Annotated in this window: 76 protein-coding genes and 2 pseudogenes (1 of these 78 cut by a window edge); 12 read left to right on the top strand and 66 right to left on the bottom strand. The window is 50.2% G+C overall.

Going from position 1 to position 52,357, the window contains the following annotated elements; all coding sequences use genetic code 11:
• From traK to A6U95_RS29700, 7 genes are all read right to left on the bottom strand, one after another.
• Positions 1-564, bottom strand: the 5' portion of a protein-coding gene (traK, locus tag A6U95_RS10335; protein ID WP_065684420.1) for a type-F conjugative transfer system secretin TraK. Its footprint begins 180 nt before the window's first position; 564 of the gene's 744 nt are visible here — the first part of the coding sequence; it begins with the start codon at positions 562-564; its stop codon lies off the left edge, out of view.
• A complete protein-coding gene (gene traE / locus A6U95_RS10330; RefSeq protein WP_065684419.1) occupies positions 551-1,117 on the bottom strand; it encodes a type IV conjugative transfer system protein TraE in 567 nt (188 codons plus the stop codon). Before traE ends, traK begins: the two co-directional genes overlap by 14 nt.
• A gap of 14 nt (positions 1,118-1,131) precedes the next feature.
• Positions 1,132-1,437: a type IV conjugative transfer system protein TraL gene (traL, locus tag A6U95_RS10325; protein ID WP_065684418.1), complete on the bottom strand. Its 306-nt coding sequence runs from the start codon at positions 1,435-1,437 to the stop codon at positions 1,132-1,134.
• A gap of 149 nt (positions 1,438-1,586) precedes the next feature.
• Positions 1,587-1,937, bottom strand: coding sequence for a type IV conjugative transfer system pilin TraA (traA, locus tag A6U95_RS10320; protein ID WP_065684417.1), 351 nt, complete (start codon positions 1,935-1,937; stop codon positions 1,587-1,589).
• 36 nt (positions 1,938-1,973) lie between these two features.
• Positions 1,974-2,324, bottom strand: coding sequence for a type IV conjugative transfer system pilin TraA (gene traA, locus A6U95_RS10315; RefSeq protein WP_065684416.1), 351 nt, complete (start codon positions 2,322-2,324; stop codon positions 1,974-1,976).
• A gap of 64 nt (positions 2,325-2,388) precedes the next feature.
• Positions 2,389-2,718 carry a TraY domain-containing protein gene (locus tag A6U95_RS10310; RefSeq protein ID WP_241810639.1) on the bottom strand — a complete coding sequence of 110 codons (330 nt, stop codon included), beginning with the start codon at positions 2,716-2,718 and terminating at the stop codon, positions 2,389-2,391.
• 246 nt (positions 2,719-2,964) lie between these two features.
• Positions 2,965-3,123 carry a TraY domain-containing protein gene (locus tag A6U95_RS29700; protein ID WP_241810641.1) on the bottom strand — a complete coding sequence of 53 codons (159 nt, stop codon included), beginning with the start codon at positions 3,121-3,123 and terminating at the stop codon, positions 2,965-2,967.
• A 295-nt stretch (positions 3,124-3,418) separates the two neighbouring features.
• On the opposite strand from A6U95_RS29700, the gene A6U95_RS10305 reads away from it, so the two are divergent.
• Positions 3,419-4,198, top strand: coding sequence for a helix-turn-helix domain-containing protein (locus tag A6U95_RS10305; protein WP_065684414.1), 780 nt, complete (start codon positions 3,419-3,421; stop codon positions 4,196-4,198).
• Positions 4,199-4,516: 318 nt separating this feature from the next.
• Here the strand turns inward: A6U95_RS10305 and traM are convergent, their stop codons facing one another.
• Positions 4,517-4,912, bottom strand: a complete 396-nt coding sequence (traM, locus tag A6U95_RS10300; RefSeq protein ID WP_065684413.1) for a conjugal transfer relaxosome DNA-binding protein TraM — start codon at positions 4,910-4,912, stop codon at positions 4,517-4,519.
• Between the two features lie 419 nt (positions 4,913-5,331).
• Between traM and A6U95_RS10295 the strand changes: the two genes are divergently transcribed.
• Entirely contained in the window at positions 5,332-5,793 is a 462-nt protein-coding gene (locus tag A6U95_RS10295; protein ID WP_065684412.1) for a transglycosylase SLT domain-containing protein, read from the top strand.
• A 420-nt stretch (positions 5,794-6,213) separates the two neighbouring features.
• Here A6U95_RS10295 and A6U95_RS10290 read toward each other — a convergent pair whose 3' ends face one another.
• Complete coding sequence (locus A6U95_RS10290) at positions 6,214-7,077, bottom strand: LPD29 domain-containing protein (RefSeq protein ID WP_083196350.1); 864 nt, start codon at positions 7,075-7,077, stop codon at positions 6,214-6,216.
• A gap of 709 nt (positions 7,078-7,786) precedes the next feature.
• Between A6U95_RS10290 and A6U95_RS31010 the strand changes: the two genes are divergently transcribed.
• Positions 7,787-7,954, top strand: a complete 168-nt coding sequence (locus A6U95_RS31010) for a hypothetical protein (RefSeq protein WP_158006208.1) — start codon at positions 7,787-7,789, stop codon at positions 7,952-7,954.
• Between the two features lie 43 nt (positions 7,955-7,997).
• Here A6U95_RS31010 and A6U95_RS10285 read toward each other — a convergent pair whose 3' ends face one another.
• The 4 genes from A6U95_RS10285 to A6U95_RS10270 form a co-directional block, all read right to left on the bottom strand.
• Positions 7,998-8,252, bottom strand: coding sequence for a hypothetical protein (locus A6U95_RS10285; protein ID WP_065684456.1), 255 nt, complete (start codon positions 8,250-8,252; stop codon positions 7,998-8,000).
• Between the two features lie 94 nt (positions 8,253-8,346).
• Entirely contained in the window at positions 8,347-8,694 is a 348-nt protein-coding gene (locus tag A6U95_RS10280; RefSeq protein WP_065684408.1) for a hypothetical protein, read from the bottom strand.
• 57 nt (positions 8,695-8,751) lie between these two features.
• Complete coding sequence (locus A6U95_RS10275) at positions 8,752-9,120, bottom strand: hypothetical protein (protein WP_065684411.1); 369 nt, start codon at positions 9,118-9,120, stop codon at positions 8,752-8,754.
• 741 nt (positions 9,121-9,861) lie between these two features.
• Positions 9,862-10,251, bottom strand: a complete 390-nt coding sequence (locus A6U95_RS10270; RefSeq protein WP_065684410.1) for a hypothetical protein — start codon at positions 10,249-10,251, stop codon at positions 9,862-9,864.
• 548 nt (positions 10,252-10,799) lie between these two features.
• Between A6U95_RS10270 and A6U95_RS31005 the strand changes: the two genes are divergently transcribed.
• Complete coding sequence (locus A6U95_RS31005) at positions 10,800-10,967, top strand: hypothetical protein (protein WP_158006208.1); 168 nt, start codon at positions 10,800-10,802, stop codon at positions 10,965-10,967.
• A 43-nt stretch (positions 10,968-11,010) separates the two neighbouring features.
• Here A6U95_RS31005 and A6U95_RS10265 read toward each other — a convergent pair whose 3' ends face one another.
• From A6U95_RS10265 to A6U95_RS10200, 14 genes are all read right to left on the bottom strand, one after another.
• Positions 11,011-11,271 carry a hypothetical protein gene (locus A6U95_RS10265; protein WP_065684409.1) on the bottom strand — a complete coding sequence of 87 codons (261 nt, stop codon included), beginning with the start codon at positions 11,269-11,271 and terminating at the stop codon, positions 11,011-11,013.
• An 88-nt stretch (positions 11,272-11,359) separates the two neighbouring features.
• The gene (locus A6U95_RS10260; protein ID WP_065684408.1) at positions 11,360-11,707 is read right to left on the bottom strand and encodes a hypothetical protein; all 348 of its coding nucleotides are present in this window, start codon (positions 11,705-11,707) and stop codon (positions 11,360-11,362) included.
• A 57-nt stretch (positions 11,708-11,764) separates the two neighbouring features.
• Positions 11,765-12,139, bottom strand: coding sequence for a hypothetical protein (locus A6U95_RS10255; protein ID WP_065684407.1), 375 nt, complete (start codon positions 12,137-12,139; stop codon positions 11,765-11,767).
• A gap of 739 nt (positions 12,140-12,878) precedes the next feature.
• Positions 12,879-13,238 carry a transcriptional regulator gene (locus A6U95_RS10250; protein WP_065684406.1) on the bottom strand — a complete coding sequence of 120 codons (360 nt, stop codon included), beginning with the start codon at positions 13,236-13,238 and terminating at the stop codon, positions 12,879-12,881.
• A 4-nt stretch (positions 13,239-13,242) separates the two neighbouring features.
• Positions 13,243-13,545: a type II toxin-antitoxin system HigB family toxin gene (locus tag A6U95_RS10245; RefSeq protein ID WP_050313120.1), complete on the bottom strand. Its 303-nt coding sequence runs from the start codon at positions 13,543-13,545 to the stop codon at positions 13,243-13,245.
• Positions 13,546-13,697: 152 nt separating this feature from the next.
• Positions 13,698-14,531, bottom strand: coding sequence for an N-6 DNA methylase (locus A6U95_RS10240; protein WP_065684405.1), 834 nt, complete (start codon positions 14,529-14,531; stop codon positions 13,698-13,700).
• Positions 14,532-14,617: 86 nt separating this feature from the next.
• Positions 14,618-15,049, bottom strand: a complete 432-nt coding sequence (locus tag A6U95_RS10235; protein ID WP_065684404.1) for a hypothetical protein — start codon at positions 15,047-15,049, stop codon at positions 14,618-14,620.
• A gap of 679 nt (positions 15,050-15,728) precedes the next feature.
• Positions 15,729-15,986 (bottom strand): hypothetical protein, encoded by a 258-nt coding sequence (locus A6U95_RS10230; RefSeq protein ID WP_139102356.1) that lies wholly within the window; start codon positions 15,984-15,986, stop codon positions 15,729-15,731.
• Between the two features lie 49 nt (positions 15,987-16,035).
• Entirely contained in the window at positions 16,036-16,401 is a 366-nt protein-coding gene (locus A6U95_RS10225) for a theronine dehydrogenase (RefSeq protein ID WP_065684402.1), read from the bottom strand.
• Positions 16,353-17,075, bottom strand: coding sequence for a plasmid SOS inhibition protein A (locus A6U95_RS10220; protein WP_065684401.1), 723 nt, complete (start codon positions 17,073-17,075; stop codon positions 16,353-16,355). The genes A6U95_RS10225 and A6U95_RS10220 overlap by 49 nt, the downstream gene beginning before the upstream one ends.
• Entirely contained in the window at positions 17,072-17,518 is a 447-nt protein-coding gene (locus A6U95_RS10215) for a conjugation system SOS inhibitor PsiB family protein (protein ID WP_065684400.1), read from the bottom strand. The genes A6U95_RS10220 and A6U95_RS10215 overlap by 4 nt, the downstream gene beginning before the upstream one ends.
• A 39-nt stretch (positions 17,519-17,557) precedes the next feature.
• Positions 17,558-19,591 (bottom strand): ParB/RepB/Spo0J family partition protein, encoded by a 2,034-nt coding sequence (locus tag A6U95_RS10210; RefSeq protein ID WP_065684399.1) that lies wholly within the window; start codon positions 19,589-19,591, stop codon positions 17,558-17,560.
• 63 nt (positions 19,592-19,654) lie between these two features.
• Positions 19,655-19,891 (bottom strand): DUF905 family protein, encoded by a 237-nt coding sequence (locus A6U95_RS10205; protein WP_065684398.1) that lies wholly within the window; start codon positions 19,889-19,891, stop codon positions 19,655-19,657.
• Between the two features lie 55 nt (positions 19,892-19,946).
• Positions 19,947-20,501 carry a single-stranded DNA-binding protein gene (locus A6U95_RS10200; RefSeq protein WP_065684397.1) on the bottom strand — a complete coding sequence of 185 codons (555 nt, stop codon included), beginning with the start codon at positions 20,499-20,501 and terminating at the stop codon, positions 19,947-19,949.
• 330 nt (positions 20,502-20,831) lie between these two features.
• Between A6U95_RS10200 and A6U95_RS31690 the strand changes: the two genes are divergently transcribed.
• The 3 genes from A6U95_RS31690 (at position 20,832) to umuC (ending at position 23,044) form a co-directional block, all read left to right on the top strand.
• Entirely contained in the window at positions 20,832-20,963 is a 132-nt protein-coding gene (locus tag A6U95_RS31690) for a hypothetical protein (protein ID WP_256388585.1), read from the top strand.
• 394 nt (positions 20,964-21,357) lie between these two features.
• Complete coding sequence (umuD, locus tag A6U95_RS10195) at positions 21,358-21,777, top strand: translesion error-prone DNA polymerase V autoproteolytic subunit (RefSeq protein ID WP_065684396.1); 420 nt, start codon at positions 21,358-21,360, stop codon at positions 21,775-21,777.
• Positions 21,778-21,784: 7 nt separating this feature from the next.
• Positions 21,785-23,044, top strand: coding sequence for a translesion error-prone DNA polymerase V subunit UmuC (umuC, locus tag A6U95_RS10190; RefSeq protein WP_065684395.1), 1,260 nt, complete (start codon positions 21,785-21,787; stop codon positions 23,042-23,044).
• 108 nt (positions 23,045-23,152) lie between these two features.
• Here umuC and A6U95_RS10185 read toward each other — a convergent pair whose 3' ends face one another.
• The 7 genes from A6U95_RS10185 to A6U95_RS10155 form a co-directional block, all read right to left on the bottom strand.
• The gene (locus tag A6U95_RS10185; RefSeq protein WP_065684394.1) at positions 23,153-23,545 is read right to left on the bottom strand and encodes a plasmid partitioning/stability family protein; all 393 of its coding nucleotides are present in this window, start codon (positions 23,543-23,545) and stop codon (positions 23,153-23,155) included.
• Between the two features lie 2 nt (positions 23,546-23,547).
• Positions 23,548-24,519 carry a plasmid segregation protein ParM domain-containing protein gene (gene parM, locus A6U95_RS10180; RefSeq protein ID WP_065684393.1) on the bottom strand — a complete coding sequence of 324 codons (972 nt, stop codon included), beginning with the start codon at positions 24,517-24,519 and terminating at the stop codon, positions 23,548-23,550.
• 253 nt (positions 24,520-24,772) lie between these two features.
• The gene (locus tag A6U95_RS10175; RefSeq protein WP_065684392.1) at positions 24,773-25,156 is read right to left on the bottom strand and encodes a hypothetical protein; all 384 of its coding nucleotides are present in this window, start codon (positions 25,154-25,156) and stop codon (positions 24,773-24,775) included.
• 5 nt (positions 25,157-25,161) lie between these two features.
• The gene (locus tag A6U95_RS10170) at positions 25,162-25,791 is read right to left on the bottom strand and encodes a ParA family protein (RefSeq protein WP_065684391.1); all 630 of its coding nucleotides are present in this window, start codon (positions 25,789-25,791) and stop codon (positions 25,162-25,164) included.
• Positions 25,792-26,303: 512 nt separating this feature from the next.
• Positions 26,304-26,624, bottom strand: coding sequence for a hypothetical protein (locus tag A6U95_RS10165; RefSeq protein ID WP_065684390.1), 321 nt, complete (start codon positions 26,622-26,624; stop codon positions 26,304-26,306).
• A 102-nt stretch (positions 26,625-26,726) separates the two neighbouring features.
• Positions 26,727-27,590 carry a DUF4942 domain-containing protein gene (locus tag A6U95_RS10160; RefSeq protein ID WP_065684389.1) on the bottom strand — a complete coding sequence of 288 codons (864 nt, stop codon included), beginning with the start codon at positions 27,588-27,590 and terminating at the stop codon, positions 26,727-26,729.
• 79 nt (positions 27,591-27,669) lie between these two features.
• Positions 27,670-28,014 (bottom strand): hypothetical protein, encoded by a 345-nt coding sequence (locus A6U95_RS10155; protein ID WP_065684388.1) that lies wholly within the window; start codon positions 28,012-28,014, stop codon positions 27,670-27,672.
• 297 nt (positions 28,015-28,311) lie between these two features.
• Here A6U95_RS10155 and A6U95_RS31445 point away from each other — a divergent pair.
• Positions 28,312-28,422: pseudogene (locus tag A6U95_RS31445) on the top strand (hypothetical protein); the annotation flags it as partial.
• A gap of 389 nt (positions 28,423-28,811) precedes the next feature.
• Here the strand turns inward: A6U95_RS31445 and A6U95_RS10145 are convergent.
• The 10 genes from A6U95_RS10145 to A6U95_RS10095 all read right to left on the bottom strand — a co-directional run bounded on the left by A6U95_RS10145 (position 28,812) and on the right by A6U95_RS10095 (position 35,833).
• A complete protein-coding gene (locus A6U95_RS10145; protein ID WP_065684386.1) occupies positions 28,812-29,378 on the bottom strand; it encodes a methyltransferase in 567 nt (188 codons plus the stop codon).
• 45 nt (positions 29,379-29,423) lie between these two features.
• Positions 29,424-30,800: a DUF3560 domain-containing protein gene (locus A6U95_RS10140; RefSeq protein WP_065684385.1), complete on the bottom strand. Its 1,377-nt coding sequence runs from the start codon at positions 30,798-30,800 to the stop codon at positions 29,424-29,426.
• A gap of 735 nt (positions 30,801-31,535) precedes the next feature.
• The gene (locus A6U95_RS10135) at positions 31,536-31,799 is read right to left on the bottom strand and encodes a hypothetical protein (protein ID WP_083196348.1); all 264 of its coding nucleotides are present in this window, start codon (positions 31,797-31,799) and stop codon (positions 31,536-31,538) included.
• 81 nt (positions 31,800-31,880) lie between these two features.
• The gene (locus A6U95_RS10130) at positions 31,881-32,309 is read right to left on the bottom strand and encodes an antirestriction protein (RefSeq protein ID WP_065684384.1); all 429 of its coding nucleotides are present in this window, start codon (positions 32,307-32,309) and stop codon (positions 31,881-31,883) included.
• A gap of 396 nt (positions 32,310-32,705) precedes the next feature.
• Positions 32,706-33,506 carry a hypothetical protein gene (locus A6U95_RS10120; RefSeq protein WP_065684382.1) on the bottom strand — a complete coding sequence of 267 codons (801 nt, stop codon included), beginning with the start codon at positions 33,504-33,506 and terminating at the stop codon, positions 32,706-32,708.
• 59 nt (positions 33,507-33,565) lie between these two features.
• Positions 33,566-33,979 carry a DUF1380 family protein gene (locus A6U95_RS10115; RefSeq protein WP_065684454.1) on the bottom strand — a complete coding sequence of 138 codons (414 nt, stop codon included), beginning with the start codon at positions 33,977-33,979 and terminating at the stop codon, positions 33,566-33,568.
• A gap of 5 nt (positions 33,980-33,984) precedes the next feature.
• The gene (locus A6U95_RS10110; protein WP_065684381.1) at positions 33,985-34,209 is read right to left on the bottom strand and encodes a hypothetical protein; all 225 of its coding nucleotides are present in this window, start codon (positions 34,207-34,209) and stop codon (positions 33,985-33,987) included.
• A complete protein-coding gene (locus tag A6U95_RS10105) occupies positions 34,206-34,889 on the bottom strand; it encodes a DNA methylase (RefSeq protein ID WP_065684380.1) in 684 nt (227 codons plus the stop codon). Before A6U95_RS10105 ends, A6U95_RS10110 begins: the two co-directional genes overlap by 4 nt.
• A gap of 369 nt (positions 34,890-35,258) precedes the next feature.
• Positions 35,259-35,591 (bottom strand): hypothetical protein, encoded by a 333-nt coding sequence (locus tag A6U95_RS10100; RefSeq protein WP_083196345.1) that lies wholly within the window; start codon positions 35,589-35,591, stop codon positions 35,259-35,261.
• 2 nt (positions 35,592-35,593) lie between these two features.
• Positions 35,594-35,833, bottom strand: coding sequence for a hypothetical protein (locus tag A6U95_RS10095; protein ID WP_235784868.1), 240 nt, complete (start codon positions 35,831-35,833; stop codon positions 35,594-35,596).
• A gap of 549 nt (positions 35,834-36,382) precedes the next feature.
• Here A6U95_RS10095 and A6U95_RS10090 point away from each other — a divergent pair.
• Positions 36,383-37,651, top strand: coding sequence for a DUF1173 family protein (locus tag A6U95_RS10090; RefSeq protein WP_083196344.1), 1,269 nt, complete (start codon positions 36,383-36,385; stop codon positions 37,649-37,651).
• A 731-nt stretch (positions 37,652-38,382) separates the two neighbouring features.
• Here A6U95_RS10090 and A6U95_RS10085 read toward each other — a convergent pair.
• From A6U95_RS10085 to A6U95_RS09990, 21 genes are all read right to left on the bottom strand, one after another.
• Positions 38,383-38,820 carry a hypothetical protein gene (locus A6U95_RS10085; protein ID WP_139102355.1) on the bottom strand — a complete coding sequence of 146 codons (438 nt, stop codon included), beginning with the start codon at positions 38,818-38,820 and terminating at the stop codon, positions 38,383-38,385.
• Between the two features lie 2 nt (positions 38,821-38,822).
• Complete coding sequence (locus A6U95_RS10080) at positions 38,823-39,305, bottom strand: hypothetical protein (RefSeq protein ID WP_065684376.1); 483 nt, start codon at positions 39,303-39,305, stop codon at positions 38,823-38,825.
• 129 nt (positions 39,306-39,434) lie between these two features.
• Positions 39,435-39,758 (bottom strand): chromosome segregation protein ParM, encoded by a 324-nt coding sequence (locus tag A6U95_RS10075; RefSeq protein WP_223501695.1) that lies wholly within the window; start codon positions 39,756-39,758, stop codon positions 39,435-39,437.
• Positions 39,742-40,212 (bottom strand): hypothetical protein, encoded by a 471-nt coding sequence (locus tag A6U95_RS10070; protein WP_065684374.1) that lies wholly within the window; start codon positions 40,210-40,212, stop codon positions 39,742-39,744. The genes A6U95_RS10075 and A6U95_RS10070 overlap by 17 nt, the downstream gene beginning before the upstream one ends.
• Positions 40,213-40,273: 61 nt before the next feature.
• Positions 40,274-40,483 carry a hypothetical protein gene (locus tag A6U95_RS10065; RefSeq protein WP_065684373.1) on the bottom strand — a complete coding sequence of 70 codons (210 nt, stop codon included), beginning with the start codon at positions 40,481-40,483 and terminating at the stop codon, positions 40,274-40,276.
• A 3-nt stretch (positions 40,484-40,486) separates the two neighbouring features.
• Positions 40,487-41,302 (bottom strand): tyrosine-type recombinase/integrase, encoded by an 816-nt coding sequence (locus tag A6U95_RS10060; RefSeq protein ID WP_065684372.1) that lies wholly within the window; start codon positions 41,300-41,302, stop codon positions 40,487-40,489.
• Positions 41,303-41,344: 42 nt separating this feature from the next.
• Complete coding sequence (locus A6U95_RS10055) at positions 41,345-41,629, bottom strand: hypothetical protein (RefSeq protein WP_065684371.1); 285 nt, start codon at positions 41,627-41,629, stop codon at positions 41,345-41,347.
• 94 nt (positions 41,630-41,723) lie between these two features.
• Entirely contained in the window at positions 41,724-41,888 is a 165-nt protein-coding gene (locus tag A6U95_RS30995) for a hypothetical protein (RefSeq protein ID WP_158006206.1), read from the bottom strand.
• Between the two features lie 63 nt (positions 41,889-41,951).
• Positions 41,952-42,200: a hypothetical protein gene (locus tag A6U95_RS10050; protein WP_065684370.1), complete on the bottom strand. Its 249-nt coding sequence runs from the start codon at positions 42,198-42,200 to the stop codon at positions 41,952-41,954.
• Positions 42,201-42,202: 2 nt separating this feature from the next.
• Entirely contained in the window at positions 42,203-42,394 is a 192-nt protein-coding gene (locus tag A6U95_RS10045) for a hypothetical protein (protein WP_065684369.1), read from the bottom strand.
• Between the two features lie 199 nt (positions 42,395-42,593).
• Positions 42,594-42,842 (bottom strand): hypothetical protein, encoded by a 249-nt coding sequence (locus A6U95_RS10040; protein ID WP_065684368.1) that lies wholly within the window; start codon positions 42,840-42,842, stop codon positions 42,594-42,596.
• Between the two features lie 59 nt (positions 42,843-42,901).
• Positions 42,902-43,117, bottom strand: a complete 216-nt coding sequence (locus tag A6U95_RS10035) for a hypothetical protein (RefSeq protein ID WP_065684367.1) — start codon at positions 43,115-43,117, stop codon at positions 42,902-42,904.
• Positions 43,118-43,973: 856 nt separating this feature from the next.
• On the bottom strand, positions 43,974-44,495 hold the full coding sequence (locus tag A6U95_RS10030; protein ID WP_065684366.1) for a hypothetical protein: 522 nt from the start codon (positions 44,493-44,495) through the stop codon (positions 43,974-43,976).
• 236 nt (positions 44,496-44,731) lie between these two features.
• Complete coding sequence (locus tag A6U95_RS10025; protein ID WP_065684452.1) at positions 44,732-45,223, bottom strand: hypothetical protein; 492 nt, start codon at positions 45,221-45,223, stop codon at positions 44,732-44,734.
• 373 nt (positions 45,224-45,596) lie between these two features.
• Entirely contained in the window at positions 45,597-46,016 is a 420-nt protein-coding gene (locus A6U95_RS10020; protein WP_065684365.1) for a hypothetical protein, read from the bottom strand.
• A 63-nt stretch (positions 46,017-46,079) separates the two neighbouring features.
• Positions 46,080-46,295, bottom strand: coding sequence for a hypothetical protein (locus A6U95_RS10015; protein ID WP_065684364.1), 216 nt, complete (start codon positions 46,293-46,295; stop codon positions 46,080-46,082).
• A 12-nt stretch (positions 46,296-46,307) separates the two neighbouring features.
• A complete protein-coding gene (locus A6U95_RS10010) occupies positions 46,308-46,625 on the bottom strand; it encodes a hypothetical protein (protein ID WP_139102354.1) in 318 nt (105 codons plus the stop codon).
• Positions 46,626-46,762: 137 nt separating this feature from the next.
• Complete coding sequence (locus A6U95_RS10005; RefSeq protein ID WP_065684362.1) at positions 46,763-47,002, bottom strand: helix-turn-helix domain-containing protein; 240 nt, start codon at positions 47,000-47,002, stop codon at positions 46,763-46,765.
• A 253-nt stretch (positions 47,003-47,255) separates the two neighbouring features.
• Positions 47,256-47,750, bottom strand: coding sequence for a hypothetical protein (locus A6U95_RS10000; RefSeq protein ID WP_065684361.1), 495 nt, complete (start codon positions 47,748-47,750; stop codon positions 47,256-47,258).
• A 209-nt stretch (positions 47,751-47,959) separates the two neighbouring features.
• Positions 47,960-48,787, bottom strand: coding sequence for a phosphoenolpyruvate hydrolase family protein (locus A6U95_RS09995; protein ID WP_065684360.1), 828 nt, complete (start codon positions 48,785-48,787; stop codon positions 47,960-47,962).
• Positions 48,784-50,040 (bottom strand): Tm-1-like ATP-binding domain-containing protein, encoded by a 1,257-nt coding sequence (locus tag A6U95_RS09990; protein WP_065684359.1) that lies wholly within the window; start codon positions 50,038-50,040, stop codon positions 48,784-48,786. The genes A6U95_RS09995 and A6U95_RS09990 overlap by 4 nt, the downstream gene beginning before the upstream one ends.
• Before the next feature lie 131 nt (positions 50,041-50,171).
• Here A6U95_RS09990 and A6U95_RS09985 point away from each other — a divergent pair, with 131 nt between their 5' ends.
• From A6U95_RS09985 to A6U95_RS09975, 3 genes are all read left to right on the top strand, one after another.
• The gene (locus tag A6U95_RS09985) at positions 50,172-50,807 is read left to right on the top strand and encodes a hypothetical protein (protein WP_065684358.1); all 636 of its coding nucleotides are present in this window, start codon (positions 50,172-50,174) and stop codon (positions 50,805-50,807) included.
• 324 nt (positions 50,808-51,131) lie between these two features.
• Complete coding sequence (locus A6U95_RS09980) at positions 51,132-51,578, top strand: STM2901 family protein (RefSeq protein ID WP_065684357.1); 447 nt, start codon at positions 51,132-51,134, stop codon at positions 51,576-51,578.
• A complete protein-coding gene (locus A6U95_RS09975) occupies positions 51,578-51,883 on the top strand; it encodes a DUF1493 family protein (protein ID WP_241810637.1) in 306 nt (101 codons plus the stop codon). The genes A6U95_RS09980 and A6U95_RS09975 overlap by 1 nt, the downstream gene beginning before the upstream one ends.
• A gap of 73 nt (positions 51,884-51,956) precedes the next feature.
• On the opposite strand, the pseudogene tssD reads toward A6U95_RS09975, so the two are convergent.
• Positions 51,957-52,262: pseudogene (tssD, locus tag A6U95_RS09970) on the bottom strand (type VI secretion system tube protein TssD); the annotation flags it as partial.
• Positions 52,263-52,357: the final 95 nt, after the last annotated feature.

Genomic DNA, 52,357 nt, shown 5'->3' with positions numbered 1-52,357 from the left:
CTTCAAATGGTTGCCCACCCAGACACGCTCAGCGCTGGCGACCAGGCCCACGGGGGCGCTCAGCCGTTCGTTCGTCACCGGAATACTCTGCCAACCGGACGGCAGTTTCCCGCCGAGCAGATGCTGACTCAGAGACACCAACATGGCTTCATACGGGGAAGATTCTTCCCAGCTCCGCGCCGCGTCACCGGTACCAGAGAGTTCACTGACCAGACGTATCGTTCGGCCCACTCCCGCACGGGGCACCGCCTGCACGGAGAAATTCAGGCCGCGTTCCGTTTCCAGAATGAAGGTGAATGGTTTTTTGTTGAGGGTGCTGACGATGACGCCGCCGCTGGCGGTCTGCTCCTGCCGGGTCAGTTCACCGTCGAGGCTGGTCAGTGCTGTCACGCGGTCGCCGGCCACGGTAAACAGATTGGGGTCAGTGTTACTGACAGCGATACTCGCTTGCCCCCCGTTCGCCAGCGGCACGACGGTAGCGGACACCGCCGTCGGTGCTGCCGCTGTATGCCCGGTAACCAGCATCAGCAACGCGGTCAGCGTAATACGGCTATTTTTGTTCATCGCTAATTTCTCCGAAGTGAACCAGCCAGCTAACCCCGTCCTGGCGTTCGAACTGCAAGACATACTGCTTCAGCTCAGGGTAAGGTTTGGAATCGCCAATCCAGGTCTTCAACTGTCCGCGCACGTCAACGCGGCTGCTGCCCGGATACACCTTCACGCTGGTCATGTAGAAGGACGAGTTAACGTTGTTGTCCTTGATCCGCGTGGCATCTTCTGCCAGTTTGATTTTTAACGCGTTCTGGGACGCCGGACGGACATACATCAGCAATTGTTCGTGTGAGGCATCCACGGTTTCCGGCGTGACGTTGACGCGCAAGGCAATGAGCGAGAGGGCCATTTGTTGCAGGTACGACGCATCGGCCTGATTCTGTGATACGGCGAACGGTGCGTTGTAGAGCATCGGCGTAACCGCCACCTTTTGTTCGTTCTGCAGGCGATAGTTATTGATCCCCTGAATGACGTTGGTGCTGAGGCTCAGTAGCAATAGCGTCCCCAGCGAGAGAAACCCGATGGCGATAACGCGCTGTGTACTGAGGCGTGCTCCATGATCCATCTGAATAATCCTGTCTATTTGATCCACTGCCGATAGCAGGAGTCCGGTACGTCGTGGAAAATGCCCCTCAACAGAGAAGTCGGCATATACCAGTACACCAGGTCCCGCAGCCATGTGCTGCCACGCCCTTTTTTCAGTTTTTTAATGGCCAGATACGCCAGTACGCCCGCGACAATCCCCAAAAGGTAATGCTGCGACCAGATCCCCCATCCCAGGCAAATAATGGCCGGAATGAGTTCGTCCACAGGCAGACCAAACCAGCGCCCCTGATTGGTGAGCGTTTCGGGGAATCGGTATTTTTTGAGAGACTCGTCTGCCATTTAAATAGGCCTCCAGATAACTGGTGGGCAGCCGCGAAATATCTACCCACCAGAATTCAGGCAAAGCAATCCCGTGAACGCGTATATACGCATTCGAAAATAAATAAAATTAATAAGCAGGGACGCTTTCTACTTCCACTAACGCGGAATTAATACCCGGCGACAGACATACCGATGGCGACAAACACCGACAGAATGGCGAAGCCGGCAAGGAACTTGAGGTTCTTGGTGGTCATATACATCACCGCCCCGACCAGTACCTCAGCCAGGACGATCCATTTCACCACACTTGATCCTGTTCCAAAGGTGCTCTTAACGGTGGCATTACCGCTTACCATCAGGTCTTTACCGGCTGCGGCTGCCATCACCGTTTCTGGGAAAGCAGACGCAGCCACCGCAATCGGCAGGCCGAATTTCAGCGCTTTGAGAAGACCAACTTTACTGAATTTCTTTTTAGCAGCGGGTGCCAGTGCTGCATTCATCACAGAGGTTTCTGTCATTTCATTATTCCTTCAACATAATCCACTAACGCGGAATTAATACCCGGCGACAGACATACCGATGGCGACAAACACCGACAAGATGGCGAAGCCGGCAAGGAACTTGAGGTTCTTGGTGGTCATATACATCACCGCCCCGACCAGCACCTCGGCCAGGATGACCCATTTCACCACGCTTGATCCGGACCCAAAGGTGCTCTTAACGGTACCGTCGCCACTTGCCATCAGGTCTTTACCGGCTCCGGCTGCCATCACCGTTTCTGGGAAGAAAGCCGACACCGCCGCAATTGGCAGACCGAACTTCAGCGCTTTGAGAAGGCCAACTTTACTGAATTTCTTTTTAGCAGCCGATGCCGGTGCTGAATTCATCACAGAGATTTCTGTCATTTCATTATTCCTTCAACATAACAGTTAGATTTAAAAAGCGGTTAAAATTACAAACTTCATTACCTCAGTTGAAATTATTGGGTATCACCTCCACCATTTCTGCATTGTAAAAATCGGGAAACTTCTTCAGATGATCGTGAAGCCGTTCCCGTACCTCATAGGATTTACACCAGCCACTGCGATTTTTCGCATTGATGAGTTTAAGGTTCGTTTCATCATCAAACCTGACGGTGGCGTAGTGCTTCCGTGAAAAATCCGGGCTTTCCATGACGCTGAACATCGGAAAACGGTTCAGGTGATCTCGCACACGGAAGAACACCTCAAACCCCCGGCTTCTCCCGCTACGTAGAACGGCAGCGCTTAATAAATCTTCCGTTGCCGTATCAAGTTTCACTCTTACCGTTTTCCCAAGAGCAGGAGCGCTGCTATATCTCCTCACAACCCCCTCCATTCTGTTTTTGAAACCAGATGACCATAACTCAGAAGCACCTCCGGACGTTTATCCCAAAGGCCCCTTAACAGAAAAGTAACAATTTTATTGCTACATATTGAGCAAACTCTTATTTTTAATTATTTCAAGTTAAATTAAATAGATTCCCTGGTACTGCAAAAGGCCATGCTTCTTTGCCACAAAAATATATTACTTATCGTCCCTTAAGAATCTTTTACCTTCAGACGCAATATCTTCGAAGTTAGTGAGATGGTCAGTTAAACGGAGTAAAGCCTCTTGTGTTTTACTGCGTCCTGTTCGTAGAGCCGACTCGGTAAGCAGACGATTAACGTTGGGACTCAATCTCATCACAAGCTGTACTGCTTTCCATTGTTCATCAGTCATAGTTGTAATTCCAAACTGAAACTAAAGGTATGAGTGGTAATTAAACATAAACTTACAAACATGTGAAGATCTTTTGAGTGTTTTTTTTGATTAAAGTGAGTCTGTTTTGAGAATTTTCATATAAATCATACTCATAAAGCACATATTGGCTCCCATTTCACCTATGATGCAGGTATACGGTAATGCCTGCTGCTAGTGCTTGTATGAGCATCTATGCTCAGGAAGTGCTCAAAAACGAAACGGGAAAAATCTTAAGCGCATGAAAAAAAATATAAATTACATAGAAGAAATCAGTAACCTGCTAACCCAAAAAGGTGTCGGGTACAGAAAGCATGCGTCGACAATGGCAACAATACTGGGGCTGCAATACAACAGCGCCAAACAAAAGCTGGATGGCAAGAGGGGCATAACACTCGAGGAGGTAAGAAATATATTCAAATATTTCAATGAGCCTTTTGAAGGGCAAAGGGTACATAATTGTGTTTTTATTATGAACAACATCCACAAACGATGCGTTATAGAGGTTAATGATAGCCCAGTTATTAATACCGAGGAAAATGAGACCTATGCGGTGAAAAAAGACGGTCTTTTTGTAATCAGCACAAAAAACGAGTCCCCCCTTGACGTAGAAATATACAAGGTCAATTCAATAGACTTCTTGCCCGCTCCAAAAGTCGCATTATTAGACAACGACCGTGATATTCTTGAACTTCTTAAGCTAGTTACAGCCCGATATGGGATAGAAGCTGATACTTATCAAAATAAAAACGAAATTATTGAGGCTCTAAACAATAATCAGTATGAAGCATATATCCTTGATTGGTTGCTTGATTTTGGCGAAACATCTGAAAGCGTAGTCAAAAAGATAAGAGAAAAAACGACCCCCTATAGCAACATAATAATTTTAACAGGGCAGTTAAACCATTATGAAAAAAATCTCGGCGATATGATTTTAAACTATGACGTGAAATTAATAGAGAAACCAGCAAAACCATTCATTATATCATCACTTTTATTATCAACTTTATTTTTTAATTAATTCAACAAGGATAAATATAAATAATGAAGAATCTGCGCCCTCGGCTGATTTAACACGAATTCGACCCTTGAGTTATTTTACCTAGTTTTTAATAGTTTTTAACTGTAACGAACTGACATCGAAAACCGCCCGACCTGCAATCAAGGGCGGTTCTCAACCCACATTAGGTGATTCTCATCGAGCCTGAAACAACATAATTTTTCATAACCACACCTTAATCTCACTTTAAAAATTCAGAAATTTTTCCTGAAACTCTTTCTTTAACTTTCCGGATGAAATTCATCATCAATAAATTGATCATTAAATTTATTACATCAATCAAACATCATCTTCACCATCCTCATCTTTAGGGAAGAAATTCGATACAATTTGGTCTACATCTTCACGGATTGTTGTGACCATATCTTTAAATATGAACTTCTCGTTCCCTTCTAAATGCGGACTGAGAGACACCATGCCTAAAAGCTTACTTGTCGCCATCTGCGATTTCAGCACATTCTCTAGCAACGTCTTATTAAAGAGAGCCTGATTGAATCCTGTCTCTTTATTTTTCATCTGGGCTTCATACACCCTAAGTCCCAGTTCAATGAGCATCGTGGTGACACTCGAAAAACTGACATCTTTGTCTTTAGCACCTTCTTGGCGGCGTTTTTCGACGATTGCCATTATCTTGTCTGCTACGTCATCACTGGCGTACACCTGGATCTTAGCCACAGCACTTTTCCTTATATTATTGGGATTTTATTTGACCCTGAAATATCAAAAATATGACGAATCGCCAAAAAATCGAATCGCAAGTCGAATCTAGATATACAGAAAGTCACGTAGCGAATCGTAGCAGGGGTCGACTCTAGGGTCAATTCGCACTAACAGTTTGATTTATAAAAATCGATTCGCCTACGATTTTTCACAGAGTCATAGACGAGTCGCTTAGATTCGTCGGCAATACATTTATACTTCCACATTGGAACTGAACGGAATTATTATTTCATAACCTACTGTTTTAACAACCTAATCAGCAAAAAGTAATTTTTGCGTGGGGTGTGGAAAAATTGCATCGAGAGGCGTTATATAGTTGACTTGGTTTTTTGTTAGGACTAGATTATTACAACTTTTAGGGGCAGGGGCAGTTTATGAAACGGATAGCTTTTTCTTCGATATTTTTTCTGCTCTCATTCCCTACCCTAGCTGATTGCTTTGATATGGCAGGACGCGATTACCGTATTGACCCTGATCTTCTAAGAGCCATAGCCTGGAACGAATCAAAGTTTAACCCGGTTGCTGTTGGCCAAAACTCGGATGGCAGTTTAGATATCGGTCTTATGCAAATAAACACACAGCATTCTAATAAACTCGCTTCTTTTGGCATAAGTCAAAATCATTTGAGCCAGGACGCATGTATGAACATTTATACTGGTGCATACATACTGGCAACATCATTCAAAAAATGGGGCGTATCCTGGGCAGCTGTCGGTGCCTACAATGCAGGATTCAAAGAGTCCGATATTCAGGCGCAAAGGCGTTATAAGTATGCATCCAAGATTGAGAAAACTTATCGCGTGATCAAGCAGAGCAAGCATAATGTTGCTCAGTAAAATTCACTTCTGATTATCTGCACTTTTTATTCACGTTGCCCCCCTTATCCACATATGCGCATGAACCAAAGCCTGCGAACTTACTTCCACTACAGAAGTAAATGAGTGGGAGCGATTTTTCAACGGGCAGTTGAAAAATTGTGATTGTGTATATGTGGGTAAGCCATCATGTCAACTGCACATACTCAGGCGATGACAATAGAATTTCATTGTCATCATGCAAACCAGGGAGCCCCTTTGGGGCAGCGACTGGATGAAAAGATTCTTCTTTTCATCCAGGTGGGCGGGGATTAAAGTTATACTCCCTTAACGGGGGTATAACTTTAAAGCGACTCAGAGATTCAACACTGAAACTTTGTTCAAAAAAACACACGTACCCAGGAATGAGAAGAAACCTGCCTCATTCCTGGGATGAATTTACTAGGCGGTCAATTCAGCTCTCATTTTGTTAATTTCATCTTCAACACCATGCCTATGCCAAAAATCACCAAAACCTACACGCCAAAGCTCACCAGATTTATAGCGGTCTAAGTTGACATTTTCGAAGCGGTCGCCGAACTTGGCATTAAATTCCTGTATAGCCTTCTCTGTCAGAACGTCGCTAAACTCCCTCTTTATGAAAAGGTATTTAACACCTCCATAAACTTTATTAAACGGAGTATCACAATATTCATAGATATCTGCCATGCTGTTAAAGTGTCCATCTTTATATTTACCGGCAATAATTTTAATCTCATCCTCTTTTGGGCCATCTGTCCAACTAATCTCTACACTACATGTATGTCTTTTGCGAACACCAAATTTTACGCCTGGGTATGCTTTCTTCAATTCCTTGCGAATATTAGCAGTAACTTGAGAAACGCCTTTTTGTTCTTGTGAAAGGTCACTATACTCAGGCGCATTTTTCAAACGTTCAATTTCATCTTGAAATTCTTTTTGAGCCTGTTTTTTTTCTGTGTCTTTTCTTTCTACTTCAGCGCGGGCATTGATTAAAATTCTATCAATTTCGTTTTGACCCAAAACCTCGTCATGAATCGTCCATTGTACACCATGCAAAATGCATTCGGGTAATTGGTGCGTCATCCCTCCGGATTCAAACGCAATATCAAAGGTTGCGTTTCCACCTAAAACCATTACACCGCCAAAACGATGACTTACTGTTTCTGGGGTTTGTTCACCCTGGATCAGGTATATTACTCCGCGCCCACGACCATACAAATTTGTACTGACAATTTGCCCAACCACGATCTTTTTACTTCCCATATTAGTTTTCACAATACCCATGGCTTTATCTCCTTTTTGATTTTTCGCCTGCTTTCTCAGGAACAGGCAACTGATTACATTACCGTAAAATTATTTTCTCCGTTAGATACGCTTGGGACTGTCCTTTCACATATCCTGCTAGCTTCCGTCGCGCTGTTGACGTTGACGTTTTGTGTGTGCATGTTATTTCTCCCGTTAGTGTTTATTGTCACATCCCACTGAGCCCCTCGCCGCAACCGCTAAACTGACCTTCCAGGGATGAGGATGAAGTCAAATTTGGCGACAAAGCCGCAGCGCAAGCGACCGCAGGGAGTGCGAACGGGTGCCGGCGACAGATTTGACTTCAGACGCCTGGAAGGTAGTTTTTAGCGGGGCGAGGGACTCAGTGGGTGTGACTGACACGGTAGTAGCAATATGCACACACCCGACACGGCGAAACGCCGTGGCGACCTTAGCGCCCTACTGCCCTATCGTAGGGCAGTGAACGCGCTGGCCCCCGGCCAGCTGCAGCCCTTGACCTGGCCGTTAGATATCAGACCCTAGCCGTAGGCCCGAAACCCGCTTGCGGGGTTCGGCGAAGCTTGCCCGGCATGTTTTTGCCGGGTTAGCTGAGTAGGGGTGACGACCAGGCAAAGCCTGGGAGCCGAAGGTATCCAGACTGCCGTAGACGTGATTTTGGGCCAGAAATCTGTTGATCCAACGACGTGGTATTACTAAGGAAAGTAGTGAGATGAAGAGGAAGAAATTTAGTATCAATACCTTGTGGTCAATTCAGATCCAGCCCGCCCGCCATACGCTGAGAAAATGCAGCAAAAGAAGCCACCGCTGCGGCGCAGCCGCAGCAGCTGCTTATTATGGTTTTTGCGGCGCCGACGTGGGCACCATTCCAAACGGGTGATGAATAGCCAAAAAAAGCCGCCCACTAGGGGCGGCGCGTTAAATCAGGCGATCGCCCGTGTCAGCTCAAGAACACGTAGAACGTGCCCCCAATCACTCCCACGCATAGCAGGAACACGGACGGACTGGCCTTTGTGGCGGCACTGGGCGATATGGAAACCCAAGTCGCGCATTTCCGGATTGAGATCACTGGCGGAAATGTCACGGCGTAGAATGCGAACCTGTTTTTTCGGATGCTCGTTTTGGATCTCCAATTGCTTTACATACAGCGCAGATGGTGCAATGATTGAGACTTCAATATTCATGGCTTTATCTCCATGTTGATTATTGGAAGCTGGTCTAACTTTCTCAGGGGTAAACCAGCTAGAGAAGGCAGGGGAAACCCTGCTTTTTTCATTTCTGGCTTAAACCAAACGCCTCCTTAACGCTGGCCAGGATCTTCGCGTGGCTCAGGTTGCTGTAATCCCGCATCTCGAAGTAACGAACTCCGATCCGGGTGTAAATTTCGGTAACGTTGCCGCAATACATCTCAGCTGACATAAACGTTTCACACTCACCATCTTCGCTGCATGACCAATTAATCGGGTATATCGCGCCTAACGCGTCATGGAACCGATGAACGTCAATTTCAACCGGCTTTTTCACCGCTGCTTTTTCACGGCTCTGCCAATAGGCGCGATCGGTTTCCGTGCTGGCATTCATACCCAGAGCAGCAGATGATTCAGTCAGATTTAAGTGCATGGTTTTTTTCCTTCTAGTGAGGGGTGGCAGCAATACGCCGCCACCGGGTTAAAAAAATCAGTAATCGGCAGCCAGCTCGGCCATCAGTTCATCACTTGAGGCCTGTGCGCGTTGTTCTTCGGCCAGTGTCAGCATGATCCCCCGCTTCGTTGCCGCGCCCATAAACACCGGGCGATCTGTTAGCGTTAATCTTTCCATCCAGTTCATCGCCATAGCCAGTAGGCGTGATTCGTAAATTTCGTAATAGCTGCCACACCCTTTATTGGCATCTTTTTCCAGCCGTTGGATCACCACGTCAGCGCGGATAACATCAAACGGGTGACGTGAGTGAATGTTGCAGACAAAACCATCAAATCGAGGTGTTGTCCTTTCACATATCCTGCTAGCTTCCGTCGCGCTGTTGACGTTGACGTTTTGTGTGTGCATGTTATTTCTCCCGTTAGTGTTTATTGTCACATCCCACTGAGCCCCTCGCCGCAACCGCTAAACTGACCTTCCAGGGATGAGGATGAAGTCAAATTTGGCGACAAAGCCGCAGCGCAAGCGACCGCAGGGAGTGCGAACGGGTGCCGGCGACAGATTTGACTTCAGACGCCTGGAAGGTAGTTTTTAGCGGGGCGAGGGACTCAGTGGGTGTGACTGACACGGTAGTAGCAATATGCACACACCCGACACGGCGAAACGCCGTGGCGACCTTAGCGCCCTGCAGCCTTTTGCAGGGCAGTGAAACGCGCTGGCCACCTGGCCAGCTGCAGCCCTTGACCTGGCCGTTAGATATCAGACCCTAGCCTTAGGCCCGAAACCCGCTCGCGGGGTTCGGCGAAGCTTGCCCGGCATTTTTTTGCCGGGTTAGCTGAGTAGGGGTGACGACCAGGCAAAGCCTGGGAGCCGAAGGTATCCAAACAGCCGTTGATTTAGTTTCTCGCCAGCCAGCTGCAATACCATCGATGTAGGAAGAAGATAATCAGGAAAGAGAGGTAACCAGGAAGAAGACCAAAGAGGAAGATAACGAATACCCCCAGGAGCGGCAGAGAGAAGAACAGCGCCGCAGGCGCTGTCCTCTCCCCTGCTTTTGGCCGCCCGTAGTTGACCCGGCGAGTTGGCAGGCAGCTGTTTGGCCAGAAGGAACTCTAGGGAACCTGCCCAAGGCAGGCTCCCCAGCGAGAACTAGAATGGGCATTCTAACGGGTCACAGTCATCCATTGAGCCATCGTCGAAGCAGTAGGCCGCCATATCGTTCATGCCCATGTTCTCGCGCGTCAGTAGTATCCCCCGGCGCTGTGCGGCACCAAAGAAGGTGATCCGGTCCAAAAGAGGCAAGCGGTCCATGTATTCCCAGGCGGAGAAATGGAGGTTGTTTTCATACAGCTCATCATGCAGCCCGCTGCCGATGTGTGCTTCAGCTTCCAGGCGAGTCAAAAGCGCATCGGCCAGGATCACATCATGCTCGTTTACTGAGTCCACATTCTTGATATAACCGTCAAAACGTGGGGTTGTCTTTTCACATATCCTGCTAGCTTCCGTCGCGCCGTTGACGTTGACGTTTTGTGTGTGCATGTTATTTCTCCCGTTAGTGTTTATTGTCACATCCCACTGAGCCCCTCGCCGCAACCGCTAAACTGACCTTCCAGGGATGAGGATGAAGTCAAATTTGGCGACAAAGCCGCAGCGCAAGCGACCGTAGGGAGTGCGAACGGGTGCCGGCGACAGATTTGACTTCAGACGCCTGGAAGGTAGTTTTTAGCGGGGCGAGGGACTCAGCGGGTGTGACTGACACGGCAGTAGCAATATGCACACACCCGACACGGCGAAATGCCGTGGCGACCTTAGCGCCCTACTGCCCTATCGTAGGGCAGTGAACGCGCTGGCCCCCGGCCAGCTGCAGCCCTTGACCTGGCCGTTAGATATCAGACCCTAGCCGTAGGCCCGAAACCCGCTTGCGGGGTTCGGCGAAGCTTGCCCGGCATGTTTTTGCCGGGTTAGCTGAGTAGGGGTGACGACCAGGCAAAGCCTGGGAGCCGAAGGTATCCAGACTGCCGTAGACGTGATTTTGGGCCAGAAATCTGTTGATCCAACGACGTGGTATTACTAAGGAAAGTAGTGAGATGAAGAGGAAGAAATTTAGTATCAATACCTTGTGGTCAATTCAGATCCAGCCCGCCCGCCATACGCTGAGAAAATGCAGCAAAAGAAGCCACCGCTGCGGCGCAGCCGCAGCAGCTGCTTATTATGGTTTTTGCGGCGCCGACGTGGGCACCATTCCAAACGGGTGATGAATAGCCAAAAAAAGCCGCCCACTAGGGGCGGCGCGTTAAATCAGGCGAACGCCCGTGTAAGCTGAAGAACAAGTAGAACGTGCCCCCAATCCCTCCCACGCATAGTAGAAAGACGGACGGACTTGACTTGGTGGTGGGACTGGGGGATATGGAAACCCAAGTCGAGCATTTCCGGATTGAGATCACTGGCGGAAATGTCACGGCGTAGAATGCGAACCGGTTTTTTCGGATGCTCGTTTTGGATCTCCAATTGCTTTACATACAGCGCAGATGGTGCAATGATTGAGACTTCAATATTCATGGCTTTATCTCCATGTTGATTATTGGAAGCTGGTCTAACTTTCTCAGGGGTAAACCAGCTAGAGAAGGCAGGGGAAACCCTGCTTTTTTCATTTCTGGCTTAAACCAAACGCCTCCTTAACGCTGGCCAGGATCTTCGCGTGGCTCAGGTTGCTGTAATCCCGCATCTCGAAGTAACGAACTCCGATCCGGGTGTAAATTTCGGTAACGTTGCCGCAATACATCTCAGCTGACATAAACGTTTCACACTCACCATCTTCGCTGCATGACCAATTAATCGGGTATATCGCGCCTAACGCGTCATGGAACCGATGAACGTCAATTTCAACCGGCTTTTTCACCGCTGCTTTTTCACGGCTCTGCCAATAGGCGCGATCGGTTTCCGTGCTGGCATTCATACCCAGAGCAGCAGATGATTCAGTCAGATTTAAGTGCATGGTTTTTTTCCTTCCAGTGCGGGGCGGCAGCAATACGCCGCCACCGGGTTAAAAAAATCAGTAATCGGCAGCCAGCTCGGCCATCAGTTCATCACTTGAGGCCTGTGCGCGTTGTTCTTCGGCCAGTGTCAGCATGATCCCCCGCTTCGTTGCCGCGCCCATAAACACCGGGCGATCTGTTAGCGTTAATCTTTCCATCCAGTTCATCGCCATAGCCAGTAGGCGTGATTCGTAAATTTCGTAATAGCTGCCACACCCTTTATTGGCATCTTTTTCCAGCCGTTGGATCACCACGTCACCGCTGATAACATCAAACGGGTGACGTGATTGAANGTTGCAGACAAAACCATCAAATCGAGGTGTTGTCCTTTCACATACCCTGCTAGCTTCCGTCGCGCTGTTGACGTTGACCTTGACGTTTTGTGTGTGCATGTTATTTCTCCCGTTAGTGTTTATTGTCACATCCCACTGAGCCCCTCGCCGCAACCGCTAAACTGACCTTCCAGGGATGAGGATGAAGTCAAATTTGGCGACAAAGCCGCAGCGCAAGCGACCGCAGGGAGTGCGAACGGGTGCCGGCGACAGATTTGACTTCAGACGCCTGGAAGGTAGTTTTTAGCGGGGCGAGGGACTCAGTGGGTGTGACTGACACGGTAGTAGCAATATGCACACACCCGACACGGCGAAACGCCGTGGCGACCTTAGCGCCCTGCAGCCTTTTGCAGGGCAGTGAAACGCGCTGGCCACCTGGCCAGCTGCAGCCCTTGACCTGGCCGTTAGATATCAGACCCTAGCCGTAGGCCCGAAACCCGCTTGCGGGGTTCGGCAGAAGCTTACCCGGCATTTTTGGCCGGGTTAGCTGAGTAGGGGTGACGACCAGGCAACGCCTGGGAGCCGAAGGTATCCAAACAGCCGTTGATTTAGTTTCTCGCCAGCCAGCTGCAATACCATCGGTGTCGGAAGAAGATAATCAGGAAAGAGAGATGACCTGGAAGAAGATCAGAGAGGAAGATAATCAATCCCCCCTGGAGCGGCAGAGAGAAGAACGGCGCCGCAGGCGCCGTCCTCTCTTTGGCTTTTTGCCGCCCGTGCTTGCGCGCCGTATAGGGGTAAACCTGGGCAGCAACCACAGGATGGATGTTCTACACCTGTAGCTGCCTGTTGCGGAAAATTACACGCCAACCAGACTTTCCAGCGGGATATTGAATTGCTTGTGCAGGTTACGGATCATCGGCAAGGTGAGTTTTCGTGTACCGTTCAGGACTTCATACACACGGTTTGCCCTGCCGATCGCTGGCTCCAAGTCTTTGACCGTCAAGCCCTGTTGCTCCATCCGGAACTTTATCGCCTCGATGGGGTGAGGAGGCTCAATGGGATAGTGCTTCTTTTCGTATTCTTCAATCAGCAGGCACATGACTTCAAAATAGTCCCCTTCGGGCGTATCTATTTCTGGCTCGTTATCAAAGAGGGGTGAAACCGCTTTTAGTGCTGCGTTATAATCAGCTTCGTTACGGATCGGTTTAATTTGCATCGTTTTACTCCAGTTCTACAGTTTCAGCATCGATGGCATCGTATTTGCGGTGCGTGCCGATGAATTTCACAAACATCCATCCCCGCTGGTAGGCAATCGCTACGATTAACCTGTAGTCGTTTCCTTTGATATTGAATACCACCCGCCTGTTCTTCAGAATGCTGGCGCTGCGGTACTGTTCTTTAATCTCTGCCGGGGTACGCCAGTTCGCTTTGACGGCCTCATCTACCCATGCTTTCAGCGGCTGCTCGGCATCGGGATATTCATCCCAAAAATCTTTTAATGTCTTAACGGATATGATTTTCATACTGTTTATTATAGTCCCAAATTGGGATTAATCAAGGTTTTAGTCCCACCACGGGACTCATTTTATAGCATTAAAGCGGGGAGGGTCCCCCCTTCCCGCTGGGCATAACAGGGCTATAAACTGCCTTGACCGGCATTATTAATGCTCAAATCTCAGCTCAAAACCGCCGTTTTGGTCGCCTGCTGCATAATCTTTGCCAGCGCCTCCACACTCTGCCGCAGAGCCAACCGGCCTTCCCATTCCTTGATGTAGTAAGTCGGCGTATAGCGAACGCGGGTGAATTTCGTGGTCAATGCATTGCCGGTGATCACCTTGGCAGCGATCCCGAGCAGGCTCAACTGGATGAAAGCCATATCAGCGGCAATAGGATCAATATCGATGCACTCGACATACAGGTGTTCGGAAGGATTTAGCCCCGCTTCCAGCATGCATTGAGCATAGGCCAGCACCATACCCGCAGCGCCGCATGCTGGCTCATGCAGCTCTATCCAGCCCTTTTTCTGGACTACTGCCGCAATATCTCCAGTCAGCATTTTCGCCATCATCAATTGGATATGATATGGCGTAAAAAATTGGCCCATCTGATCGGAGCCAAGTTCCAGCTCCATGAATATTGACCCCAGAAAATCATGAAATTCACCTTCCAGGGCGGTGACCATCAGGCAAAACAGTTTTTTCATATTGTCGTGATCAGCAGCCGTGTAACCGTCGCAAATCTGGCGGCTACGCTCGATATTTTCAGGCGTTCGGATGCGAGCCATATCCAGCTCACTGGCCGCCAGTGTAATGAAGTCACGAAAAACGTCCCAACGCCGCATATTTTGCGCTGTGTGAGCAAAGACGCTGATAAATTGCTTTCGGGCTACATCTGGCATGATCATGCGGGGCGGTACTGGGCTGAGCGGTTTCTTGATCGGTACGGGCTTGGTTTGTGCTGATACGCTTTCGAACGCGCTGCATAAATCGTTAAAACTCAGTTGTGACATAGGCTTATCTCCATATTTGACAGTGAAAGCCGGTCTAACTTTCTCAGGGGTAAACCAGCTAGAGAAGGCAGGGGAAACCCTACTTGTTAGTCATCGTGTTGCAAATGGCCATAGAGGGGTAATGCGTACGTACGTTCGGCGTTCCAGATATCGCCATCGCGTGCCACTTCCACGAACTCGCCGTTTTCCAGACATCGCCACTGATCGGCATCAACTGTAAAGTGATAGCCTGTTGTGCTGATACAGACGTCTTGTATAGGCACCTGCACATCCACGGCATCCACAACAAAGTCGCTTTCCTTTGGCGCAAGCAAGCCGAATTTGAAAGCTGCATCCAGCCTGCTTTTTGCAAAGATAAAATACCGATGATGCGTGCTAAAGACTCCACGAAGGCTGTAGGCGGTATATTTCACGACAAAACGGCCCTGCTCTTGATAGGCGAAAGCGCGTAGTTTTTTTACCCATCTTTTGGGAGGATCTTGCGTGGCGGTTTTGACGTTGACGTTTTGTGTGTTCATGCTGTTTTTCCCCTTATCAGGTGGTTAGTCCATCTTTCGGTTAGGTCTCACGCGGCAAATGGCGTAAGGAGCAACAGGCCTGGGCAGAAAACAAAGGGCCGTTTACGGCGTTCACCTTCCTTTGTTTTCTGAACGGGAATGGTGCTACAAACAGCCATCCGCGAAGAACTAAACGAGAGAGGGATCACCAGGGCAACAGTATGAACACACCCGGCACGACGGAACGGCGGGACGTCCTTAGCGCCCTGCAGCTTTACCGCGGGGCAGTGAACGCGCTGGCCCTGGCCAGCTGCTGCCCTTGACCTGGCCGTTAGATATCAGACCCTAGCCTTCAGGCCCGAACCCCGCTTTTTATGCGGGGTTCGGCGAAGCTTGCCCGGCATATTTTGGCCGGGTTAGCTGAGTAGGGGTGACGACCAGGCAACGCCTGGAAGCCGAAGGTATCCAGGACCTGCTTTTGGGCCAAAGAGATGCGACACCAACAGCATGGAATGGAAACGATCGGAGAAATGACAATGAGAAAGACAAGGTAAAGAGGGTTGTTCAGGAAGAAGAGAGGTCTAAACAGCAATTCCGGGATAACAGTTCACCAGGAGAAGAAACGAATGAGGCAGGAAAGTACGGGAAAAAACGGCACCGCAGGTGCCGTCTGTTCTTGACCTTCCCGCCCTGGCCAACGTCATTTTGCCCTGGTACCCGACTCAGGCTCAGATTCAAAGGCAATCACGCAACCAAGGATCATGGAAACGGCCCAGATCACTTGAAAGGTGATATGCACCAGTGCGCTACTGTATGACAACAGCATGCCGGTGAAGGGGATAAGCAACAGCAGGGTGCTGTAGATAATGAACTTCCCGCCAACACTTTTTCGCTGTGCTGGCGACATTTTTTGCACTCTGGGGTTGTTCGCGATCTTACGTCTTAGGTATTTCCACATACCCACCTCCCTCTGGCGACTGAAAATAGCATTGTATTCAGTATAGTATTCATTTGCCCTTGAAGTAATCTGGCCTATTGGACAGCTCACGCGCGATCAACTCATCGGCAAACAGTGGCGCGACGTTCATTACCCTACGTTCCAGATTGCGCTGGCGTGCCTGCGCCTTGCGTTCTGGACTCCAGCGGCGAATAGGGCGCACGTCGAGAAAATCCAGCGACACGGCATAATCACCGCCCGGCACAAACAGCTCCATGATACTGGCAGGCACTGGCGCACCCGCAGCAACATCCACGGATACCAGCACCGTTTCCCCCGGACAGACGCGATGGGGATACCGCCAGCGCAACGAGTAGCACCATCCGCTCACGGTTTGCCTGCCAGTTTGTTGGGCAGCATAAGCGTATCCAGCCATTGATCTATCACCGACCGGCTCTCCAGTTCACCCCGCATCTCTTTGACAATCGCCCACAATGGACTGCCGAGGTAGAATGCATCCCGATGCAGACGCGTAAACCGCTGGCCCCATGCCTGAACCATCCCGATCAGCTCATCGTCATAAATCCCCTGCCGCTCCTGACGTTTGTACCATGCAGCCAGTTCACTCGGCGTCGTAAAGGCCAGTTCAATTTCAGCTTGTGCCACTTGAGTTTGGTAACGTCGGCGTTTTTGCAGCCTCGTCCTTTCTTGTTGCCGTTGTTGGCGATCCGCCTGCAAATCCGCTCGCTTGTATCGCCGTTCCTGATGGCGCAAGCGCGTTTCGGGGAAAAACGTTCTCACGAGGCTATCAGGCAACGGCATCGGGCACCGTTCTCCCCGGCTGGATATCAGCACATCCAGTGCCTCGATATAGCGTTGCTTGGTCGAACCCTGCCGCTCCCTGGGATTGTAGCTGGTATCGATGCTCCAGATATCCATCGCCGTTATCTTGCCACGCCCCTCATTGAGGGAGCGAAACAACGCTTTGGCATAGGGATACGTGGGTAAACTCCGCCCCGCATCCTGCTTGGCTTCTACACTGGCAATGGCTTGAATTGCAGCCAACTGGAATGGGCTGACGGGAACGAGTGACAAGTGAGTCGGGATCATACGCCATGCCCTCCCATGCGCAGTGCCGCTGCCAATCCATTCGATTCGGTATAACCGGCACGAATATACTCATCCAGTCGTGCGATCATCGCCCTTATCGCTTCCGGGTTAAAACTGTCGGCACTGTAGAACCAGACCACCGATCCCGCGTCTTCAAACCACAGTCGCCCATACCAGTACGGGGACTCATGGCTCGGACTGATGATATCGATCGGCACCCGTGGTGCAGACACATGAGACAGGCGCAGATGCACCGGGTGTACCCCGCACCATTCTTGCCGGTGTTCGCAATCGATCTGCCAGCAGTCAGGCAAACCCAGCGCTGCGATCACTGCACTGGATAACCGCAAGCGTGCCTCCTCGCCGCGTTCGCGGTACTGTTCAAAATCGGTGGCGGTAAAGGCTTGCAGCTTGGCTAACGTGAATTTTTCTTCTTTGGTCATCGTGTTATCAGCCGCCCTTTCGGGCGGCAGCTCCAGTTATCAGGCAGCGTCAGTGGTGGCTGTTTCGTCGGAATGGGTTTCACCTTCAACATTTTCTGCGTTGGCAGGATCGTCGACAGGGGCCTCTTTAGGTTGAGGCGCGGTCATCCACACTGGCACCCAACGGTTACTTGCCATCCGTTCTTCGGCCAACTCTGCGGCGTCCCCTTTCTTCATCTTCTCCGCATCACTTGCCGCACCGGTGAAACCCGCTTCATTCAGGAACTCGACAATTTGTGGTTTTTTCAGGTGGTCAAAGAAATTGGCTTTTGTCGGTTGCCACCAGTCACGCAGTTCGAAATCAAACGCCGTTTCCACCGCATCGAGCGGACTGCGTGTCGTATGCCCACATTCACGGGTCTGTACACCATCCAACCCGCAAGCCGCACATAAACCGAGGATGGAAAGCAACTGCTCCCCTTTCAACGTAAAGAAGGTGGTAAAGTCACGATCCCAACCGTCCGGCAACATGGCTGTGACACGCTCGATTTCTGCTTTGAGAGCAAGATAAGCCGTACCCTCTTTGCCTGACGGCGCATTTTCCAGCAAGCTATTGTGAGAGCAACGCAATGACGCTTTTAACGCAGACGTCGCCCCCCAATGATGCGATAACAAGTCACGGCACAACGTCCATGCCAGCAATGCAACGGCCTTTGGTGTCTGTTGTACTACCGCTGCCTGCACTGCAAGCGTCCGCTCCGATGACATTTTGGTCAGCAACGGTAAACTGATGTCGTCCACCGGTTCGGGTTGGCGGGTATAAGTGATGCCAGATGATGTTCGAGTCTCGCTGTCTGCTTTGGCCCCCTCTGTCCCCTCCTTCTGTTCCCGAAGAAGAACACCGCGCTGAATGCAAACCTCATCATCCTCAAAGGACACGACCACCCCAGCCTGTGCTTTCTGCTCAGGTGTCCACGCACGGATCGCTACAGCCGATTCAAGGTCTTCAATCTGTTGCTGGATCTCATATTCATCGTCGTGGGTTTCAACCTCTTGCAGCGCGGCTGTCAGCGTGTCCAGTCGGGCCTGTTCTTCTTTGGTAAACAACGGTGCTGGGGTAGGCAAAAAGCTGTACGTCTGTGCATCCTCGCCATAGCGTTCCACGCGATCCATCCGATGCAGACACCATGCCCATCCTTCGTTTTCCTGTAGGGCATGGGCAACTATCTCCAGCTTGTTAACGAGGTGCGTATCAAGCAGGACTTTATCGACATAGCCACCATCGTCCTCGCTAAACAGATCACGGCGGATCTGGCTGTCCTCAAAAGCATTGGCTCCGACAAATGCAAACTTCCCGCTGCCGCTGATCTGGACTTCACTGGCGGTTATCAAGCTGCGTATTTGATGAATTTGGGGCTTGCCGTTGTAGCTGTTCTCTTTGGCCATATCCAGAACCTGCAACTGGCGCTCATGGCTATTTTCCAGCGCCAACACATGGCAGTGCTCGGTTGTGAGTTCGTCTTTGGCCAATGCATCAAGGATCGATGGAGCCAACCCGGCCAATTTCAGCATGCGCTGTACATGACGGGCGCCATATCCCAGCAGGTCACCGATCTGCGCTGGAGTATTCCCCTCTTCGGAAAGCGTACGGAAGCCGATGATCTGTTCGGCGGGGTGCATTGATTTACGCTGGCCGTTTTCTGTCATCGATGCAGCAACCGCCAGTTCACGTGGAACTACCTTCACAGGCACAAACGGTTGATCGGCATCGATAAGCCCTTCGCTCACCAATAGCGCGGTAGCCTTTTTGCGGCCCCCGCCCCCGACAACGCCCAGTTGGCCGTCAGGCAATTCGATGACAATCAGGTTTTGCAGAATGCCCACACCCTTGATGCTGTCGGCCAACCCGCGAATTTCCTTGTCCGTATGCGGAACGATACGTGTGTTCAGCTCGGTATCGGCCAATTGAGAGAATGGCACCAGAACAACTGGCGTACTCTCGAGCAGGGTAACCAGTTCTTTAGACACGGCTTTTTCTTTCGCCTTACTGCTAGCTTTCTTAGATGTTTTTGCTTTAGACTCGGTAACTGACATAGTTGAGACTCCTTATGTATTGACTACTGTCTGCCGGACGGCTCACGTCCGGCACCCTTTTGCTTACTGCTTTTTCACACCGTAATCCGTGATACCGCGATTCAGCCAATAACCGGCATCGGGTTCAAAATTCCAATAACGCTTGACCAAGTGGCCGTTGTCCCTGATAACGAGCTGAAATTGCCCCCCTTGATAGTTTTCGATGGTGATATTGCTGTAGGCAGCTGTTACAGCGCAGGCCTCTTCATGCGTAAACGTGCCTTCCGGTAACAGCACGTGTTGATCGGTCTGGTCAGTCATTGGCTATAAACTCCTGTTAGTGATGCCCTGCTTGCACAGGGCGAAAAGGTCATCTTCAAAACGGGATATCGTCTTCAAAATCCATCGGCGGGTATTGACCACCTTGCGGCTGCGATGGTGGCGCTGATGGTGCTTGCGCGGCATCTGTTCCCTTTGACGTACCTTTCCCTTTACCAGTACGCTTGCCCTTGGCCGGTGCGCTGCTGGCTGCTGGCTGCGCGGCAGCCGGAGGTTGAGGTGCATTGCCGCTGGTCTGACGCTCGCCGCCGCCCAGCATTTGCATGGTGCCATTGACCTTCACCACGATTTCGGTGGTGTAGCGATCGCCACCCTGTTCGTCCTGCCATTTGCGGGTTTGCAGTTGCCCCTCGATATAGACCTTTGAGCCTTTGCTCAGGTATTCCCCGGCCACTTCGGCCAGCTTTCCGAACAAGACGACGCGATGCCATTCGGTTTTTTCTTTTTGTTCGCCCGTTGCCTTGTCGCGCCATGTTTCGGAAGTTGCCAACGTCAGATTGGCTACCGCGCCCCCATTGGGCATATAACGAATTTCGGGAGCCTGACCCAGATTGCCGACCAAAATCACTTTGTTTACGCCACGTTCTGCCATGATGAATCTCCTTATTTCCGTTGAGCTTTCGCTTTTGAAAACCATCACCCGTTGAGTTGTCGGGGCCGCGGTTTTGATGTTATTGCGGGGACCTGCTGGACTTTCCCGCTGGGTATTACCTTCACCCGTTTGAGAGTCGTTCGCCGCAAAGGGCGAAACGAGCATGGCCCGGTGAAGATGTCTGGGGGTGAGCGGGAAATTTTTTTCGGTCTAATGAAATGGCCGGGAAAAATTTATTGCGAAAGGCAAGGCCGGCCCCTGGACAGCAAGACGGGTTGTGCTTGTCTCAGCCCCGGCGAAAGAACTCAAATGGGTGAAGATATCCAGGTAATGAAACGAGCAGGAACCCGCCGCAACGACGAAACGCGCGGGCGCGAAACGGCGTTGCCCCTCAGCGCCCTGCTGATTTACCGCAGGGCAGTGAAAGCGGCGCGGCCCTGGCCGCTGCAAGCGCGCCCCTGACCTTGGTGTTGACCTTCCATCCAGCCTCGGTTGCTACCGAAGGCGGAGACACGGCCCGTGGCTCCGTGGAGCTTAGGCCGTCAATTGACGGGCTTAGCGGAATGCAGGCGACGCGCCGACCGGAACGGGCGGGAAGCCCCTGGGGGCCAACACGGTTTTTTCTTCCGGCAGTTCCTTTCCTGGCCCTGCTACCCTGCCGATCGTCCCCGGATATCCCCTTGCTACCCTGGCCCTGCGGTTTTTGCTGAGCCAGTCATTAATTTGCAAAGAAACTATTTTCAATGGCAAAACATCCACCTACCTGATTGGCTCCCTGGCCACCTTGCTATTTGGCCAAAACGGCATTCATAATACTGTTAATTCATACAGTATATATTCAAGGTTTCAATAAAAGATGAAAGCAGAACTGATCGCTGCCCTGACTGAAAGCCGGCTTTCGCTCCCTCTGTTTGGAGAAAGTTGCCCTGCAGGTTTTCCCAGCCCAGCCCAAGACTGGATAGAAGCCCAGCTGGATCTGAATCAGTTTTTAATTCACCATCCTTCAGCGACTTATTTCGTTCGTGCTGAAGGTGAATCCATGATTGAGACGGGTATTCTCTCCGGCGATCTGCTGATCGTTGATAAAGCCCTGGAACCACGGCACGGCGATATTGTAGTTGCCTCTGTGGGTGGTGAATTTACGGTCAAGCGTCTGTGTGTTCACCCCCAACTCTGCCTGCAGCCAATGAATGCTGCCTACAGCCCGATTTATGTTGATCCAGACGATCTGGATATATTTGGTGTCGTGATACACGGCATTCATACCTTCCGTTGAGTTGGCCATGTACCTGCTCTGTGATGTCAATTCGATGTATGCCAGCTGTGAGCAGCTGTTTCGGCCAGACCTGAAGGGTAAACCGGTGATCGTGCTCAGTAATAATGATGGTGCGATCGTGGCGGCCAACCGCGAGGCGAAAGCGCTGGGTATTAAACGCGGTGCCCCCTATTTCCAAATGAAATCGCTGATCACCCGGTACCAGGTAGCGACGTTCAGCAGTAACTATACGCTTTACGGCGATATCAGTGCCCGCACCATGTCCGTGCTGGAAGCCCTGGCACCGAAACTGGAGATTTACTCGATTGATGAAGCCTTCCTGGACATCACCGGCATTAACACCTGTGAGCCATTCCTCGCTTTTGGCCAGCGCGTTCGAACGACGGTAAAGCAGCAAACCGGGTTGAGCTGTGGCATTGGCATAGCCCAAACCCGCACACTGGCAAAGCTGGCCAACCACGCAGCAAAAACGTGGCCAGCGACTGGCGGCGTGGTGGATTTGAGCGATCGGCAACGGCAGCGCAAGCTGATGGCATTGCTCCCGATCGAGGAGGTGTGGGGCATAGGCCGCAAGCTTTCGGCCAAGCTCAGAGTGATGGGAATAGAAACGGTGCTGCAGCTGGCCGATGCCAACCTGCAGTTGATGAAAAGAACCTTTGGCGTAGTGGTAGAACGTACCGTTCGTGAGCTCAACGGTACCGCGTGCATCTCGATCGATACCCTGCCAGCAAAGCAGCAAATCATCTGCAGCCGCAGCTTTGGCGAACGCGTCACGCAGCTGCAGGACATGCGGCAGGCGGTCTGCCAATATGCAGAACGCGCCGCAGAAAAACTGCGTGAGGAACGGCAATACTGCCGACACGTCAGCGTATTTCTACGCACCAGTCCATACGCCAATGATCCGTATTACGGGAATAATGCGAACCAGGTACTGATGCTGGCCACGCAAGATACACGTGATATCGTTGCGGCCGCGATGAAAGCCCTGGAGCAAATCTGGCGCGACGGGTACCGGTACCAAAAAGCCGGCATCATCCTGAATGACTTTTGTCACCGGCCCGGACAGATAGACCTGTTTGACGATTTACCGCCCAGGGCGAACAGTGAGAAACTGATGACGGTTGTGGATCACATCAACGCAACGGGGATGGGCAAGATATGGTTTGCGGGTCAAGGTATCAACAAAGGCTGGAAAATGAAGCAGGAGATGCTCTCCCCTGCCTATACGACACGCTGGAAGGATCTCCCGGTTGCCGTGATAAAGTAAACGCCAGCAAACGCTGGCGTGTAACTTTCAGCCAGCTGGGGAGCATTCCCCTTTAATGAAAATACTATTCTCATTTGCCAGCGCGAAAATCACCTTCCAGTAAGTCTGTCATAAAAGCCCCTGCAGTTTTGTCCTGACAAGTTCAACATTCACCTTTTCATCAGGCTCTGGCCCTGATGGTTCCCTGGGAATTTCCATGTTAAGCGCGGCAAGCACATCCTTGATCTGTACCTGCGATGGCTTCCACCCTGTCATTGCAGCCAGCTGGTTGATCACCTCATCCGGTGTCAGCGTCCTGGTGAACAACAGGGTCAGTAACTCAGGTAGCCTTTGATCCAGCTGATGCAATGCCAACCCGGCGATCAGTGCATGCCGATACAGTTCCCCTCTTTTTTTGCGTGGAACAGTATCGACCTGGTCAAGCGCCATGCGGTCTGACAATTCTTCCGGATGCAGATAGAGAGAGATTTTTTTTCTTCCCTCCATATCATCAGGCTCCATGTTCACTCTCCTTTAAATCGGGCTATTGCTTTAACAAGCGCGGTTTGAGGCTCATCCATCAGTACCACTTTATCGCCAAGATGCGCCCAAAACTTGCTTACAGCAGGTGCTATCAGTGTTGCACCTCCGCCAACAATGTAAACCCTGTTCACGTTGCGGAATTTAGTCAAATCGTCAACGACATGCTCACCCAATTTGTGGATCGCCGTTTCTATCGTATCCCGCACCAATGACTGCTTGCTTTCATCATTGACAACCTGACTGAAAAACGTGGCGTCATGGCGCTTCTTGATGAGTTCGTCAGCGATCATCGGGCTTGTGTCACTGCTGGCCATTCTGAGGGCCGTCAGGGTCGCATTGGTTACCTGACACACACCGATTTTAGAATTCCCGTGTACGGCAGACACATCATCGAACTGGCCGACAATCACCCCGACATCGAGCGTTGTCCCGCCCAGGTCGATGACCAATGACTTTTCAAACTCACCTACGTTGTCACTGACCAGACGTGTAAAGACTGCCGGCAATGATTCAGGCATCACGTCCACCGAGGTGATAGTGAAGGCCTCACCCTTATTCAGGTTAACCGGTCGCAAAAGGTTCTTGATCTTGCGCTCGATGTTAAGTTCATTTTTCTGGCAATCAGCCGTGTAGTATTCGCTGATAGGTAACGTCACCGTGAGTGAGATTTCCTGTGGCTCCAGACCGCTATTGAGCAACGCATGATGCACAGCCAACACATTTGAGTCGGTATATTGGTACTCGATGTGCGTGGTACTGATTGCCGCTTCGCTTACCGGATCATAGGTGTACTTATGGCCATCAAGGCTGTAGTTGTACGTTTTACGGCTTCCCAGACCATCGACTTTCCAACCGTTACGAAACGAATTTACAGACACCGACGTTATTAACGTGCCTGCTTCGAACCATGCCAGTTTTACGTTCGTTGAACCATCATCACAAAATAGTTTCATGCCATCTCCGTTAATACTCAACTCGAGTATTTATCCCTTGTAGTTTAACACTCAATTCGAGTGTTAATCATAGTTATCTCATCATAAACAATCACATTGAGTATTTACATAGCAAGCATAGATACTCAACCTGAGTATTATACACTTAAATCTTGCTGCAATCTAGCTGCAAGATTGCAGCAAGATTATATATGCAAAAATATTGCAGCAATCTAGCTGCAAGATTGCTGCAATAATAGTTACGACTATTGTTTTACTTCAGGTTTTTGTAATTCAGTTTTTCTTTGAGTGCTTCGATACCCTTTTCCAGTACCTCAACAAGCTTTAGGTTCTCGCGCTCAGCAATGTAGCGGATCTCTCTGTCAAACTCTGGTGTCACCCGCGTTGCAAACGCCAGTGTGCGGTTTGTTGTTCTGGCGGAACGTCCATCACGAAAAATCTGCCGAGCTGGTGCTTTGCTCTTGGCCGGAGGATTTGCACTGCTAGCATCCGGCACCGGTGATGGTGTTAACGCTGTTGGTGAATCTTCCAACGGTGCCGGGGCAAATTCTGGTGCCGTCAGGCTGGTTGCCGCTTCATCAAGAGTAGGAGGAGTTCCCAGGCCTCCCCGTTTCTTTAGTTTAGAAACATCGACCATTGCAATTACTCTCCTATTTTATCAATCAGCGCCTGGATAAGTTTGTCGGCGCGTTCTCTGAGGCCTTTAAAGCGGGTTTCGGTTACCGCCAATCCTGCGTTCTGTGCCAGTCGGTAGGCAGGCTTTTCGACCAGGCAGCCGTCCAGGGTTTCGTATCCGGCTTCCTGGATGTATGCCCTTGCGTCAGCCTCTTCCGTTTCGGTACCAATGCGGCAAAGTGAGAAGACCAGTTTAGCACGGGGGATACCGGCGTTAACGAGGCCATGAAACACTTTAATAGCAGGGATCAGATCATCAAGAGAGGCCCCCGTCGGTTGCACAATCAAATCGGCCACTTTTGCGATTTCCAAGGTACCTTTACTGGCTCTCGCCGGGCCATCGATAATCAACAGGTCAAATCCTTCCGCTGCCGCAATCGCCTGCTCAGATGTTGAAAAGACCTCGACAGAAGCAGCCGGTTTCAGATTTGCGGCTAGCCTTCTCCGGTGCCAATCCGCTGATGTGGCTTGGTCCGTATCCAGGTCAGCAATCTTGGTTTTTATGCCTCCTTCGGTAGCCTCACGGGCCAACGCCCTTGCCTGGGTACTCTTACCTACCCCGCCTTTTTGTGAAACAAATCCAACAATCCAAGCCATAACGCCCCCATTATCTTGCTGCAAGATTGCTGCAATATGATGATTATATAGGCTATATATAATCTTGCAACAACTCAAAATCTAGCTGCAAGATTGCTGCAATCATTTTATAAAGTTAGCTATACATTTCATTGTGTTACATAAGATACAAGAAATACGATCCTTTCAGAAAGTCAAACCACAAATAAATATCTTGCTGCAATCTTGCTGCAAGATATTTATTTGTGCGATATCAACAGATTTTGCGTCAGAGATGAAAGCCCGAAGGGCGGAGACAGGGTTACCTGGCTCCGTTCACGCCAGCTCGTTCCCCAGCATGGGGAGGCGCGCAAGGTAGAAGTAAGAGGGAGGGAATTCGCCGTGGTAGAGAGGGAACACCCGGTATGCATCAACGAAACCATAAGGCTGAAGAGAACAGCGCGGCAGCGCTGTCTGTTACGCCTTATGCGCCGCAGGCGCTGCTTTTCCGGCGCAAACTTACAGGGGGCCGGGTATCCGTGCCGATCTGGTTGTTACCAGTCCCTTTTGAATGCCCGCTTACCGACAACATAGGCGGCGAAGGGAGCACTGAGCGCTACTGCAAAATAGAGCGAGTTCCACATGCCATCAGGGTTCTGCTTAGACATCAGATGACACCCGTAGAGCACCACACCTAAAATGATGTACAGGTATAAAGTCCATCGGATAAAACGGTTTCTGTTGCGCTTGATTTGATGAAGCAAGGCCCAGCCATTACTGGCATCGTCATCGAACAGCATCCGTGTATTGGCAGATCTGTCGTGCTTCAGGATCTGTTGCACCGCACTCTGCACATCCTTCTTGTTGTTCCTCACCGGTAGTTCCTCCCTTCCTGGTAACCGCCAACGTGATGATCGCAATCTCTCTGAAAGGTTGCAACCAAGAAACATTAAGGCGGGGTTTCCCCCGCCAATACTTTAGACCGCAGGCGGTAACGCACCAGGGAAGCGTCGGGCGACAATATCATTGATTTTATCGACCAACTCCGGGCGGGTAAATACAATGTGCGCCGTGCCAATTTTAAAAGCTTTAATGGTGAAGTATTCACAGGTAAAGAGCTGGTTTACCTGCTTTGGCCCCCGAGACATAAACTCACTAAACCGCGCCCCTTCGGACACCCGAAAATCTGGCACGTTCTTACCGTCCAATATCCAGAAAGGCCGCGCAAGGTCATTGATCCGCGTCTGGCCGTAACTCCCTAACGAATAGAATTTATCCTGAAAGCTGCTCACCATCCCATTGAGGATGATTTTTTTGCCCAGGCAGCAAGGGTTATTCGTCTTGTAGTCCCAAGAGAGGGAACGGAACACATCGATCAGCCCCTGTTCGAACGTATCAGCCTTGTTGGCGTGAAGGTTTTTAAAAGTCGCCAGTACGTTATCAAGCGAAATTTCCGGGCAAGCATCGCTGTACAGGCTGGTATCCCACGCGTCCCGCTGCTTGGTGCTCATCAGGGTAAACATACCTGTATCGTTCATCAGACGTTGCCAAACTTCACGGTCTGCCGCACGACTGATGTTGCGTCGGATTTTATCTTGCTCAGTGGCAACCGGGCTGGAAAGGCTGTATTCGATGATGCGATTAAAGTCAGGGAAGTAGGTTTTGCCTGACGCACTCAGCAGTTGCTCACGCGCCTTCTGAAGCAGGGCAATCGCCTGCAAGAACGTTGCAATACCGCTGTTACGCTGCGCGATAATGCGATCGACGGCGACCGAGGGGATCATTTCTCCAGCGGCCTGAGTAGGGTTTATATCGGTGGTGAGGGACGTGGTAGCGTTCATTCGATTTCTCCTTTCTGTATTCCCCCGACGAGGTTCCTCGCGGGGGTGTTGACGTTGTTTCGTATCGGGCGTAATGGACTCAGGAACGACTCAGGGCGTTGTAAGTGACGCAATAATCGACATATTCTTTTCGGCGTAGCACTTCCTCTACACGCACAACGTTATGCGCCATATTGTTGATGGTCATGATTTGTTCGATGGCGGCGTGTAGATCGCTTCTTTCGACCTTTTGCCCCACTGGAGACACTGAAGAACTGGCGGGATTGATGGCTATCCACAGGTTGCTGTCTGCGCCAGATAGGGGGGAACTACAGAAGTGGATAGAGGGCGTGCCTTTGATCACGCAATAAATGACCATGCACGTTTTACGGTGGCTGTCAGGGGTCGCGTTGAAAACCGGTTTCTGGATCGTGGTAGCGTTCATCTTACTTCTCCTTTTGTGTTAAAAAACCATCACCCGTTGAGTTTCCTCGTCGCGGTGTTGACGTTTGCGGGTACCTGCTGCTCTTTTTCCTCCGGTATTGCCATCACCCGTTTGAGAACCTGCGCCGCAAGGGCGAAAGAGCAGCGGTCTGAGGCAGACGTCCAGGGCAGGCGCAAAAGTTTTTGCTGGCAAAAAGTTTTGAGACTGTGCTTCAGCAGTACCTGGACGGCCAGGAAGACTGTGGCTCAATCAGCCCCGGCGACAGGGACTTAAACGGTGACGTTGTAACGGGCATGAGTGAGCAGGAACCCGGCGCAACGCCGAAGAAGCGAAGCGAAACGGCGTTGCCCCTTACACCCCGGCAGGGGTTCGGCGGGGTGCAGAGAGCGCAGGCCACGGCGCGACAGAGCGGCAGTCTCCGGTCGCGGAGACACGCAAGCGATGCCCTTGACGTTCGGTATCAGACACTACCCGCAGGGCTGAAACCCGCTTTAGCGGGGTTCAGCGGAGACTGGCGTGCCGATTTATCGGCACAACGGGCGGAGTGTGGCTCGACGAGCCGACCGGAACGGGCGGTAAGCCGAAGGGACCCCAAAGGTGGCCTTTTCCGTTTTTGAGGGATACCCAGAGTGAGGAGAGACGAAAGACCAGGAAGAGAATAGACAGCACTGGCAACACACATGATCTGCGTTCAGTCGAGATATCCCTACCGCGCAACGGGATGGGCTGCGCGTTAGCGCGGCCTTTTCCGGCGCGAAGACAGGGGCGTTCACCCCTGCCGGTATAGTGGCGCGGCGCTATGCTACTGTCAGTCGCAGTATGGCTGTAGACACCCCGGTATAGGCAAACAGGCCACCCGGTAAAGGCTCCCAGTGCTCAGCCAGCGGTTTAAGGATTTCATTCTGGCGTGGCCCGTTCAGGCAGATAGCCGTGAGCACGCCACCGGGTTTCAGTAACGTGCAAGCGTGCTGGATATGATGAATATCGGCGGCCCGGTTAAACGGCGGATTCATGATGATGTGGCTATAGCGCTTCTGGGGTGCATAGTGCAGGAAATCGCAACAAATCACGTTGACGTCATCAAACTCCCTGCGCAGGTAGTCACACAACTGCGCGTTGAGTTCTACCGCGTCACAGGCCGCAGCGGGAGCCACGGCCCGGATAGCCCGTAAAATCGCTCCAGTGCCGGCGCTGGGTTCCAGTATCGTGTCCTGATCGGTGATCCCCGCCAGCGATACCAGGCGGTGACATATGTTTTCGGGCGTCACAAACACTTGTGAACTGGCCGGAACGGTCATCACCGGGGAGCTCTGTTGAATTTTTCCGCGCATCATCTCGATACGTTGTTTTAATGCAGTGTGCATCTCAGCGTCTCCATGACTCCCCGGATGGACTCCGGGGAGCTGCTGTTATTTATTCGGGATTTCGACAATTTTTAAGTCAGTAATGTAGACAGTGCTCAGGCTGCAACCTGCGGTCATTACGCGGCGATAACGGTAGGCACCGTGTGTCTCTGTGGCGGCTTGAAGGCGCACACCTTTGTAATCAGCCGGTTTCGCAGCCCATTCGGCCTTGGTCATCGTTACAAATCCCTCATCAGGATAGTTAACGATCGGGGGACGTTTTACCGTCACGGGGGCTTGTGCCGCATCGGCTCCCGTGGGGGCGGTATAGTCCGTGATTTTATCGACGGTCAGTTTCATCGTTCCCTCATAGCCCAGGAACGTATAACAGGGCGTTTCTACCGTGCTGACTTCTCCCGCGCTTTTGTTGATCCTGATGATTTTTAGCCATTCCCCCCGGCTTTTGACCTGACCGCCCACCTGAAATTCTTGTGAACGCGCGAATACACCGCCCTGTTCATTCAACATCGCTTGTTCATAGTTCAGGCGATTTTCGTAATGGGTCGCCCAGCGCCGATAATGGCGGATGGTGCTTTCATGGTAAGAAACGGCGATATTACGGGCCTGTTCCGGCGTAATGATGTCATTTTTGAGCGCGGAATAGAGGCTCATCATCCCCTCATACTGGCTTTTCTCCGGTGGGCGTGGGTATTGTTCCAGACTGAAGCAAGCCGCTACATGCTCAAAGTCACTGATGGCCAACGCCCGCTTTAAATCCAGTCCGTCGGTGCGCCAGCGTGTCAGATACTTGTTAGCTTCTTCAATCGTTCTTTCCGCCTTGCGCAGATCTGCCTTGATGCCCTTGATACGGCGATAGCGCACATCGGGGCGCTCTTTGTATTTGCCGTGCAACAGAGAGGCTTTGGCGCGGTGCTGCCAATACTCGGCCTGTTCAAACAGCATGACCGCCTTTTGCATGCCATTTTCGATTTTTTGGGCATGGCGTCGCGCCTTACGTTCGCTGTGGTGGCCAACAAGAATAGGCTGCCCAAAAGGCACAGCAGCGGCGAGTTTATCCACGTGGGACAGGGTTTGACCGGATTCGCTGGCCCGTTTGTCACTGTAACCGCTGAAACGCTCGGCGCGTTCTTCCTGTCGCTCGATCAAAGTGCTGTCGTCGTCCTCGATTTCTCCGGCCAGCGCGATCAACACATCTTCCCGGCGGGGTGTCCACGCAGGGGCAACGAATAGGTCTTGTTTAGGTGCCCACTTAAAGCCTGCTTTGCTCACTATCGCGTAGGTTTCATCATCAAGGCGTTGAGAGGTATACAACCGCAATTTATTGTCATCCGGGGAATAGGTCGCCCGGTAATCCTGCCCGTGAATTTCAAAAGATGCTTCTGTAGGCTTCGCTGTCGCGCCCTGGACGTTCTGTTGTGACATGTTTTGACTCTCCTTATGGGTTGATGTGATGCTTCTGTGAGTATTCGCCGTCGCGCATTGGCCCAGACCACGTTCAGGAGCGCTGGCAAGCCCGCCACAGGCGTTCATTACAGGCTTGCCAGAAGGAGCGAGGGAATGTGGTCTGCTGCGCAGCGACGGTCGGAATTACTCACGGAGGCATCCCCCATGCCGAGGATGAAACAGGGCGCAATGCGGAATGGCGGCGCGTCTGCGAAAGCCGTTCCGCACTTTAGAGCGCCGGCAGGGTTATCGACGGCGTGGTGAATGCGGTGGCCATCGGCCAGCTGCAGGTGTTGACCTTGGACATCAGACCCGCACCGTCAGGCCGAAACCCGCTTGCGGGGTTCGGCGAAGCTTACCTGGCACTTCGTGCCGGGTTAGCTGAGTCGGGGTGACGACCTGGCTATGCCAGGAAGCCGAAGGGGGCCGAAGAGTCTGCTCTGTAGAAAATGGCGTAACTGGATGTACAGCAGGAAGAATATCCAGAAGAAGAAGCAATGCAGGCATACAGAGAGAACACCGTATAGAAAGACGATGATAATTAGGTCTGCCCCCTATCCCCGTTCTCGGTTGGTCTTGAAGAAACATCAACGCATGAGGGTAGGGTAAAGCGCCGAAGGCGCGTTCCCTACCTTCAGCGGCAGGCTACAGCCTGCCTGGGGTTTTGGCGGTGTTAGGCAGGCGGTTTCCCCCTGCCATTTATATGTTAACGGGTCACGCCTTGGGGTCTTCACGACCGTCAAGCACGTTTTCCACGGCATCCTCGATCACTGACCAGTTAATACCTTCATTCGCATCATAGTTATTGGTCATTACCATCGCGGCGTGGATCTCTTCCCTTGTTAACTCTTCTCCATACGCTTTCGACAAAAAGTCTTCATCAAACCAGAGTGAAGCCACGCACAAGTCATCTAGGGAATAATTCTTTTGCAGTCGGTCTATCAGGTTGCCTACCGTCATTTCCATTTCCATTTCCATACTCTTACCTCATTTCGCACTCAAGGGCATTATCCGTTGTGGCAAGCAGCATTGCTGCCTGCCGTAATCGTTTTATCTATGTCACTCAAGCGCAGCACTAATCGCGTAACTGTCGGGATGGCTTTCAATGAAGCCCCAAAGCTGGAATTCACGCAGCAGGAACAATTTTAAAAGTTCGCCACACTCACACCCTTTGAGTGCCAGACAGCGGCGGCTAATGGCCTGAGCGGTCAAGATGATCCCGGCAACCTCTGCACTGATGGTGCGGTCAAACCAGCCCTCGGCATTAACCATATGGTAGCGATCGCCGGTTGGCATCATGTAGCCGCCGCCCTGCGGCAGTCGTACAAAGTGCCAAAAACAGTCCTCGTAGTCGGTCAGGTGTTTACGGGCCAAGGCGTACACCTGCAATTCTGCGATCATGAAATCGTCACCAAACAAATAAGGCAGGAATGAAAGCCGGTCGATTTCTTCAACGTTCAAAACGGGCTGAGCTGCGACATAGTGCATGGAATACCTCCGAAATATCATGTTCCGCGACACCGGTCGGTGCCGTGCCGACACGACAGCCCGGCGAGCAGCGGCGCAATACAAGGGCGTTACCGCAGGCCGCAGCGCAGCGAACGAAAGCCGGTATTTGTACGGTGAGTCCGTGAAAATTGAGCGGGCGAACGACGGGAAAATGACGGCGAAAGTGAGCGAGAACGGGCGAGGATAACGGCACGCGAACCCTTGTATTCGTCGCAGCCGGGCTACAGTGAAGGCATGGCACCCGGCCGTCACGACACCAGAGCAACAAAGGGGTATTACGTCACAAGGCCACACCGTGGCCGGGTAAACAGCGGAGCCAGGCGACATCCTTATGCAAAGTGTTGAAGTGGGCAGGTCACAACCTGCCCAGGGCGATCAGACTTTGTGCAGGAAGGGACGGAACGCATTCAGCAGGCTCAACACATCCTGACGTGCCGCACTGCACACATTATGCAGCGCTTCCCGGCACATCCAATGCCGTGGTGATTGTCCAGGGCACCGCAAAACATCACTGATGTCTTCATAAGCGACAACGGTCCCCACCAACTCATTTACGACGAGCAACCGCACACAGCCATACCTCGCGCCCTTGTTAAGTATGGCGTCCAGCACACGATCTGTTTCTTCCGTGTCTGTAGCATCAAACCAACTTTCCCCGTCGCACTCTTCGGCAACCATCCGAAAATAGCGCGTTTTGCGTTCGAACAATTTCACCTGTTGGGACGGCATCACGGCCGTCTGGATAAGGCAAGCATCATCTAACATCTGGATGCACACTTTACGAATGGCGGATTTCATGACGTTCAACACGGCCTGTATTTCCTTATCGGTCAGCCATTGGTGTGCATCGGGGAAGGTCACAAGGGTATTGTCTCCCGGTACTGCCGGCGTGACCAGTTGGTCCAGGCTCAAGACCATTTCGGCTTGCGTGCCTCTGAGTTTTCTAACCGCTCGATACAGTCGTTTATTTTGCTGCTCCGTAATCACCAACTGTGTGGCAAGTTTGGGTAGCAACCTCACCAGGTCGCCCGCATTCAGGCGCACACAGATACCTAACCAACAGGGCCATTTTGCCGATACCGCCACGGCATCGGTATGTTCAGGCCAGCCTTGGGATTCAAGTAGCTCCAGTGCCCGGTAATGGATTAACGCAGTAAGCGTTTTATTCGCTGTCATTGATGTGTTCCTTTACATTCGGTAAGGCCACGCCACCTTTGTGGCATGGCACTGGACTATCAGGCGGCTAACAGGGCTTTTACTCTGTCGAGATCTTCAAATCCCTGAACAAGCTCTGGTAAAAACTCAATCTTGTCGTCTTGTGCAATACCTCTCTCAATTTCTAGTGCCATACCGGCAAACACGGTCAGCCTCGCCAGCACATCCGCTGGCACTTCTACCACTCGATCTTCATTGCGAACGAGCCTCAACACATTAATCACCGACGAGAAGGAAACACCTTGGTTCTGGTATTCTTGCATGGGTATATCGCCAATCCGGGCCAACACCTTTGTCGCCTCTGACTCGGTAATACCGTGGGATTGCGCTAGAGACATCACGCTTTCAGTGGTCCAGACCAGCACCGCCAGCGGTTCTTCAGCACTGAACATACGTTTCAATTCACGGATAATTTCTAATCGGGTTCCATACATCGTCTTCATTCCTCAAAACAGTGATCCAGTGCGGCCATTTCGCGATATGCCTCGAGACACAGCGTGTTGATCCGCCGCAGGCTCTGTCCTGCGAGTCGAATTACCAGTGCGTCTTCCGTGACGGGATACGTGCTCGTCAGTTTGAACAGCGCCATATGCAATTCATCCATCATGTGGCCGACCTTGGCGATATCCTCGCGAAGCGCCTCAAAGCCCTCGTAGTTCTTCATGCCGCCTCCGGGTAGTGTTCACCATCATTGGCAGCCGGGTATTGCATGGCGCGGCGTACTGCGGCCAGCCGTTGGACGCCAGCCGCGTGGTATTGGGGCAATAACTCGATACCGATATAACGCCGTTTTGCCCGTAACGCGGCGACGCAGGTCGAGCCACTGCCCGCAAACGGGTCGAGAACAATGGCACCAGGGTGTGTGAATGACTCAATCAGGGGTTGTAAGCTGGTCACGGGCTTTTCCGTTGGGTGATGACGGTTGCCGGTATATTTCCAGTCCAATACATCGGCTAGCGGGTTTTCCGGTAATGCAGGACGGCCCTTTGCCAGGATATAGGCGCACTCATGGCGATAGCCGACATAGGCGGATTTTGAGGCATAGGTCTTGGCAAAGACCAGGTGGCCCACCACCCTAAAACCAGACTGCTTCCACGCGGCCATGAATGCATCGACACGGTTCCAGCCATAAAAACTGACCATCAGCGCGTTCTTTTTCAGCACGCGGTACATGGCATCACTGGCTGGCTGGAGCCATTCGCCGGTTTTGTCGCCGGCAATAGAACGGCCGGAACGATCGCGAAAATCGACCAGATACGGCGGGTCCGTGAGGATGAAGTCAACGGCGTTAGCCGGGAATTCGGACATGATCGGGACACAGTTACCCAAAAGAAATCGAGACATAGGGGTACTCCTTATGGTCAGACGGCGACAGGAGGGGGTCGGTACGGCCCCCGTTCCCTGCTGCCGGTGCCTGTACGCCGCACCCTGCAACGGGTCAGGCCGACCGTGGAATACCGCAGCCGCAGGGGTATCGCGGCAAGGATATGCCGCGAAAGCGGCTTGAAGGGCGTTCATCAAGCAGGCGAGTGACCTGCGTAAACTCTCCGCTACGCAGGGCAGGAGCGGAAAAAGCGCCCGCCCCGTGGCCGCAGGGTGAGGCACACTGGCACCGGCAGTTGACACCCCGCGCAGCGGCGAGAAGGAGGAGCACCGCGACATCCTTATTCCTTCAGGCAAGAACGGACAGGTTTCCCTGCCCGATACGGATTGTTACCGCCTGTAATCCTGCCAGCAGTGGCCAAACTCATCCCTGACGATCACCCCGTCAGGTGTTTCACTGACCTGCCAGAGACTTAAGAACCCCAGCCCCCGGAGGATAGAAAACTCCACATCCTCCAGGAGCGTGATCGCACTGAACCACACTTCACCCTGGTCAAAGCACCACCAATGTTCTCCTTCGTCTTGCTGCAGTTCTGGCCACCAGGTGGCGCCCATCTGTTTTACCCCGTGTTCTGCCATGGCCAGGCAATCGGCCTGCACGATGAGGTGCTTTTCGGTTTCAACCCCAGCGGTTTTTATGTCAAAGCTGATCAACCAGGTCATGTTCATCCCCTTTTGACTGTGTCAATGGCCGCCTGCAGGTGATCCCAATTGAACCCGATATTGGCATCGTGAGAATCTTCAGCACGCTCCATAACAGCTTCTATAGCGTCCTCATCCAGGGTGTTGTCTAGCGCCAGCACGTCTGCAGCCAACCAGAACGTGCCACAGCACAACGCCTCGTCCGGGTAAGTAGAGAGACGTTGTTTGAAGGCATGGACAGTCATTTTTCGCATCATGGTCATCTGGGCGAGGATCTCGCCCCCTCCGGTAAAAGTGGAATGGGATACCGGCTTGCGCCGTAGCAAAAACACAGTCGGGCGGAAAGTGGCGTATGCCAGGGCACCGCCGCAAGCCGCAGCGCAAGCGAACGACGGAACGGCGTAAGTGCGAACGGGTGAGAAGGTGGCAACGCGTCCCTGAGCAGACGACACGGCACGACTACGTTGGGCTACGGCGCAAGCCCCACGCTGACGCCCTGCGGTTGTCCGATCCCCGCAGGTCCATAAACTGAGATTTATGGACCTGCACGCATCCTGGCCGCAACGGAAAAGGGATAATGTGGTGATCGTTCAGACAAGGAGAATTGAGAGACGGTGGCCACGGCAGTGCATTGAAGACGGGCCACCGTCAGTCGCAAGGTATGCAAGCCCGCGACTGGCGCGGAGTATAGCTGTCTACTCGCAAGGTATGCAAACCTGCGGCCAGGGTGGGTAAGCTGCTCGGCTAATATTTATTGAAATAGCCGCTGTAAAAACGCACTCTCATTGTCTAAACCACGTTCAGTCGAGGGAATGATGAAACAGGCATCACACTGGATACATGTTCATTCGGTTTGCGGGATATACAAATTCAGCCCGGAACGGCATACCTCTCCAGCCATGCAGACCAGGCTTCAAGAAGCGTATGCGGTTGATGGGTACGCGCTCTGCCAATGCAAGACACTGCATGGCGGGCCTCGATTAATGATCAAATACATCAATCAAAAATATCATCTGGCCAAACACCCCCATACTGGCAGCGAACACGCAGAAAACTGCAGCTTCTACAGCCGTTTGAACAAAGAAGGGGGGCAGCAGGGTTACGCGGAAGGGGTCATCAAGGAAAAGTCGAATGCTCGCCTGCAAATCAAATTGACCTACGCACTGCAAAGCAGGGAAGCCGACCAGGCTGACGTCGATGGGGTTCCACCTATCGCGCCGGCACGGCGATCAACTCAGGGGCAGCCAAGCATGTCGATCCTCGGCTTGCTGCATCTGTTGTGGGAATCTGCCGGGTTGAATTTGTGGCGTCCGAGGATGGAAGGCAAGCGAACGGCGAGTCTTGTCAGCTACCTTTTAAACCAACAGGCCAGCACGATCGATGCGGGAAAGACGTGTCTCAGTGATGTCTTGCTTCTCCCTGCAGAACGACAGAAAGTTACCGCTCTGAAAAACGAAACCCGTACGCAGCAGGCCATTCAAAAGAAAAACCGCATGGTGGCTATTGCTGAATTGGCAACTTACACAGAAGACAGAGCTCGCGATCCTGCGAAGTTGTGGGTGAAGGATTACCATGGCCTGCCCCATCTGAACATCAACACCGCACTGTGGCTAAAAACCCTGACACGTTTTCCTGCAGCAGCTGCCGGATGGCAAGCTGGTCAGCGCGTTATGGCCATTGCACTGACCGACGTACCTTTCCTGTCCAAAAACAATATCGCCGGCGCCAATATTCTTCAGCTGGGATTGATGCTGGTCAGCGATCGCTACATCCCCGTGGATTCAAGCCATGAACATCACCTTGAATCACGGTTACATGCACAAAACCGTCATTTCACCAAACCGCTGCGTTATGATGCCGCCCTGGATGAGTACCTCCCCGACTTTTGCCTGATCGACGTTCCGGGCTGCCCGTCCTTGCCCCTGGAAGTTTTCGGCATGGCCACACCGGACTATCTTGCTCACCGACACGTGAAGGCAACCTGGTATAACGACAAATTTGGCCCGCTGGGATGGTGGTTTTGGGACGCGACCGCTGATCCTTTGGGTGAGAATATGCGTAGTTTTCCCCAAGCCAGATAAATCACCCGTGATTTATCACTTCACGGTTCTGCGTTGATACGAAAAAAGGCGGGGTGGTTAACCCCCGCCTTTGTTCAAGTTCCTTTCTCCCTTACGGGCGTCCGGTCAGTTGCTTGATGGCAACGATAATCTGCAATGTGACGTGAATGATATTCAACACCACAAGGATAGTTGTCAGACTTATCACTTGGCAGCCTCCTTATTCAGGAGAGCGCCACACGCAGCAAGTGCTTTTGGGTTCCCCCTTACGGCGCATACCAGTAGTTAGCAGGTACAAGCAGCACTCTTTTGGGTGGAAGCAGATCGGACAGCACCACCTGGTTCCAATCGGGGTAAAAAACCTGTACGAATAACCCGTATCCACGCTAGAGAGGCTGCAACAACGTCGCACTACCAACGGCAGGGAGTATAAAGGCCTTCGATACCCGTAGCAACATTGACTGGATCACCGAACAGCGTTAAAATTATATACAGTTAGCAGGTACAAGTAGCACCGTACCGTGTATGACAACCACTCATGCCGGTACAGAAAATTAACTCGGTTTACCAGACCGGGTTTTTTTTCGTCTCAAAATCAGGTGCCCCCATCTGTACTCGATGACATGCTGCAGGCCTTCAGCGATCTCGCATTGGACGCCCAGTTGTACGGCTGCGATTTGCAGCTGGTCAACATCACGGTCATCACTAGATAAACGTCACACTGATCGCCGATACAAAACCTGTTTTTCGGCTCACTTCTGACGCCGTATTTTCCTTCTTTTCTCGTCCAATTTGACAACCATGCGACACGCTGCATTCACGGTCAGCGGGGTAGCCGTGTCATGGCGTGCAACAAATGTCTCAAATTCGTCCAGGTAGCCTCGATCGGCAGCCAGATCTTTCAGTGTGGCCAGATCGTCGTCACCCAACATGGTATGAGACGGTGAAGCCAGAAGGATGTTGAATCGGTTGGTCAGGCAATACATCATGAACAAGGCGGGAACGGTTAACATACCGGCGAACAGGCAATGGCGCAACGAGAGCCCCGTGGCTTCAAACCCTAGCCACCAATACACCGACCCCATGCTCAGCAGCAGCAGGATACAGAGCCTGGACAACACCAGATGGTTATCGAGAAAATCAATGATCCTGAGTTGCAGTACCTGCAGCGGGTTTCCATTTATTCGCATGCTCATCCCTTATTATTCCGTTGTTCATCCAATAACATTTTCAGGTGATTCCTCACCACTTCTGTCGTGGGCATTGCGTCCTCCGGATAGCTGGCCAGGAACGCCCTAAACGGCCCCCCCACATTGAACACGTCCGCCATCCGCATCATGTAGTCCAGCAAATGAGGAGGCGGGGTGGCATTCTGATAATGATGGTATTGCCATGCCATATCCATCCACATGATCCGTTTGCGCTGGCTGAAGTCAAACAGCAGTACCAGGCAGAAAACCGTAAATACCACCCCCACTAACCCCGCAAAGTAAACCTGCAAGGCGGAGATGAAAGGTCCTTCTGCGAACCACTCAGGGTACACAAAATTCAGCCATCCCCAGCAGGCGATCGCCAGTGACAACACGACACTGCCCCAGGTGAGTACGGGGTAGTCTACAAATCCTCTGATGATAAAGAGGTGTAATCTGTGAACAAATACGCGTTTTTCAGTCATTTCACATTTCCCTGTTTCGTACGCTGTTTCCATTATCGATAAATCCCTTCCGTGCCGTCAGCTTGCCTGTCGCGCGGGAGGGGTTTGAACAACCGCAGGGCGTTAGCGTTAGTTGCTTTAGATGGGTGTTCAGGAGACCTGGGTACGCTTCGCCACGATCAGCGCCGCACACTCACGCCCGTTATCTGTCAACATCAATGCCAGGTGACGCTGTTCATTACGAAACGTGTTCACCAGCTGCCGTGCGCCAAGGGTGTGGCAGGATGCCCTGAAGTTGGTGGCAAACACCGATTCTACCCGGACACGATTGATCATCTGCAGCAACGTCGCCACCGGTACCGGCCGGTCATTGCCTCGGGCTTCAATGCTGGCCAATAAGAACAGGACGTCTTTTTGAATAGCTGACAGCCTGCCCGGTTTTGAGGGTGCTGGCATGTCAGTGTGGCTTGTCATGCGCGGCCTCTTCTGCCAGGGTGACCAACCGGTTATACACCACCTGTGTGGTGGGCAGGGCAGCAACGTCGTACTGGGCAAGAAAGGCCTCAAACTTTCCTCTCACCCCGAACTCATCCGCCACTGAGCGCAACGTGTCCAGCAATTCAGGCGAGACAGGACCATCATGGGCCTCAAGCACTTTGCTAAGATTGCCAGGCTCACTGAGGATAATCTCCAGCCGTTGAATTCGGCAGTACGCCATAAACAGGCCAATGGCCGTGAACAGGGTGGCCATCAAAAAATGGTAACCGAGCTGCTCGGGTTCAGCCGAAGATAAAATCGGCAGAAACACGGCCCAGGCATGCCAGGTGGCCAGAGCGGCAACCACGATGAAACAGCCCCATGCCATCACTGGTCTGTTATCGTAAAAGTTGAGCACCTTGCGTTGCAGCGCCAACCATCGACTTTCCATTTTCACGTTGTTCCTGCCTTTGTGTTGCGCACCTTATTCATGTGGACATGAATAAGAGAGATTATTCAGCTTTTGCCAATAAGTCCGCGATCATTGCCCGGAACCGTTCGTTTTCGTCCAACAGCGCTATCATTGTCGCCGGTGCCACGGCTTCCATATAATCATGAATGGCCTCTTTGGCTTCAGGTGTTTCTTTGGCAAATTGGGCTAAGGCCTGCGTTGCGGTGTAGCGCAACCGCGCACGCAGCTCGTGAGTCAGCTCTGGGATCATCTTTCATTGTCCGTTGTCTGGTAGACCTGGTTGAGCGTGAACGGTGCGCATCATCTCGATCGCATCCTGTGCCGGCACAGAGAACTGCACCTGGCGGTTGGCCACGATATCGAGCGCAAACACGCGGGTATACACTTCCGTACTCTCGGCTTTTTCGTGGCCCATCAGTCCCTGCAGCACCTTCAGTGGCGTACCTTGGTACAGCATGTGCATCGCGTAACTGTGTCGAAAGACATGGGGAGTGACCGGCACGCTGAAATAAACTCCCTCGCTGTTAGCCTGCCGTTCCGCCTTGGTGAGCCAATTGCGTACCGTGCGATCGGTGGCCTGCCAAATCGGGAGCGGTGTACGTTCGCCTGTCACGGAGTCAATCTCGAACTGCTCTTTCGTGCTAGCAAACAACCGGCGCAGCTCGTCGACAAAGTGCGGATCGGTCAACGGTATCAACCGATTGGCGGATTTCCCTTTTGCGGGACGTCCCGGACCATTACGGCGTTGTTTTGCTGTGCGCAGCACCATATGGGGCATCTCGACGGTCAAGCGGATATCACGCCGACGCAGGGACAGCGCTTCATTGATACGGGCACCGGTGTTCCAAAGCAAGTTGACCAATGCATGCTGTGGCCAGTCCGGCAGATAATGGAGCAAAGCAGCCACCTCGGGTGCCAGCAGATAGCGCGGCAACTCTTCATAAACCAGTGCCATTTTGCGCAATGCCAGCGCATGCTGGTAGTTCTCGGGGGCCAGCAGGGGTGTTGCCTGGCCTGTTGGCGTACCGGTGGTGACCAGCTTTGCACGGTAGTTGGCTTGTTCATTCATTTTTATAAGCCAGGCGACGTTGATGCTTGTTCATATACATTGTTATGGCCAGAACGGATCGCGCAGCCAGTCAATCAGCAGTTGGCGTTCCTGGTGGTCAAAATCGCTTACCGCGTCTAGCATGTCAAACCCTTCATCGTTGCCATTCCACAGTCCCAGAAAGAAGCGCGCCAGATGTTGCTCACCGCTGCTCATGACATTCAGCGCCTTGCGCAATTCGCTTTCATGGCAAATGCGCTGGTTAAAGTCCCAGTACCCTGACAGTCGCGGATAGCCTACCACCATCGTTACAAAACGGGCCTGCTCAGGTGTTAAATTCTGTCCCATACATATCTCCTTTGCCTTCCATCTTGTTCATTACATAAAAGAGGGACTGAACGTTCCCTCAACGCAAACTGACACCAATAACCGCGTATTACACTCAACCGAAAGCGAGAACGGCGGCCCCTGCCATTAGCCCCAAACCGGTACAGACCAACATCATCGCTCTGGCTCTCGTGAGCAGCCCCAGGGCCTTGAATGCATAAAGAAACAGGCCGGTTAAAAGCCCAACAACCGCCAACATAAAAAATGCCAACGCGTCCATAACACTTCCCCGGCTGAAATCCTGTCGTTGTCCCCTTCAACGTGCAGAATTGTTGTATGTCCCTTAACTGGTCATAGCCCGATAGGATAAAAACAGTATCAGCAACCCACCGGTGATAAAGATAATACCGCCTGAATAGCTAGTTTCTATGGCGTTACAAAATCCCTGGCAAGGTTCAACATATTGTGTATACAGGATATAACCACCCTGAAACACCATATAAAACCCGTAGACCACACCCATTGCCACGGCCGCGATCGCTCCGATTAAAAGCGCTCCTATAATCACTACACCTATGATTGTCGTTAGCATGCTCATTCCTTCTTTTGAACCGCTTTACTGTTTCTTGAGCTTTCTCTTGCGAAACGTTGTGTTGCTTGTGCTATGTAAAAATCTTCATCAGTGCTCGTAACCAAAGGCGTCAAATGAAAGGTCCCCATAGGGTAACGCCCATCAACACAATCGAAGCCGCACTGAGTGGACAGAGAAACCATAAGTGCCTCCATGTACGCTCCTCGAAACACTCGACAATCAACACCAATGAATAGCCTGCACCTACTAATGTCATCCCACATACCAATAAAGTAAACATACCTTCCTCCATGATCCCTATCGTTTCGCATGCGAAACCCCTACCAGTAGCACTAAGTAAAATCTTCGCGCCTACGCCCCACGTCGACGTTCAGATTTCATGTTGCGCGGTTTTCAATTCCTGGCTTTTACTTTTCCAGCCTTGTTCGGCGGTATACCCAAGCGGCTGATGTAACCTAACAGGCTAATCAACAGGCACAGCACCAGGAGTAAGCCTCTGATCAACGCCAACCCATCACTGATTTCGGGAGACGCCAACATCCATTTGCTCATCAAGAACCACACGCACATGGGGACGACACTAATAAAGAAAACAAAACAAAAAACGCAGAACTCGTACCACCGATCTTGTTTACTTTTCATCCCTTCCTCCCTGATCCCTATCGTTTCGCATGCGAAAACGCTGCGCTACCTGGTTTTGCTCACATGTTGCTGATAAACCAGCCCACGTAGCCCGATAAGGCCCAAAAGCTAATACCTACGATGCTGGTAGCCGTAAAGGCTTTCCACCGACGTTCACGCGCCTGATCAGTCGCCATAAAAATGAAGTAGGCACTTGCCACGAAAAAGCAAATAACCGCAAACAGCATCCAATCGTTCACATTTCCTGTGTCACCAGCGTTACTGAACCCGAACATAAAGACTCCTTGTTGAAATTCCTCGTCTCACGACCGCCATACTTCATTGGGTAGCGCTACGTAAAATCTTCGCGCCTACGCCCCACGTCGACGTTCAGATTTCACGTAGCGCAATTTCGTCTTAAAACGCCTGTTTTTTCGTCCTGGCCACGTGCGGCGATCGCCGGTACCCAAAATTATCCCTCAACCGGGGCGCGGCTGCACCAAAAGTAATTCGTCGCAGGATCCGCGTGGATCCTTTTTTTGTTTCCGCCTTTTGGAATTATACCATAAGTCGGAATGCAATTAATCGATATTCGCCCTGTTTGTGAGCCGGATCATACGGGGTAAAACACAACATGTAGTGGTTCGCGCAGCTGAAAGAACCCCTACATGTGGTGTCTGGCGGCGCAGGTTACCGCGTTGCCGGAAACGGCAGACATCGGAAAGGCCGATCCCGCTGCCGGGAGAAGAGGATAGCGGCACGCTATCCGATCGTGGTTAGCATAACTCTGCGGTACGACGATCATGGCGCTGTCCTAACCCCATACTGTCGAACTGTTCAAGCACGTCATCAATATGAACATCATGAGCAGAAAAGGGTTTCAATATCTGAGGAAATAACGACACTGCGCGTATAGCTGCACCGATTAACGTTATTTCTGCTGTCTCTTCACCATCAGCATAATACGGCCTCCAACAGATCAAGATACTTTCTGACCATGTATCAGTTTGGATATCAACAAACAATTCTTTTGGACTTAGTTTACCGTATCTGAACTTTGCTTTCCTAGAATAACTCCGGCATATTAAATTTTTCAATAACAGTACACCATAAACGTCTATTTAAATTTTCTCTTAACCTCCAAACTAATCATCAATCACAGTTAATGCCAACAATATAGATAACCAAGTCGCCATTGCCGGTAAACTGTTCCAGGTCAACTTTCCCATCCGAAAGCAGCTGCAGGTTCGCTCGAGTGGCATCAACCGGATAGAGTGCCTGGGTAAGCAGGTTAAGATTGTCATCGTTGCAAGTCAGCCCGACTTGACGGAGATAATCTCTATAACCTTCTATAACCGTATTCGTCATTGGCTCATTCTTTATATTGAAATAGTCCAGAGGCTCTGGTGAAAATTTCTCATTCGCGATGTTTTCTAGAATAGAGAGTGCTTCCGGACGGATCAGCAACGATAATATAGCCGCCTCACAGCTGTTGCAGCTAAACCCACCACATTCATTACTGGCAAGTATCCATTCATGACCGACATTTAAAGGGACTGTATTAAGCGATGCCAGGACAAGCCCTGGATATCTGTCCTGTTGTTCAAAACCATAATGGAAGTACCTGTCAGGTATGCTCTTAAACGGAACACCGAGAAACCGATCATCTATCATCTATCATCTATCATAACATTCGACTCCACTTCTTTAAGGTATAAAATACGAATATAAACAAAAAGAAAAAATAGATAATCCCCCAAAAAGGATCGCTGGTACAATCCGCTCCGTAAGTATCAATGCAGACAACATGGAACTCCAGCCCAGAATGCCAAATGATTGAACATATTCACTCATTATCATCATTACCGTCACCCTCTAAAATTTGGCCATACAAAAACTGTACAAAAGAATTAGTTTTCAGCATAAATTAAATCTGCATAGCCTTTAGAAAATACTCTCCGAAGCGCACTGTAAAGGTAATCACACTCCGCCTGCTTATTGCTGATAAAGGGTTTTTCGGTTAACCATAAGGCATTACCAGGCCATCCCTGCACCTTAATTACTTTTCGGCCTTCTACATACAGTAAACCCCATCCATCAGGAAGATCTTCACTAACAATAATGCCTGGCTCGCACATATAGAAACGCCAGTCTCCCATACCTTTAGTGGGATCAACACGAAAGCGCTTCTTTTTATCGACGAGAAAATCAGAACGTGAACATTTGACTTCAATCAGGCACGAAACACCATTGCGAAACCCGATCGCATCCGGCAGTTCACCTTCATTAGACCATGCCCTGAGACGATCATTAAACGCCACACTGAAGCCATTACTGCGAAGAAAACGCTCTGCACGAAAACAAAAATCACTGTGTGGGTTAATATTTGGTTCTAGTTCGATATCGAGACATTGTTGACTACTATTTTTTCTTCTAATAAAAGCCACCCCTTTGTCCCTTTTCGTTTATAAATGATATTAGGTCAGAGCACAAGTACAACCACCATCATGATCACTATACCCACATAGGTTTTCCAACTTGAAAAATCCACTGGAAGCCCGAGCAGTTTCAAAGTAAAAGTTAATAAAATGGTAATAACGACCGCACCCAATAGGCTTCATTCTGCCCCCTTATAGTTCATCACATGTTGCCTCATGGCATCTGATTCCCTTTGAGCATGCGAGGTAAGAGTTCTGTCACTTTTCCTTTTCATACTTTTATCCTGGTGGCTTTCATAGGTTAGTCTCAAAAGTGTACGTGGTTTGAACCATTACGCTAACTCTCTTTTATCCAAATGAATGATATTACTGTTTGCAAAATAATGGTTAATGCAAAAATTGCTTCAAAATCAGTGGCCTTTGGCAAAAAAAACATGTACTTAATAAACGCATCCACAAACCATATTCCCAAACAGACAATAAACATTGCACACGGAACGCCAACCATAATCAGATAAATCGCTTTCAGTTCAATTTTTCCAATAACAACACAGAGGTATAAGACATTTAAAAATATTGAAATCAATAAACTAACGCGCCATTGAACCCAAGAACTGACAAGTCCTGTGGTATCGCTCTGTAAATTTAAAGCGGTTATAGACAGGAAAATTGCACAGGTTAATGGATAGACAAAAAATGCAACCACTTGTAAAGTGGATCCATGCTTGTTGATCAACCCTATTATTCTTTCTTCCATTGATGTTTTCCCTTTTCTAATCACGTTATTTTCCGACGTTTATTTTGATGTTTATCACGTTTTTCACGGAATCATTTTTCTTCCGATGGTCGCGAATACTGGAGTTAATAATAGTGAAGCAAGTATTAAAATTGGGTCAGCTTTCAATATAGACAGCACAATGCTCATCATACCTACACCTATTATCACCGCCATTACAAAAAATTGCGTATGACCACCACACCAATCTATCATCGACTCCATGACTCGATTTAGCTTTCCATATTTATTTATAGCCATATCAGTATTCCTTTAATGGTTTCTATATTTATTCAGGACCAAATTAATTTTCTTCCTCTCCAATACTTTAGTTTTGAAATCATTCCAAGTACGTTTATAGGTAGCCACCCTCCATATAGCTCCCATTATCCACATAGCGTATATATAATATGCGACACCTTTCAGCCCGATTATGGACATTTCCGATTGTGTATCAATACCTACAATCAGCATCACTATTGCCAATAACAGCATTAATGAAAATACTGATAATATCATGCCTACCCCCATCTTCCATCCTAACAACAAAAATGACAACAACACAGCACCTAAAAGTAAAATAACACTCATCTTCATTATATCCTTCCAGTTATTTAAATTTTTTAACAAATCGCAACTCACTCCGACTTGTAGACCCATAAAACGTGACTTGTCGAAAAATAGCCATTATCAGTTCTTTGATCATCTCAACATCCCTTTGCTTGAAATTAATGAATACTGCTTGCTAAGATACGCAACCTTGCTCGTAACAACTCTGCGTCCAGGCAATTGATATCATGCATCATGAACTTTAATGACAACGCCTTTATCGCTAGTTGCACCACGCGGGGTGGAGCTGTATTTTCATAACGAACGTAAGAACGTAGAGAAATACCAAACTCGTCAGCTGCCTGTGCCTGAGTCCATTTCAACCCTTTTCGCCACATTTTTAGCTCAAAACCTGTCATGTACGTTCCTAGTAACCACTAAATTTCTATAGCAAATATACGCCATATTGGCACATTAATAAACATAAAAAAGCCATTTTGGCACATTTTTACATCCAGAAAATCATAGCCCAACGTTTCTAATCCTGTCGATGTTGGCCTGTTATGACCCCATGGTTCAAGCGTGTGTGAACCTTCCGAGAACTACAGAGAACGACCAATCTGGTACGAGGGCGAAGAACTCCTTCATATGCATTTGTGGTTTCAGCCAACCTCAGTGTGAATCATTGAAAAAGTGTTTATGCAGAATGTAGCGGATAGCGTTCTCATCCACTCGTCCCTGGTCGTTTGAATTTCTCCCAAACCTGAGATCCCACTGGCCATCATTCCAATAAATCAATAAATCATCACGCTCACTGCTTTCATTTTCAGGTGTTTCCCAGCGCATAGCAATCTTGTCAAAACTGACATCACAAGGTAACAAACTTAACTTTTCTCCTGACGAATTTTTGATGACGCTATAGCACAAATCAATGGGAATATATTTATTACCAACCGGCTTTATACTTGTTTCAGTTGCTCTTAAACAGGTCAACATACCTCGACTGCTTGATTTAACCACTTGCTCAACCAGTAACACCAAGAAAAGATACCGCATTTGATGCTCGCGTATTTCTTTATTTTCAGCCTCCTTCAATTTGAATTTTTCTTCCATCTTGGATAAAAATAACTCTGAATATTTTTTGCACTCACTCTCATATATACTCATCGGCAAACTCCTATACGGCCATTATTGATTGATAACTTTAATCAAAAGCGATTAGATTAACATCATATTAACTGATTCTAATAGATACGAACGTAGACCACTTGGTCTCAGGCGGTAAGGCAAACAACTACGCATCGAAAATGCCTAGTTGTTTGTTTTTACATTTTACTTCACATGTCTTTTTATTAGCAGGGTTAATATACTGATTATTACTTCCTTTTTATTTTCTTAAACTCATTAACGATATTTTTAATCGCTACTTCTGTAGGTAAACGTTCCATCGAGCTTGCCCCGTAAAAACCGTGGCAGTCAGGACAATGGGACAGTATATAGGCTGCGTCATCTGGCTCTGCGATAGGACCTCCGTGGCACAGCACGATCACATCCTCTCGTACTGCTTTTGCAGCTGCGGCGCAAGCATTGATCACTGGGACGCAAGACTCTAAGTTCTGTGCGGTATCTGCTCCAATATCGCCCCCAGTGGTCAACCCCATATGCACCACAATGACATCAGCACCGGCTTCAGTCATGGCAACTGCATCCTGCTCGTTAAATACATACGGTGTGGTCAGCATCCCTTTCTCATGAGCCTGGCGGATCATGTCTACTTCCAGGCCATAACCCATCCCAGTTTCTTCTAGATTTTTACGGAAGTTTCCATCAATCAGCCCGACAGTAGGAAAGTTTTGCACACCGGCAAATCCCTGTGCTTTCAGTTCGTCCAGGAAATGCGGAATATTGCAGAAGGGATCTGTTCCGCAAACGCCAGCCAGTACGGGCGTATCTTTTACCACTGGCAGCACTTCATTACCCATTTCACGCACAATCTGGTTGGCGTTACCGTACGGCATTAATCCCGCCAGCGAACCACGCCCAGCCATTCTGAAGCGACCACTGTTGTAGATCACAATCAAATCGACTCCGCCAGCTTCTTCACATCGTGCTGATAGGCCCGTTCCTGCCCCGGCACCGATAATCGGTTCCTGACGCAGAACTTTCAGTTGCAGCTTCTCTTTCACTATTTTGTAGTTTTTCATAAGGATTTCCCTGGTGTTGAATCATAAGCGGTTCCCTGGTGTTGCATTACATTCTGGAACTGCTCAATTACAAGTGAACAAAACTCAGGTGCATTGATGTGGTGAGGCGTTTTGATAATTTGGCGTTGTGCTGTCTGGATCACCGTGGATTCCAATCCTTCTTTAAAAGCTTGTCTTGCCTGCGGATCGAAGAATGGTTGTCCAGGGGCATCTAACGCTGAAAATCCGCCTTCTGGGATGATGAAGCGTACCGGCCCATTGCATAGATTGAGCTTATTGCCAATCCAAACACCGAGCTGGTAGTTTTCCTCTGGTGTTGTGCGCATCAGTGTCACCTGAGCGTTATGCTCTACAAACTGTCGATGAGCATAACGCTCAGGTATGCTGCTTCGCTCGCTGAAATTAACCATATCAAGAGCTCCGGCACTCCCTATCCACGGCGTCTGCGTCTGTGCAATACAATCGAGGCGTGTTTCATTACATGCGAGAACGCCACCAAACAGTAAATCTGCCACTTCGGTCAACGTGATATCAAGAACACCGACAATTCCACGGCCTTCAATCAACCGTTCCATGCTCGTTCCACCGTTGCCGGTAGCATGAAAGACCAATGATTCGTATTCTTCACCCAACAATGCTACCAGTTGATTAATACAGGGCGTTGTTACACCAAACATTGTCAGCCCTAAAACAGGCTGTTGGATGTGGTCATGGTCAATCGCTAAATTTACTGCGCCAGCAATCATATTAGCCGCATTAGCCAAAATGGTGCGCGATAAGTAATTCAGTCCATTGAGGTCGGTAACAGTATACAACATGGCGATATCCATGCCGGCGACATACCCTTCAACATTACCTGACGCCATTGTGGATACCATGAGTTTGGGCATTCCGATAGGCATTGTCTGCATGGCTGAAGCTATCAATGCCGTCCCTCCCGATCCCCCAATACCGATAAGACCGGAAATATCCTCCACCGTACTCTGTAAAAAGCGAGCCAACGCGGTAGCCATAGCGGTAACAGCTTTCCCTCGTTCTCCACAAAAAACAGCGTCTTTGCCATCAGGATGGTATGCTGCAATTTGTGCAGAACTGATATCCACTTGATTATTCACATGAAATGCATTGGATGAACCGGTAGAAACATCAATAATATGAGAATCTACGCTTGCGGAACAGAGACAGGACTTCAGCCAGAGCAGTTCTTCCAGCTTGGTATCTGCGGTCCCTATGATGTATACGAATTTAGACATAGACGACTCACTCCATGTAAGACGTGAAAGATTTGTTGATATGGTGCAATATAAAGCTATGCTAATATTTCATATCTCGCAAGATAAATTTATGTCATGGGATATTTTTATCGTAAAAATGAGGCATCACGATGATCCTGTTTGATGAAAACAACCTCTCTCCAGTTCGACGTAGAACGCTGGAACGCATGACCAATGCGGCTTTAAAGCTCTATCAGGAGCAAAAGTTCCCTTCCCCAGAAGAAATCACACGAGAAGCCGAGTACGCCAAAGTAACTCTCAAAAGCTACTTTTCAACACACAGTGAGTTCGTCGAGTATGTTGTTAAGCAAGTGATCAACTCGTTTGACAAACCACCAATGAACAATACTGTTGAAGAAAATGTAGAAAAACTGCTGACATGGGGATTCGGCGAACTGGACACGCATGAAGCTCTAATGCGTGATGCCTTGCGTATTTCTCAGCAACGCTGGCAGGAGTCTTTCTCAGGAGACGTAGAGAACAACGATGTGAGGTATATCAAAAAGAGCAACCGTAAGATTGCTTTGTCCGAAGCCCTGCTACCACTCAAAAGCGAGATTCCAGAAGAAACACGCCAAAAACTGGTAATGTTGATGTCAGTTCTTTATGGAACTGAAGCGATGACTGTACTCAAGGACAGTTTTGGACTCGACAAGGATGAGATCATTGAGCTGACTGTCTGGGGGACAAAATTAATGCTGCGTCAGGCTTTGGAAGAGGCCCGGGCCAAGTGGGACAACTGCTAGCCCCGGATACAGATGTGCAGGCATCTGATCCACAACGAATAGGGGCAAAGGCTAACACGGATGCCCCGGGTACCTAAAAGCGGGCCTAAAACGGTGGTAAACACTACATCTGGTAACGATCGCATATGATGGAGCCGCTAGATATAGCGTTTTGAGGCCGGGCCAAGGGGAGCCGGGGAAGGGAACAGGGGAGTCCTCCTGTAAAGCCCAACCGGCGAAAGCCAGGCAGTGATCTGGGCCGGAACACCTAAAACTGTTCAGTTTTTAACTTATTGTTGAAAGTGGTATAATCACAACCATTACTTGATGTGAAGAATGAGTAGAATGGATACTACCGAAGAACTCAATGGCACGTATTACTATTACGGAATAGACAATGTCACCGCTCAAGAATTGTTTTGGATAATATTTGTAGAAGAATTTGCCAAGCATGAAGGACTTGCCATAGAAAGCGCAGCGATGATCATTTCAGGTTTGCCTCTGATACCGAAACAGAAAGGGTTAGGCAAATCAACCTGGGGGACTAGCATAGCCTCTAAAGCCTCTCGAAGGATTTTTAAAGATATGCGTTTTGTTGGGCAAGTAGAAACACCTGTCGGTTTTATGAAAACCCGTATGACCAGCAAGATCGGGACAGCCGTGGGGCGATATGCTCCCTATGTGGGCTACGTTCAGGCAATGATCGTTTTTAGCATCATAGCCAAAGAAACACGAAATAAATACAATCTGATTGCACGACCTGAACACCGTATTGAATGGACGCCTTTCTAATGGTCGATGAAACCGAAATCCTAACCTACCTGACTGAAAAATATAGTCTGCATAAAAAGCCCGTCCTTAAAGAATGGACTTTTCAAGAGCACTTTAATTTTGTTCAGGAAGAGTTAGAGGAAATGCTCGTCGACCTGTTCACGCGTTACGAGATAGCGCATGATAACTTTGATTTGGATGAATACTTTGAACCGGAATGGCCTGTATGGTTGTGGTGGAAGAAGCTACAACGAAGAGTATACAAACCACTTACGGTCAATATGATCATAGAATCCGCAAAAGCGGGAAAATGGCTGTATCAATAAGAGACTCATTGCCCCTTGTATTATCATACAGCCTAGACGATCATGTTATGGGCACGGTTTATGCCGTTAACGCTTAAAAGACCCTATCATCCCAAATGCTATAACCCGACGTTCCCGCCATCCGGTGATTCCAGGAAATAGACTTATATTTAAGGACAATCTTCTCATGCGGCATCATGTCATTATCATTTATGGAATGCGGATAGATGCACGTAATATCAACAATACTGGCTTCCGTCAGTTTAATTTCGTAATAAAGCTCTAATTGCCCAGTCGTATTTATCCTGTAAAAATAAAATATCGCCTCTATAAGCTCGTTGCCAGAAATAGCCATCGCTAATAAGGGTGAGGACTTATCGATAGGTTTAATAAAATGAACGTAGCGCCCCTGCGGGGCGAGCACGGCAGCGCCGCTGCCTCAACCGTCTTTAAGACCCTGTCCTACCTCAACACCCGCGTCGGCTGAACACACTA

The organism is Serratia sp. 14-2641, from assembly GCF_001692375.1.
GTDB lineage: Bacteria > Pseudomonadota > Gammaproteobacteria > Enterobacterales > Enterobacteriaceae > Chania > Chania fonticola_C.
The sequence above is the reverse complement of the archived record's forward strand: the minus strand, read 5'-3'. Positions and strand labels throughout refer to the sequence as shown.

What these genes read in the sequence shown, in the direction of transcription:
- A6U95_RS10280 (WP_065684408.1), bottom strand. Translation starts at nt 8,694, where the DNA reads ATGCACTTAAATCTGACTGAATCATCTGCTGCTCTGGGTATGAATGCC.
- A6U95_RS10290 (WP_083196350.1), bottom strand. Translation starts at nt 7,077, where the DNA reads ATGGGTATTGTGAAAACTAATATGGGAAGTAAAAAGATCGTGGTTGGG.
- A6U95_RS10020 (WP_065684365.1), bottom strand. Translation starts at nt 46,016, where the DNA reads ATGGAAGAAAGAATAATAGGGTTGATCAACAAGCATGGATCCACTTTA.
- umuD (WP_065684396.1), top strand. Translation starts at nt 21,358, where the DNA reads ATGAAAGCAGAACTGATCGCTGCCCTGACTGAAAGCCGGCTTTCGCTC.
- traA (WP_065684416.1), bottom strand. Translation starts at nt 2,324, where the DNA reads ATGACAGAAATCTCTGTGATGAATTCAGCACCGGCATCGGCTGCTAAA.
- A6U95_RS10185 (WP_065684394.1), bottom strand. Translation starts at nt 23,545, where the DNA reads ATGGAGCCTGATGATATGGAGGGAAGAAAAAAAATCTCTCTCTATCTG.
- A6U95_RS30995 (WP_158006206.1), bottom strand. Translation starts at nt 41,888, where the DNA reads ATGGACGCGTTGGCATTTTTTATGTTGGCGGTTGTTGGGCTTTTAACC.
- A6U95_RS10205 (WP_065684398.1), bottom strand. Translation starts at nt 19,891, where the DNA reads ATGACTGACCAGACCGATCAACACGTGCTGTTACCGGAAGGCACGTTT.
- traE (WP_065684419.1), bottom strand. Translation starts at nt 1,117, where the DNA reads ATGGATCATGGAGCACGCCTCAGTACACAGCGCGTTATCGCCATCGGG.
- A6U95_RS09980 (WP_065684357.1), top strand. Translation starts at nt 51,132, where the DNA reads ATGGATACTACCGAAGAACTCAATGGCACGTATTACTATTACGGAATA.
- A6U95_RS10145 (WP_065684386.1), bottom strand. Translation starts at nt 29,378, where the DNA reads ATGCACACTGCATTAAAACAACGTATCGAGATGATGCGCGGAAAAATT.
- parM (WP_065684393.1), bottom strand. Translation starts at nt 24,519, where the DNA reads ATGAAACTATTTTGTGATGATGGTTCAACGAACGTAAAACTGGCATGG.
- A6U95_RS10005 (WP_065684362.1), bottom strand. Translation starts at nt 47,002, where the DNA reads ATGACAGGTTTTGAGCTAAAAATGTGGCGAAAAGGGTTGAAATGGACT.
- A6U95_RS10070 (WP_065684374.1), bottom strand. Translation starts at nt 40,212, where the DNA reads ATGGAAAGTCGATGGTTGGCGCTGCAACGCAAGGTGCTCAACTTTTAC.
- A6U95_RS10095 (WP_235784868.1), bottom strand. Translation starts at nt 35,833, where the DNA reads ATGACCATGATGCGAAAAATGACTGTCCATGCCTTCAAACAACGTCTC.
- A6U95_RS10030 (WP_065684366.1), bottom strand. Translation starts at nt 44,495, where the DNA reads ATGATAGATGATCGGTTTCTCGGTGTTCCGTTTAAGAGCATACCTGAC.
- A6U95_RS10240 (WP_065684405.1), bottom strand. Translation starts at nt 14,531, where the DNA reads ATGTCACAACTGAGTTTTAACGATTTATGCAGCGCGTTCGAAAGCGTA.
- A6U95_RS10140 (WP_065684385.1), bottom strand. Translation starts at nt 30,800, where the DNA reads ATGTCACAACAGAACGTCCAGGGCGCGACAGCGAAGCCTACAGAAGCA.
- A6U95_RS10220 (WP_065684401.1), bottom strand. Translation starts at nt 17,075, where the DNA reads ATGATCCCGACTCACTTGTCACTCGTTCCCGTCAGCCCATTCCAGTTG.
- A6U95_RS10225 (WP_065684402.1), bottom strand. Translation starts at nt 16,401, where the DNA reads ATGGCTGGATACGCTTATGCTGCCCAACAAACTGGCAGGCAAACCGTG.
- traA (WP_065684417.1), bottom strand. Translation starts at nt 1,937, where the DNA reads ATGACAGAAACCTCTGTGATGAATGCAGCACTGGCACCCGCTGCTAAA.
- A6U95_RS10270 (WP_065684410.1), bottom strand. Translation starts at nt 10,251, where the DNA reads ATGCACACACAAAACGTCAACGTCAACGGCGCGACGGAAGCTAGCAGG.
- A6U95_RS10215 (WP_065684400.1), bottom strand. Translation starts at nt 17,518, where the DNA reads ATGACCAAAGAAGAAAAATTCACGTTAGCCAAGCTGCAAGCCTTTACC.
- A6U95_RS10060 (WP_065684372.1), bottom strand. Translation starts at nt 41,302, where the DNA reads ATGAATGAACAAGCCAACTACCGTGCAAAGCTGGTCACCACCGGTACG.
- A6U95_RS10295 (WP_065684412.1), top strand. Translation starts at nt 5,332, where the DNA reads ATGAAACGGATAGCTTTTTCTTCGATATTTTTTCTGCTCTCATTCCCT.
- A6U95_RS10065 (WP_065684373.1), bottom strand. Translation starts at nt 40,483, where the DNA reads ATGATCCCAGAGCTGACTCACGAGCTGCGTGCGCGGTTGCGCTACACC.
- A6U95_RS10245 (WP_050313120.1), bottom strand. Translation starts at nt 13,545, where the DNA reads ATGAAAATCATATCCGTTAAGACATTAAAAGATTTTTGGGATGAATAT.
- A6U95_RS10115 (WP_065684454.1), bottom strand. Translation starts at nt 33,979, where the DNA reads ATGTATGGAACCCGATTAGAAATTATCCGTGAATTGAAACGTATGTTC.
- A6U95_RS10130 (WP_065684384.1), bottom strand. Translation starts at nt 32,309, where the DNA reads ATGCACTATGTCGCAGCTCAGCCCGTTTTGAACGTTGAAGAAATCGAC.
- A6U95_RS10260 (WP_065684408.1), bottom strand. Translation starts at nt 11,707, where the DNA reads ATGCACTTAAATCTGACTGAATCATCTGCTGCTCTGGGTATGAATGCC.
- A6U95_RS10055 (WP_065684371.1), bottom strand. Translation starts at nt 41,629, where the DNA reads ATGGGACAGAATTTAACACCTGAGCAGGCCCGTTTTGTAACGATGGTG.
- A6U95_RS10155 (WP_065684388.1), bottom strand. Translation starts at nt 28,014, where the DNA reads ATGAACGCTACCACGATCCAGAAACCGGTTTTCAACGCGACCCCTGAC.
- A6U95_RS10175 (WP_065684392.1), bottom strand. Translation starts at nt 25,156, where the DNA reads ATGGTCGATGTTTCTAAACTAAAGAAACGGGGAGGCCTGGGAACTCCT.
- A6U95_RS29700 (WP_241810641.1), bottom strand. Translation starts at nt 3,123, where the DNA reads ATGAGATTGAGTCCCAACGTTAATCGTCTGCTTACCGAGTCGGCTCTA.
- A6U95_RS31010 (WP_158006208.1), top strand. Translation starts at nt 7,787, where the DNA reads ATGAAGAGGAAGAAATTTAGTATCAATACCTTGTGGTCAATTCAGATC.
- traL (WP_065684418.1), bottom strand. Translation starts at nt 1,437, where the DNA reads ATGGCAGACGAGTCTCTCAAAAAATACCGATTCCCCGAAACGCTCACC.
- A6U95_RS10090 (WP_083196344.1), top strand. Translation starts at nt 36,383, where the DNA reads ATGATGAAACAGGCATCACACTGGATACATGTTCATTCGGTTTGCGGG.
- A6U95_RS10075 (WP_223501695.1), bottom strand. Translation starts at nt 39,758, where the DNA reads ATGACAAGCCACACTGACATGCCAGCACCCTCAAAACCGGGCAGGCTG.
- A6U95_RS10000 (WP_065684361.1), bottom strand. Translation starts at nt 47,750, where the DNA reads ATGAGTATATATGAGAGTGAGTGCAAAAAATATTCAGAGTTATTTTTA.
- A6U95_RS10045 (WP_065684369.1), bottom strand. Translation starts at nt 42,394, where the DNA reads ATGGAGGCACTTATGGTTTCTCTGTCCACTCAGTGCGGCTTCGATTGT.
- A6U95_RS09990 (WP_065684359.1), bottom strand. Translation starts at nt 50,040, where the DNA reads ATGTCTAAATTCGTATACATCATAGGGACCGCAGATACCAAGCTGGAA.
- A6U95_RS10105 (WP_065684380.1), bottom strand. Translation starts at nt 34,889, where the DNA reads ATGTCTCGATTTCTTTTGGGTAACTGTGTCCCGATCATGTCCGAATTC.
- A6U95_RS10085 (WP_139102355.1), bottom strand. Translation starts at nt 38,820, where the DNA reads ATGCGAATAAATGGAAACCCGCTGCAGGTACTGCAACTCAGGATCATT.
- A6U95_RS10135 (WP_083196348.1), bottom strand. Translation starts at nt 31,799, where the DNA reads ATGGAAATGGAAATGGAAATGACGGTAGGCAACCTGATAGACCGACTG.
- A6U95_RS10235 (WP_065684404.1), bottom strand. Translation starts at nt 15,049, where the DNA reads ATGAACACACAAAACGTCAACGTCAAAACCGCCACGCAAGATCCTCCC.
- A6U95_RS10275 (WP_065684411.1), bottom strand. Translation starts at nt 9,120, where the DNA reads ATGCACACACAAAACGTCAACGTCAACAGCGCGACGGAAGCTAGCAGG.
- A6U95_RS10210 (WP_065684399.1), bottom strand. Translation starts at nt 19,591, where the DNA reads ATGTCAGTTACCGAGTCTAAAGCAAAAACATCTAAGAAAGCTAGCAGT.
- A6U95_RS10230 (WP_139102356.1), bottom strand. Translation starts at nt 15,986, where the DNA reads ATGTGGAAATACCTAAGACGTAAGATCGCGAACAACCCCAGAGTGCAA.
- A6U95_RS10010 (WP_139102354.1), bottom strand. Translation starts at nt 46,625, where the DNA reads ATGAGTGTTATTTTACTTTTAGGTGCTGTGTTGTTGTCATTTTTGTTG.
- umuC (WP_065684395.1), top strand. Translation starts at nt 21,785, where the DNA reads ATGTACCTGCTCTGTGATGTCAATTCGATGTATGCCAGCTGTGAGCAG.
- A6U95_RS10110 (WP_065684381.1), bottom strand. Translation starts at nt 34,209, where the DNA reads ATGAAGAACTACGAGGGCTTTGAGGCGCTTCGCGAGGATATCGCCAAG.
- A6U95_RS10160 (WP_065684389.1), bottom strand. Translation starts at nt 27,590, where the DNA reads ATGAACGCTACCACGTCCCTCACCACCGATATAAACCCTACTCAGGCC.
- A6U95_RS10305 (WP_065684414.1), top strand. Translation starts at nt 3,419, where the DNA reads ATGAAAAAAAATATAAATTACATAGAAGAAATCAGTAACCTGCTAACC.
- A6U95_RS10035 (WP_065684367.1), bottom strand. Translation starts at nt 43,117, where the DNA reads ATGTTCGGGTTCAGTAACGCTGGTGACACAGGAAATGTGAACGATTGG.
- A6U95_RS31690 (WP_256388585.1), top strand. Translation starts at nt 20,832, where the DNA reads ATGAAACGAGCAGGAACCCGCCGCAACGACGAAACGCGCGGGCGCGAA.
- A6U95_RS09975 (WP_241810637.1), top strand. Translation starts at nt 51,578, where the DNA reads ATGGTCGATGAAACCGAAATCCTAACCTACCTGACTGAAAAATATAGT.
- A6U95_RS31005 (WP_158006208.1), top strand. Translation starts at nt 10,800, where the DNA reads ATGAAGAGGAAGAAATTTAGTATCAATACCTTGTGGTCAATTCAGATC.
- A6U95_RS10200 (WP_065684397.1), bottom strand. Translation starts at nt 20,501, where the DNA reads ATGGCAGAACGTGGCGTAAACAAAGTGATTTTGGTCGGCAATCTGGGT.
- A6U95_RS10040 (WP_065684368.1), bottom strand. Translation starts at nt 42,842, where the DNA reads ATGAAAAGTAAACAAGATCGGTGGTACGAGTTCTGCGTTTTTTGTTTT.
- A6U95_RS10080 (WP_065684376.1), bottom strand. Translation starts at nt 39,305, where the DNA reads ATGACTGAAAAACGCGTATTTGTTCACAGATTACACCTCTTTATCATC.
- A6U95_RS10170 (WP_065684391.1), bottom strand. Translation starts at nt 25,791, where the DNA reads ATGGCTTGGATTGTTGGATTTGTTTCACAAAAAGGCGGGGTAGGTAAG.
- A6U95_RS10120 (WP_065684382.1), bottom strand. Translation starts at nt 33,506, where the DNA reads ATGACAGCGAATAAAACGCTTACTGCGTTAATCCATTACCGGGCACTG.
- A6U95_RS09995 (WP_065684360.1), bottom strand. Translation starts at nt 48,787, where the DNA reads ATGAAAAACTACAAAATAGTGAAAGAGAAGCTGCAACTGAAAGTTCTG.
- A6U95_RS09985 (WP_065684358.1), top strand. Translation starts at nt 50,172, where the DNA reads ATGATCCTGTTTGATGAAAACAACCTCTCTCCAGTTCGACGTAGAACG.
- A6U95_RS10015 (WP_065684364.1), bottom strand. Translation starts at nt 46,295, where the DNA reads ATGGCTATAAATAAATATGGAAAGCTAAATCGAGTCATGGAGTCGATG.
- A6U95_RS10100 (WP_083196345.1), bottom strand. Translation starts at nt 35,591, where the DNA reads ATGACCTGGTTGATCAGCTTTGACATAAAAACCGCTGGGGTTGAAACC.
- A6U95_RS10265 (WP_065684409.1), bottom strand. Translation starts at nt 11,271, where the DNA reads ATGAATATTGAAGTCTCAATCATTGCACCATCTGCGCTGTATGTAAAG.
- A6U95_RS10250 (WP_065684406.1), bottom strand. Translation starts at nt 13,238, where the DNA reads ATGCAAATTAAACCGATCCGTAACGAAGCTGATTATAACGCAGCACTA.
- A6U95_RS10050 (WP_065684370.1), bottom strand. Translation starts at nt 42,200, where the DNA reads ATGCTAACGACAATCATAGGTGTAGTGATTATAGGAGCGCTTTTAATC.